The following is a 50908-nucleotide window of genomic DNA, read 5'->3' as shown; positions in this document are numbered from 1 at the left end:
GGCGGAAGCCTCCGTTTGCCCTCGCGTTATCATTTCATTATCAACCTTTTAGCCACTTAAGTTTACAGCAATGCCCCTAACCCCCTGAAGGGGGAACCGCCGTCGCACGCAACGACTTTTCTACTTAACAACTTATTTCCATCTATTTCTTCTTATTTCTGACCTCTGGCCTCTGGCTTCTGGCTTCTGGCTTCCGGCTTCCGGCTTCTGACCTCTAAAACCAGACATCAAAAATAGCAATCTTTGCCAACTTAAATTCACGGCATAAATTATCCCAACCTAAATCGATGCACTGCAATGGATAAATTTTCATATTTTTGAAACCAACCCCCAAAAAAAAACAAACACCCATGAACATAAAAATACATTGTTTTCAACATGCCCCCTTCGAAGATATGGGGTGCATAAAAGACTGGATAAAAAAAGAAGGTTTTCAGCTAAGTTATACCCGCTTCTATGAAAAATGGGAAATACCGTCTGTCGACACGTACGACTGGCTCATCATCATGGGCGGGCCAATGAATGTAGATGAAGAAACCCAATATCCATGGCTAAAAGAAGAGAAAAAAGCCATAAAAAAGGCCATCAATAGCGGGAAGACCGTTCTGGGCATCTGTTTGGGTTCTCAACTGATAGCTACTGCGCTGGGTGCTAAAGTTAGAAAAAACCATGAACCCGAAATCGGGTGGTTCGACGTATCGCTTACCGATGAAGGGCAACGAAGTCGACTGTTCAAGGGTTTTGACAACACCTTCAAAATATTTCAGTGGCACGGCGACACGTTTGAAATACCGAAAGGGGCATATCATTTAGCGTCCTCACCCGTCTGTAGAAATCAGGCTTTTGCACTCGGAAACAAAGTCTTGGGCCTCCAGTTTCATCTCGAGGTGACGGCCGAAAGTCTGGACCTGATGCTGCAAGATTCTGCGGACGACTTGATAGAGGCGCCCTTTGTCCGGAAGAAAGAAGAGATTCTGGAAAATTCTCATTATATTTCTTCGACCAACAGGCTCATGTATCAGCTATTGGATCGTTTAAAGGAGAATTCCTGACCGTTTTGTTGATCGGGCCAATTCAACAACCAACTCTTGAATCTGATTTAGAATAAAAAAAATTTTCCCATGAAAACAATCATTGGAAACATCACCGTTGAATGTGTTCAGGGCGATATCGCCGCACAACCCGACATGGCAGCCGTGGTCAACGCCGCCAATGCGCAATTAATGCCCGGCGGTGGCGTGGCAGGTGCCATCCATCGTGGTGCCGGTCCGGGTCTGGCCGAAGAGTGCCGCCCCTTGGCTCCCATCAAGCCGGGTGAAGCAGTGATCACAGGAGCTCATAACCTTCCCAATCAATATGTGATCCATTGCCTGGGACCGGTATATGGTGTCGACAAGCCCGAAGCGCAGCTGCTGGCCAACTGTTATCGTAACGCCCTTCGGCTGGCCGAAGAAAAACGGATCAACGCCGTAGCTTTCCCGGCCATATCCACAGGGATCTTTGGCTATCCCCTGCGCGATGCCACCAACGTGGTTGCCGACACCATCAAAAAGATGGCGCCGACACTGAAAAATGTGAAGTCAATCCGCTTTGTGCTCTTCAGCCAATCAGACCTGGAGGTGTATAAAGAGATCCTTTGCTAAAGATCCTCCACGAGGGATTGAACGGCATTGGCCAGATAAATAAACGAGCCGGCAACCGTTATCACGTATTCGTTTTCGCCCCACAGGAAAGGCCAATCTTCCTTATTCTCCGGATAGTCAGGTTTCAATATCAGGACCCCCGGAACAATGCCACCGGCGATAAATGAAAAATCGGCTCTGTTCATTCCATAAGCGACTTTCTTGGAATGAAGCCCCACCCCTGAAACAAACGAAATATCGGAACCAGGATGACAGCCTAAAATATAATTTATAGCTCGGAAAACAGACTCCTTGTCCACAACATCCGGGAATGCCTTATAGATCATATAGTTGGCAACGCCATTTTCTATAATGGTTTCGTTACCGGCCCATCCCCCTTCGGTAATAGGCACGCCAAAAGGATTGCGATACTTCAGGCTGTCCATTGTTTCAGCATACTGCCGGGTTCTTTCCTTCACCTGATTGACAAAAGCCTCATCCATATAAGGCAAAGCAGGGAAAAGTGACGTAATTAAATACCCAAACTGTTGACGGATATCCGGCCACAACGCTCTTATTCGCCCGGCATATTTTTCCTCGCCGGTAGTGATCAGCAGTTCAGTTGTGGCTCTTAGTTCCTCCAGCAGCAAAGGACCTCCCGTGGTATTCCCCACATAGAAAATATCGGGCTCCTTACCCTGCTCATGATTCCATACCCTAACAGCTGTTTCCAGACATTCCCTGGCCAATTCCGGATTGATCTCTTGCAAGGCACGGGATGCCGCTGCCAGCGCCGAGGCAGAACCATAGTTAAGAGGTGTTGACTTACTGGTAAACGCCCACCTGTCATCAAAAGTGCCACTATAAGGGTATCTTACCTCCAAAGAGTCGAGAGAAGAATCGAAGATCAGATTATCGGTCATGGTTAATCCATCACCCAAATGGGTATACTGAGAGATATAAGGAACGATTATTCCCGGGATGGCATGCCCCACGGCACGATGTTGCGCTACCAAGGCCAAGGCACCATGTTCAATCTGCTGAAGGATGTCGTTTTTCCCGTCGGGGTGATGAAGATCCACAAATCGGTTTTCCTGATCCACCAAGGTCTCATCGCGGAAAAGATCAAAATCCTCCCAGGCATGGACCAATCGCAAAACCGTATGATATTGCGATTGCGTACGGATATCATAATCCCCTGCATCATACCATCCACCAATATTCAATCCGGGAATATGCTCACCGGGACGATAGGGCGAGTCGGTGGTCGGACCCTGCGCATAAAGGTCGAAATGCTCATGATTGACAGGTGCCTGCAGAGCATCATCCAAATGTGAGGCCCCATGCCAAACCCTATAGGCTTCATTGACCAACACATGATCCATTTGCACGGGCATATAAATGTCGAGGGTTGGATGCCATACTCCTTCATAAACATCTTTATCTACACGAATTACCCGGCTTTGCAGGTCCCCATATTTCACCACATAAAGCCCGGGTTCTGACACATCCGAGAAATCAAAAATACCATATTGATACCGATGATATTGCCCCCACATCTTCACCGGGCCTTCGAAAATGGTCTTTCGATTTCCAGATTCATCAACTTTCAGAAGAGAGGCCTGTGAGAGACCTTTATCTCTTCGATCCAATTCAATAACGGCCTGTTTCATCTGTGAGGGATGATACCCTACCTGTGAAAAGCTGATTACGGGCTCACGCAGCCACCCGCCAACAGCCGACACATGAAGCCGCCACTCAATGACCTTTCCTTTCTTTCCTGAGGGAATCAAACTCCGTAATACGAACCAACCATTTTGTGCCTTATTACGACCGTCGAAAAACAACAATTCCTGCTCCGACTCAACGGTTATTCTCCGATAATCATCTTCCGGTGCCAGCACCATCCGATGACCGTCAGCTAAGGGCACTGGAACGGTATTCCCCGCCTCATCGACGGTGGTAGGCCCCGACGGATAAAGAGGAAAAATTCCGGCTTTGCCATCCATGAGATAGGTCTTTTCGAAATACGCTGCCGGAAGGAACTCCAGGTTAAAACCGGCCTTTCCTTCCAGCTCGGCCGGCAAGGGATTATCCAGATGAACACTGATCAAAAGATCATCATCCTGTGGCTGGGTGCGAATCATATAGCCAAAGTTGGGATATTCCAACCAGGCCTTCACAATATGATTAAGGCTGTCCACCTCTTTTTTCACAAACTTCGGGATAGGATCCCACTGCTCCGGAGTGTGATTGAGCCGAACATCTCCGTTGGTTACCGTTCGCTTTCCATGATGAATAACCTCAATGCCACTCATCTTGGAATCGCTGAAATACCCATTGTACCAATTGGAAAACATTAAAATATTCACCCCTTCAGCTTCATAATAGGCAGAATCATTTAACACCAGAGTTTCTTTACCATCTTTTTCAGAATAATCAAACCCGGATATCAGTCCCCCAATTAACAGGGCTATCAGGAAAAAGTAAGCACTTCGAAAATTGTTGGTTTTCATAGTATATTAGATTTAGTTATCCTTATGGAGGTTGAAACAAGAAGAAAAACTCACAAAAAATGCATACACGTCTCTTATTGTGGTTAATTCTCTCACTTCCCCCAAATACCTCTTCTTTGTTGTGGGGGATTTCTAAACAAACCACCCGTTTCTCCACCTGCCGGTGACAATCAAAATTACCAATTATTCAATGGCTTTAAGGCGATTAGCAGGTGGTAATTTCTGTTAAAATGGTAGAAATATCTGCATCCACCACCCCCACAGCCACTTTAACCGAGCTCTCTGTTCAAATCAAAAACCGCCTCATCCATATTGTTTTTGAATATTTTTCCATAATATTGCATAACCAACCACCAACCACATGCTCATCCAGATAGCGCTCATCACATCGGTCATTCTTCAGTTTGGTGCCTTTTTTAATACATTAACACTGATTCGTCGTACCAAATTCAACATATCGTGGATTACCATATCCATCGCCTTCTTTTTAATGGCAGTGCGTCGAATCAGTGAACTGGCAGTATTTATTGAAAATAGCCCACGAAGCACTGCCGACCATTTCAACAATTGGATAGCGGTATTTATTTCACTGTTAATGTTTATCGCTTCCTTCTACATACGGCGAATATTTAACCTTCAGGCCAGAATAGACCGTATGCGCAAAGAAAATGAAGCCAGAGTCTTATCGGCCATCATAGAAACAGAAGAAAAAGAGCGTAAACGCTTTTCCCGTGAATTACACGACGGACTGGGTCCCATTCTCTCATCGGTAAAGATGGCCTTTTCGGCCATTGACAAATCCCTGGCCACCCCTCGCAACAAAAGCATCATTGAAAAAACCGAAGCCTCTATCGACACGGCCATAGATACCGTTCGGGAAATATCCAACAACCTAAGCCCTCATCTGCTCGAAAAATTCGGATTAAAAAAAGCCATTCATACCTTTTACCACAACATTCCACAGCCGGAAAAACCTCTTTTCCATCTAACCACCACGCCTGAACAGATTCAACTACCTTACAACATTGAAGTAATCCTCTATCGCATTTTTTGCGAACTGATAAACAACACGCTGAAACACGCCAACGCCCGAAACATTGATATCTCTCTTTTTCATCCACATAAGGAGTTGGAACTGCACTACTCGGATGATGGAACGGGTTTCAACCCATCGGACCAGGATCCTGTGGGTACAGGACTGGCCAATATTCGCTCACGGGTTAAATCGTTGGATGGAAAAGTGGATTTACACACCGGAAACAACAAAGGCTTTTTCCTAAAAATTAAAATTCCGCTATGAAGATCTATATTGTTGACGACCATCGATTATTTAGAGAAGGACTCCACATGCTGCTATCGGAAGTAGAGGGCATTGAAGATATAGCAGAAGCCGACAACGGGAAAGAATTTCTGAAAAATGCCCCTTTATATGCTCCGGACATTGTTCTGATGGATATCGAAATGCCGGAAATGAATGGCATTCAAACCACACGGCAATACCTTTCGCAGACGCCGGACGCCAAAGTAATAGCCCTTTCGATGTATGGCGACGAAAACTACTACACCGGAATGATTGATGTCGGTGCCAAAGGCTTCCTGCTCAAAAACTCCAAATTCGAAGACGTTCAAAAAGCCATCACCGAAGTGGCCAATGGCAACAACTACTTTTCGCCCGAAATACTGAACGGCATCATCCGCAGTCTGAACCATAAAAAAAACGGCCCCAAAAACAGCGACCTCACAGCCCGCGAAATCGAAGTGCTTTACCATATCTGCAAAGGTCTTTCCAATCAGGAGATAGCCGATGTTCTGAATCTCAGCAAACGCACGGTAGACAAACACCGCGAAAACATCCTGCTTAAAACCCAATCGGCCAATACCGCACAAATGGTGGTTTTCGCCATTAAAAACAAAATCTTTGAGGTTTAAAACATCTCTCTCGTTCTCAACCATATTACGCCCTGCGGTTTTCTCTTCCGGCCGATACGTTTATAAACGTATCGGCTAAATAGGTTAAAATACGCTTTCACAGAAAAGCCTAATCGCTCATCTTTGTTTCGGCAATTCTATGTTCCGATAGAACCTAACAAACATCTTACATCAATTAAGGGTTTCAATATTCCGGTGGCTTTATTTTGGGAAAAGAATACACGATAAATCCACCCATTCAACAATCATAAAACAAAAGTTTACAACATGTTAATTCCTTTTCTGATACCATTTGTTATTGCCTTGTTTTTGGCGATCAACATGGGCGGTAGCGGCACGGCGCCCGCCTTTTCGGCTGCCTATGGTGCCAACATCATCAAGAAAGCTGCGGTGCCGGGACTGTTTGGGGTCATGGTTTTTTTGGGGGCCATCATCGGCGGAAAAGAAACCGCCAAAACAGTAGGAAAAGGTCTATTGGATGGACAATTCATGACCTTTTCGGTGGTATCCATCATTCTGGGATCGGTGGCGTTGGCACTCCTCATCGCCAACCTCTTTGGCATACCTCAATCTACCAGCCAGGCCACTGTTTTGGCGGTGGTCGCGCCCGCCATCTATTTCGATTCGGTAAACACCCATAAACTGTTCTTCGAAATCATTCCCACCTGGTTTTTTATGCCAATCATTGCCTTTGTATTATCCTTCCTGATTGGAAAATACATCTACAAGCCCATACGGAAAAAGGGATATACCATATCCAAACGACTCAATGACAACTATCTGTTGAAAGGCCTCATCGTGCTGATGTCAATGTACGTAGCCTTTTCCATTGGCACCAACAACGTGGCCAACGCAGCCGGGCCGGTGGCCGTAATGTCGTGCAACGAATTAAATGTAAGTAGTTCCCATTTTATTCATGTGCTCATTCTGGCCACCCTGATAGTGGCCCCCAGCTTTGGCATAGGCAGTTCCATCTTTGGCAAGAAGATCTTACAGAACACAGGAAAAGAGATTGTCTTATTCGGTCGTATTGAAGCTGTTATTATTGCCTTTATCTCTGCCACCTTATTGCTATTGGCATCGGTGCTGAAAGGTATTCCCACCTCACTGGTTCAGCTCAATGTTGCTTCTATTATTGGCATTGGCGTTGCCAAACTGGGATTTAAAAATATTTTCCGGAAGACCGAAGTCAACCGCTTTTTTGTCATGTGGGTCATCGCCCCCATCATTGCATTTATCATATCTTACCTATTTGTCTGGCTCGCCGATTATTGGGATCTCATTTACATCTAATCAGCGGATAAACCATCGGCAAAATATGAATGCCCTTGGCGATGTTTATATCGCTGTTTCCTCTTCATCGCCCAGATAAAAGCCGGTATGATGATGATCCATTTGGTGCTGACGGGATATATCGATCATCGATGAATCATCAATCCAACCATTCATCAAAGCATGTTGTGCTGCCTCTTCCGTATTGTCAATAAGCAATACCGGGACATCCAGTGCCTTCAATTTATTGGCAGTGCGCATGGTTTCGGAATGCTTATGCGATTTTCGAACACATCGGATATAAACGGCTTTCACACGTCCGGGAAATTCCTCTGCGATCCTTAAATAGATATTCGGATCATGCTGACCGCTGTCGCCAATCAATACAAAATTGAGGGTAGGAAAAAAGGAAAACAGAAAACGGATCTTTTCAAATTTATGCTCGTGATTTCCACCCCCGGTCTTCCAGAACTTAAAGACATTATGTTTCAATTCCTTCAACAACAAAGGCCCTAAAGGAATGGAACGATATTCAAAAAAATCAATGAGCAGATCATAAAGATTCCACTCACTACTCGAGACATAAAACATCGGATTGGGTCCCGGTTCATTCGCCGAGCCTTTATGAAGAGCGCGGTAAAAGGCGGTAACTCCTTCGAAAGGAATCCTGGTGCGTGCATTTTTAAAAAGCATCAGCCTCAGCTTCTTCAAGGTACGAGTGGAGTGTGAAACCATAACGGTATCGTCAATGTCGGAGATAACCCCATAGGAGACCTTGCCCGACGCCACCATCACCTTCCCCTCTGCCGTTATTGGTCCCTGATTTTCCACCACCTCGTCCAATAACTCATAATTAACCTTTTCAAAACGCAGTCCGGAGGAGAAAGGGACGGGAAACTTCATATAACAATAAAAGAGCCCCAACTCGTTGGTTTCCACAATTTCCGTCCGACCATAAAACACAACTTTTACTCTTACACCACTTATTTCATCACTCACATACCGTTTAAACATCGACAACATATTCACCCCGGACCGCTCTCCCGACCGGGGTTTGGCAAGACCTTTATCTTCCGTTACATTACCCGAAATATAAACCTCTCTTCCGTTACTCACACCAATGTATGGTTCAATGATCGGAACTCCCAGCCATCCCAAACGTCTTTTGATCCTGAGCCGTATCCGCCGAAAAGGACTCCCGGCGGTATGCAATATGTATTGAAAAGTTTTAGAAATAAAAAGCATCTTACCCGTCGTTTTTTTATATCTTTAAACAACAAATGGTGATAAGAATCATTACAACAGATTACTATTCATACCACGTCAAACCGGTAATTCGTTAATATGAACAAGCGAACACCAATGATGGATCATATAACCCAAAAAACATTTTTTTCAGAGGCCCGATTTATTCAAACCAATAAAGCCATCTCGGAGAGATCATCAAACAACGACAATTAGTCATTGAAACCGGAAGTTGGATTACTTGTACATTCAAATATAGTCATTCTAAAAAAACATTAAGTTAATTATCCAATCTGTTTATCCATCTGATTCCGACATCGATCAACTTTTCATTTCCAACCATCTGACCATTAAATAGAGAGATATTTCCTATGGAACTCACAAAAAAAAGAAAGGTTCTTTTCGTGATCAATCCTGCATCGGGTAATGACAATAAGAGCGATATCCGAAAGCTACTGACACAATATTGCGGGAAATATACCCTTGCGCCCTTCTTCGTCGAGACCACCGGGGAAAACGATCGTACGAATATCGTTTCGGCCATCGAGAAATATGCCCCCGAAGTGGTAGCGGCAGTTGGCGGAGATGGAACCGTCAATCTGGTTGTTGGTGCCTTAACAGAACACAACACGGTTAAATTAGGTATTATCCCAACAGGATCGGCCAACGGAATGGCTTACGAACTCAACATTCCTACGCAACTGGAAAACGCAGTGGAAATCATTGCCAGAGGCGTTTCCAAACGAATAGATCTTTTATTAATCAACCATAAACATATTGCAGTGCATCTTAGTGACTTGGGCCTAAATGCCCGAATTATTAAACGTTTCGATCAACAAAATATCCGCGGGTTATATGGTTATGCACGACAATTTTTAAAAGAAGTAATCGCTCTTTCCTCCTTCAAATGCACAGTCCTTCCCAGTAAAAAGCGAAAACATAATTACAGGGCTGTCATGGTAGTCATGCTTAACACCCATTTTTATGGTACCGGCGCCATTATCAATCCAAAAGGACGAATGGATGACGGAAAATTTGAAATTGTGATTATAAAACCCTACCCATGGTATTATATATTTAGTATGTTTTTCGCTTTCTTTACGGGAAATATTCACAAACTACGACATGTTAAAATCAAATCATGCAAACGCGCCCAATTAATTCTAAATCCCCCTCAAGACCTTCAAATTGACGGAGAACCGTTAGGTGAAGTGAGCCAAGTTGAAATTGAAATTATACCCTCTGCCATAGAGGTTATTTACAACGACCAGGAAGACCATTTGTTCTTTAGCCCCGCAGAAAAAAACAGAACTTGAAAGGCAAGAGTAGCGGGTGAGCCGGAGTGACTGAAAATATTGAAAACGCCGGAGGAAAGAAGCTATATATTAGAATTAAACATAAGTAGAAATGAATTGATATAAATAGAAATTAATAGATATAATTGGATATAGTTTATTAATAAAGAGTGCAATCTGATTTCTGGCTTCTGACTTCTTACTTTGGGGCCTCCCATTTGGTTGCAAAGAACCCTAAAGAATAATAAAAATGAAACCATTCATTTCCAAAAACTAATTATTTCAACCTATTTCCATATATATCCCAAACCCGAAACCATAAACTTAGAACTAAACTATCGAAAATCAACAAAACAATAAAAATGACGACAAAGAATCCAGAACCCATATTTTCAGAACAAACAGACTTTTTTTCAATAACTGCTCGTAAAAAACCTGTCTTCTTTTTCGACTATGACGGTACATTGACACCCATCGTCAGCAAACCGGAACTGGCACGACTGAGTGACGAGATGAAAAAGCTGCTGCAACAGCTGTCACAAAAGTTTACGGTGGCCATCGTTACCGGTCGCGATCTGGAAGACATCAAAAAACTGGTGGGACTCGATCATCTCATCTATTCAGGAAGTCACGGATTTCAGATTTCCGGTCCGGAAGGATTGACCATGGAACATGAAAAAGGAATTGCCCTCCTGCCCCAACTCGACAAAATAGAAGATAATCTGCGGGATATTCAGAAAAAGTATCCCGGAACACAGGTCGACCGAAAGCGTTATGCCGTAGGCCTCCATTACAGAAATGCCAAAGAAGAAGATATCGAAAATATTTTGTCGGACTTTGACGAAGTATTAAAAAGACATCCAGCCTTTAAAAAAGGAACGGGGAAAAAAATTGTGGAAGCAAAACCCAATATCGACTGGCACAAAGGGAAAGCGGTATTATGGATACTGGAAAAACTTGGTTTAAAAGAGAACACGTCGGTGATCCCCATCTATATCGGCGACGACGATACCGATGAAGATGCCTTCGAAGCTTTGGAAGAAAACGGTGACGGTATCGGCATTATGGTCAGCCACAACGGAAATCCCACCCATGCCTCCTATTCACTCCAAAATGTGGAAGAGGTAAAACAACTACTCAAAAAAATAATGACTCTGTATTAACGTCGAAGCATTCGACCCACAAAAAATATACAGAGTCATTGGATGTTCGCATGATCTCGACCCAGTCGACTGCAGGCAAACGACTGAGTCGACTGCAGGCAAACGACTCACTCGGCCTAAAAGGATTAGTCAATTCTATCAGGGAAATTTGGGGAACTGCTTGAAGTCGGGGTCCCGCTTTTCGAGAAAGGCTTTTCTTCCTTCCTGTGCTTCTTCCATAAGGTAGAACATCAGAGTAGCATCTCCGGCCATCTCCATAATACCGGCCTGACCGTCCAGTTCGGCATTGAGGCCACGCTTAATCATCCGTAAAGCCATAGGACTGCGTTGTAACATTATTCTGCACCATTCCATGGTTTCTTCTTCGAGCTTGTCGTGGGGAACCACCTTGTTGACAAGCCCCATTTTCTCGGCTTCTTCGGCGGAATACTGTTTGCACAGGAACCAAATTTCACGGGCTTTTTTCTGTCCCACATGTCGTGCCAGATAGGAAGAACCAAAGCCGGCATCAAAGCTGCCCACCTTAGGACCTGTTTGTCCGAAAATAGCCTTTTCACTGGCTATGGTCAGGTCACAGACCACATGCAACACATGGCCCCCGCCAATGGCATAACCGTTAACCATCGCCACAACAGGTTTTGGCAATGAACGAATCCGCTTGTGCAGATCCAGGACATTCAGACGAGGCACACCCGACTCGTCCACATACCCACCGTAACCTTTAACATTCTGATCGCCCCCCGAACAGAAGGCTTTATCCCCTTCCCCGGTCAAGACCACAACCCCAATATCCTGCCTTTCACGACAAATATCGAAAGCCTCTATCATCTCCTTGACGGTCTTGGGGCGAAAAGCATTGTATACCCGAGGCCGGTTAATGGTTACTTTGGCCACGCCTTCAAAAAACTCAAATTTGATGTCTTCAAATTCTTTTATGGTAGTCCAGGACATATTATAGATTTTTAGATTTATAGATATAAGATACTCAGATTTAAGATTTATAGCTTTAGCTTAATGGATACAAGAACTATGATGCCACGACCATTTCCACCCAAAAAAGGTTATAAACCAGACAGGTAACCTCTTAAGGCCAGGCCTATCTCATCTGCCATATGGCCATCAAAAGATCTTTCTATTTCTCTCAAGGCAAATATACCACGATCCTGCCATCAAGCACCTCGTAAACGGCTGAAATAACCTCTTAAGATTTCACCATTTTGGGGCCCCGGTGTAAATATTTCGAGCAATGCAGGCCTTTCTTTGTCGTCCCAAAAATGCTTTAAGATCTCATCCAGCTGCTCACTATCCTCAGCCTTATAATATTGTAGTCCAAACGTCTCAGCAATACCACGGCATTGATGATTTTCCCTCACTTCGAAAAAAGATTCCAGTTCATCGGTCTTCGAAGGACCGGGAATATATCTGAAAATGCCACCCCCACCGTTATTGATTACAATCACCCGGAATGTAGACGGCAAATATTTATGCCATAATCCATTGGAATCATACAAAAAGGCCAGATCCCCAATTATTAGGGTTACCGGTTGCTCACCGCCATAGGCAGCCCCGGCTGCCGTACTGACACATCCGTCGATTCCACTGGTCCCTCGATTGGCCCGGAAGGTCTGATTTTCCTTCCAGACAAAAAGTTGAGCGTAACGCACCGGGGTGCTGTTACCCAGATGAATCTCCGTCCCTGCCGGGACAGCTTTTGACAGCCGGTCAAAAACCTTAAAGTCGCACCACGGCACTTCCCTGCTAAATACATTATGCTTTTCAGAGGTTTGCCGATGAGCTTCTTCCCATATATGATAGTAGTCGAACGGAAAGGCACCAATTTTCTCAGCCACCTTCTCAAGAATTTTTTCGGCATCACCATTGATCTGACGAGTCAGACAATGATAAGTATCGATTACGATACTCTGGTTAGAAAAATGCCAGTGACTTTTTGGTTGACAGCTTCGCAAAAATTGCTTTAATCGTTTTGACAAGACGGGAACATCCAAGGTAATCAGCAAATCCGGACGAAAAGCATCCATTCTGGTGGCAAAGTATTCCAGCAACCGATCGGTATTTCCAAATGCACCTTCCAAGCCCAGGTTAGACAATGTCTCGGTCACCACCACCACCCCTTTCTTAATCAAAGAAGAAGCCACCGAAACCAGTTTTTCACCACCATCGGTCGCTCCCACCAAAAACATTATTTTACGGGAACCGGATATTTCGGCCACCAAATCATTCACCATCGTGTTATCCACCACGTCATTCTTCTTTACCGAAATAATTCGCGAAGGATAGGCTTCAACCATTTCCGACCTGCCATAAAGTGGTTCTCTGAAAGGCACATTAATATGGACTGGGCCACGCACATCTCCCAAGGCATTTTGAAAAGCTTCATTCAGCAAACGATTGGTCAGCCAAAAGTCATCCTGTGCAAGCTCTCCCAAAGGTAAATGACATTGATATCTGACAAAATTGCTAAATACATTCTGTTGCCTTATGGTTTGACCATCAGCCTGATCAATATATTCGGGCGGACGGTCGGCAGTAATGGCAATCAGCGGAATTTGACGATAGTAAGCTTCGGCAAGGGCAGGCCCGTAATTAAGAACCGCTGTTCCACTGGTACAGATCAACGCCACAGGGGTATTTGTCTTGCGGGCAAGTCCTAAGGCAAAATAGGCTGCCGAACGTTCGTCAACAATGCTAAGGCAATGAAATTTTTTGCTGGCTGGAAACGATAAGATCAGTGGTGCATTACGCGAACCGGGCGAAATGACCACATATCTTACACCATGCCCATAACATTGTTCTATAATAGACCTTACCACCGGTTTATCAGAGATGGATAGACTCATTGCAATGATTTTGTTTTACAGACTGAAGGACTGACAGAAGGGTTCTGGATTTCAGGCGGGTCTCTTCCCATTCAGACGATTCAACGGATTCTCGAGTAATACCTCCACCAAGGTATAAAACAGCCTTTTCACCTTCCAACTGCATCGATCGAATATTGACAAAAAAACGAAAGCCACCAGAGAAAACAGGTCCCAGGAAACCACTATAAAAACGACGATCAAACGGTTCGGCCCGCTGTATTACATCAAGTGCTTTGTCTTTAGGGAACCCGCCCACGGCAGGGGTCGGATGCAGTGAATTAAGGAGGCGTCCTGTCTCTGCACCTTTCAGATCTGCATTGAAACGGTATGAAGTGCGAAGATGAATCACTTGGCCGGCCCTGATTGGTTCCGGCCCGTTTTTACTGACGTCGGCCGCACCAAAATCATTCAAGATCTTATCAATAAAACGGGAAACAAAGCCTTGCTCTTCCAACTCTTTAAAATTCCAGGCTTCCGATGGTTGACCCTTTGCCCGGGTGGCAGCCAATGCTACAGTGGTATATTCATTTCCATGTTTACCGAGAAAGTTCTCGGGACTGGCCCCCATCCATCGTCCGAGAGTGGGATGATCAAAAAAATAGACAAAAGCATTTGGGCTATGATAACACAAGGTTTCAAAAACTTCCGGAAGTAATTTTGCAGAAATACCGGAGACTTCCATCCTGCGGGCTAGCACTACTTTTTCAGCAAAATTCGTTTCCAATGCCTCTTTAACAATTGAAAAAGAACGGCGATACCCGTCCCTTACACTGCCGGCTTCTGCACCCAATTCTATAATGCCGTTGCCCTCAATTTTAAAATTTTTACTCTCCAGCTCAAAAGATTTTTCTTCTTCAGGCCAAAGAAGATAAGCCCCTCCCGATAAATAAAAAGGAGCTACCAAGAAAGAACCATTAAAATGTTCGGTCGAAAAATGATTGACATCTACCCTCTCCATCTTACCGATCCGAAAGACATGCCCTTTTTTTTCACCCGGAAACCGATATACCACAAAGGGCTGATGCTCAACCAAGCACCCGGATAGCCAATCTGTTATACTGTTTATATTGTCAAAATTATCCAATTTTCACCTTTTCGAGAGAAACGCAAAGATAGCCAAAAAGGTTTATTCTTTTAACGCTTGAAAGCTCATAAAAAAAACGCAATGATGGTAGATTAGACCATTCGTTGCGCTTAAAAACTACAAGATACTATTCAATCCAAAAGACTAAAGCTGCTTTGTCTCTCAAAACCATTATTACTGTTCTCTTCCTAAAAAGTGTTCTTTTAATTTCCCAACATCTTTCTGAATAACATTAATGGAACGCACCAAATGTTCCATTTCCACTTTCCCACCGGGCAACTCTCCGCTGATATAATGAACAAAATGCCAGATCTCCCTTACGTCCTCAACAGCAAGGTCGTAGGGATCATAAACCGGATTTAGGCTGATGCACTTAAGGGTACCATTGACGGAAATATTGTTCTGTACAATCTTGAAAGAGATTCCCTCATCTCTGGTCACTATAATACATGCTTCACCCGATTTAATGGTGTGCCAGTCGAGCACAAACTCACCGGTTACCCAGGCTCCATCGGGTATGGGCAACATGGAATCGCCACTGATTTGGAAAGTTCGGTATTTCTTTTCCCGGTCCAGAAAGGGCAATCGGAAAACCGGCAGAGAACGAATGTATTCCGGATCTCCAAAACCGGTTAAATAGCCGGCCTTGGCTTTTTCCGGAACCAACTCTATATTTTCCTCATTATCGGGCCCAACGGTGGAAGTCAAAACCCTCAGTCGCGAGCCCCGCACATAAACGTCATTGCCTTCTTCCAATTCCTTTAATTGAAAGCCGGTTAGTTTCGATAAATCGACTCTCACCAGAGTATCCATGGAAAGGCCAAAAAAGTCGGACAGTTGAGTCAACACATCCAGTGGTGGTCCGGACACCTTGTTCTCGTAGTTGTTCAGGGTAGGACGTTTAATCCCCAACGCATTGGCCAGGTCCTGTTGAGTAAGGCCCTTCCTTTTGCGTAGTAATTTCAAATTGGCAGCAAAACACATAATTAAAAACTAATCTTTAATTGGATTATTTTGTAACCAAAAATAAGATAATCCTCTCAATTGAGCAAATATCCTCTTAAAACAACATCCAATACCCCCCATTTGGGTTGCTCCCTCCAATTACTAAAAAACATTCCAACCCCATAACTAACTGTTTATCATACCACCATATATGTCAAAGCCATTTTTTACAACCATCTTCTCATCCCCCGAATCATCAGAAAAATGTATCCAATTAGCCCATCTAACGGAACTCCCCAAACAAAAATTTAAAGACTCTCTTTTGAGATGATCCGACCTTATACGGCGTCATGGATTTGATTTTCTATACATATAATTGTAAATTTTGGGGCTACAAAAATACCGGCTAATTCGTGATTGTCTCTAAAAATCAGCATTAACAGTATTTTTTTAATGTAACCAATCAGGAATTATGGAAAAACCAGAACCTCAAAACTTTGAACCCATCTTCTTTACCGATGGAAACCGGTTGGGGAAAGCTCATCCCATAAAAAACGAACTTTCTAACCTTAAAGCAGGCCTCAGAGAGTTATACCATAACATTGACCTTCTGATCGATGCCTTTTCACAACGATGCGAAAGTGAAAAAAAACCGGTGCACTGCCACATGGGATGTCATTGGTGCTGCAACCAGGCCGTATTTGCTTCGACCCATGAAATGATCGTTTTAGTCGATTACCTGAAAAAGCATTACGCAAAAGACAGAATGGAAGCGGTCAAAGAAAAGGCCAAAGAAAAAGAAAAACGACTAAGCCCCCTAAAACCTTCTGAAGCATTGAAAACCAGTCATCCGTGTCCTCTTTTACACAAGGGACGCTGCATGGTATACCCGGTGCGTCCCACCGCATGTCGGATATACCTCTCCTCCAGCAAAGACAGCTGCATCGCCAAATACGAACGTCCAAAGGATCCCAAAGCCGTACCTGCGTTATTCGACTTTCCTCTGAAAGCTGGGCGACGACTCAATCAAGGATTTGCCCAGGCCTTACGTGAACAGGGACTCATAATTGAGGAAAACAGAATCGAACATATCCTGCTTAAACTTCTGGAATCACCCCAAAAGACCAATGACTGGTTAGAGGGCGCAGCTATTCATGATCGTTTTCCTTTTGATGAAATATCCACCATTTAATTGGGCAATAAATACTCCAAACCGGCACCCGGCCCCAGGGGTATATCAAACAGCAACCATAATACCAGCAGCAAGCTCCAACCAATGAAGAAAACAATGGTATAGGGGATCATGGTGGCGATAACCGTTCCCAGACCTGCCTGCTTGTCATACTTATTAAAATAGGCAATAATCAGGGCAAAGAAACTCATCATGGGCGAAATAAGATTGGTTACGGAATCGCCGATTCGATATACAGCCTGCGATAGTTCGGGGGAATAGCCCATCAACATAAACATCGGCACAAATACAGGTGCCATAATGGCCCACTTGGCCGAAGCACTCCCCATCAGCATATTGATGGAAGCCGACAACAAAACAAATAACAACATGAGAGGAATCAGCCCCAGATTGGCAGACATCAGTGCCTCGGCACCATCCACTGCGATGATAATCCCCAAATTACTCCATTTGAAATAGGCAACAAATTGGGCGGCAAAAAAGACCAGCACAAAATAGGTTGTCAGAGTTTGCATGCTTTGAGCCATGCTTTTTGCCACGTCGGAGTCGTTACGAAATTTCCCTAATACGGCCCCGTAAACGATGCCCATGGTGCCGGCCATCAAAAACAAGATGGCTATGATACCGCGAATTATAGGTGAAGTAAGAATTCCCCCATCACTTCCCCGTAGCACTCCATTTTCGGGTAGTATCCCGACCAAAATAAGAATAACCCAAAAGGCGAGCACTACCAAACTCCAGCGTAGTCCTTTCTTTTCAATGGGCGACAAATGTTCCAGTTTTTCATCCATAGCAGGGCCCGAATAATTTCCAAAGCGAGGAGCAACAATCCGCTCGGTCACCCAAGTGCCCAAGATGGCGATCAGGAACGTAGAGGCAATCATAAAATAATAGTTGGCCGTAGGATTTACTTCATAGGAGGGATCAATAATGTGGGCCGCCTCCTGCGAGAGTCCTGCCAAAAGAGGATCTACCGTTCCCAATATAAGATTGGCACTAAAACCTCCCGAAACACCCGCAAAGGCTGCTGCCATCCCCACAATGGGATGACGACCTACCGATTGAAAAATGATGCCGCCCAAGGGGATTAACAACACATAACCGATATCACTGGCAAAATTGGAGAGTATTCCTGAAAAAACCAGCACGAAAGAAAGCAGCCGCGTAGGTGAGGACAACACTAAAAGGCGAATGAATGCAGCAATCAGACCACTCGACTCGGCAATACCGATACCCAACATCGCAACCATCACAATTCCAAGCGGTGCAAAACCGGTATAATTCTCAACCATCCCATCCAATATCATCGCTAAACCTTCCTTGCTAAGAAGATTTACCACACGAACCGTTTCACCGGTCCCCGGATGTTGTACCGACCACCCAAACCAATATCCTATGGCCGAAAAAATCAATACTATCACGGCAAAGAGACCAAACAGAGTGGCGGGATGCGGCAAAGCATTACCTCCTCTTTCCAATAAATTCAAAAACCGGTCGAAAAAACTCTTTTTATTATTCTTTTCCATAAATAATGTCTTTTTATCCGGGAATCCGGTGCTTCCTTTTTTTTTACAAAAATAATGTTGCAATCCAATTATGAAAAAATGTAACCATATTTCTATTTGCATGGATAAAAAAATAATGCCCTTTTTGATCCTTTCATTCAACAAATTCAATTTATACCACAATGGGTTACATCAAATTTCTGCACCAACTCGGACAAAGCAATGCGTCATATTTTAATTTTAATAAATTGCATTTGTCGCTAAATTTAAATGAAAAAACTATATTTGATAAGCATCGGAGATTGATAAATAAGGAAAACATAACATATGAAACCACCCCTTTTATTGGATATCCTCCGACGTCAACGGTTTTACTTTTGAGGATTAATTCATAAATTACCCAAACCTGTTAAACAAATTATCTCATAAACGATGATGAAAAAATTTTTAATGCTTCTGCTGGCAGTGATGACGCTTCCCATTGTCAATGGTACGGAAGCCAACGATGAAGAAAACAATGAAACCAATCTGGTGTATCTGCTTCGCATCTTTAACAACATCAATAGTACCAGCTGGGTACACACCTATAAGGCTTTTGATGAAGCAGAAAAGATGGAAGCCGATGCCATATTGATCCATCTCAACACCTACGGGGGACAAGTAATCTTTGCCGACTCCATTCGAACCAAAATTCTCAATAGTAAAATCCCGGTCCATGTATTTATCGACAACAATGCGGCCAGTGCCGGAGCCCTTATTTCCATTGCTTGCGACAGCATATATATGCGTCCCGGAGGAAATATCGGGGCAGCAACCGTCGTCAACCAAAGCGGGGAAGAAATGCCCGACAAATATCAGTCGTATATGCGATCCACCATCCGAGCAACCGCCGAAGCGCATGGAAAAGACACCATTATTACCGCCACCGACACCATTATAAAATGGAAACGTGACCCACAAATTGCGGAAGCCATGGTCGATGAAAGAGTGTCCATACCGGGGGTAATAGATTCCGGTAAAGTTTTGACTTTCACTGCTCTTGAAGCCATAGAAAATGGTTTTTGCGAAGGCACCGCCAATTCTGTTGAAGAAGTATTAGGGCTATTAAAGCTTCGACCCTACGAACTAAAAACCTACAAACCGTCCTTTTACGACAGCATCAAAGGCATTGTCACCAGCCCGGTTCTTCAAGGCATCCTGGTACTGCTCATTATCGGAGGATTATATTTTGAGCTTCAATCCCCCGGCATAGGATTTCCGCTGGCAGTGTCAATTATTGCCGCCATTCTCTATTTTGCACCGCTCTACATTGATGGTCTGGCGGCAAATTGGGAAATACTTATTTTCATTATAGGCTTGGCACTTATTGCGGTAGAGATATTCGCCATTCCAGGATTTGGCATTACTGGAATTTCGGGAATCATCTTAGCATTTACAGGTCTTATCCTCAGCTTGCTTAACAACGTCGACTTCGACTTTTCACCCGTCGATTCCAACTCTTTTCTAACAGCTATCGCCACCGTATTTAGCGGCATTTTTGGCGGCTTCATTCTCTCCCTCTGGCTCAGTCAGAAATTGCTTACCTCAACAGGAGGCCCTTTTTCGAAGCTAGCATTGCAGACATCCCAACAAAACGATAAGGGTTATGTGAGTGTAGATACCAGAATAAAAAATCTTACCGGAAAAACGGGCCGTGCTGTAACGGTTCTTCGCCCCTCCGGTCGCGTTGAAGTGGATGGAGTCATTTATGATGCCAGATCCTCGGACGAATTTATAGACAAGGATGAGCCCGTCATCGTAACCGACTTTTCCACCGCACAACTGGTGGTCAGAAAGATTGACGATTAAAGATTGCTATTTAAAGATGTCATTTTTGTACAACTTTTGTCTTCCATAGCATAAATCTCAACCCCGACACAAACCAAAACACTATAAACCAACTTAATACAAACCATAAAAACAAATCATTTTTTTCCTATTTTTTTTGTTTCATTTATTTTGACATATCAAAAATCACTATTTTGGTTTCATGAAAGGAAACGTCCATGACCCAATAAGATTGCCTCTTCATATTCTTTCCCAATCCCGGTGATTCGGTGAACTTCAGGAATATGAACACGCATCCCAACAGCCATACAAAAATCACACTAAACCAACAACTTAAACAAATTTTATACAAACATAAAAGAATGTTCTTTTAAAATTTTTCATTAAACGTTTAGCAGAGTTTTTTTATAAATTGATTTTTTAATTATTCTAGTTAATTAACAATTGAATTAAATCATGAAATCCAAAAAGCTGCCTAAAAAGCACAAAGAAGAATTTGAGGCTCTTGAAAAACCAAAAAAATCAGGCGTCAAAGTCAAAAAGGGCAAAAGAGAAAGAAAACCATCCATCTATGATGAGTTGGAAGACATTGATGAACTTGTGCTCAACGACAGAGAATACAGTGGCTTCGATGACTTCTATGAAGATGACGATGACCTGTATTAAAAATTAGAGATGAACCATTTTCAAGGAGAGGCTGCCTGCATCGGCAGCCTCTTTTCTTTTATTTATTACTTTTGTCTTATACTTTTTTGCCGACAAAAGGATGACAAATATATTTAGTCCATTACCTTATAAACTTGGCATCTAACAATTACTATGATCCCATATTAAGTTACCAATAAAATACTGTCCTATGACAGAAAGAACATCGCCCATCACATCGGCAGTCATATTCGGAAGCGGAAATGTAGCCACTCATCTTGGCCGAGCCATGACTCAAGCCGGTATAACCATCCGGCAAATCTATTCACGTAACCAAGCCCATGCCAGAGAACTGGCCAATTTAACAGGTTCAGTTCCCATCACTGAGCTGAAGAATGCAGACTCCAATGCCGACCTGTGGATCATTTCCGTTTCAGACGATGCACTAGATAGCATCACAAAACAGTTGCCATCATATAAAGGTATTATTGTTCACACTGCGGGAAGTATTGGCATGGAATCATTATCTCAATTCCAACACTTTGGCGTTTTCTATCCTTTTCAAACGCTCAGTAAAAAAAGAGACATCGATTATAAAGAGTTGCCACTTCTGGTTGAAGGAAGCGATCCAACAACAACACAAAAGCTTCTACTCCTGGCGTCAAAGGTCTCCACCAAAGTAACCAAAGCCGACTCTGCCCTAAGGGCCACGTTGCACATCGCAGCAGTTCTGTCCTGCAATTTCGTCAACCACCTTTACACCCTATCAGCCGATTTACTGGAAAACAACAATCTCTCTTTTGACTTTCTCACTCCTCTCATCAAAGAAACCACCCAGAAAATTTTGACGATGCCTCCTGTTGAAGCGCAAACGGGACCGGCCATACGAAACGACCAATCTGTCATGAACAAACATCTTGATCGATTGTCGCATAACCCCTCACTAAAAAAAATATATGAGCTTATGAGTAAAAGCATCGTACAATACCACAATAAAAATTAGAAGTTTACAAAAAACAACGCTCGAATCCCTGGTTGAGGCAACCTTTGTCCCTCCCCTCTCATTTCTACCAATTGCCAACCGAATTGTCGGATATAAAAAACTTAAGAATCGGGTGGTGTTGTCTCTATTGTATGAAAATTGCTAAATTTATCGCCTCATAAACGGATAGTGAGAAAAAATACTTCTCAACAAAATCCAGGAATCTATATTGCTAAAAAATTCATCAACCATAACACAAAAAAAGACGATCCATGACCAATTTTAAAGAAGATCTGATGAAAGTAAAAGCCTTTGCCTTTGATGTTGACGGAGTACTTTCATCTCAGATCATCCCGATGCATCCCACCGGTGAACCCATGCGCACTGCCAACATAAAAGACGGTTTTGCAATCCAACTGGCAGTAAAGCTGGGTTACCCCGTGGCCATCATTACCGGCGGAAAAACAGAAGCAGTTCGCCAACGATATTTAGATTTAGGGGTGCAGGATGTTTTCATGGGATCGTCAGATAAGATCATTGACTTTCAGGCATGGACAGCCAAGCACAACCTTGATCCCCAAAATGTGCTCTATATGGGAGACGATTTGCCGGATTATCCGGTCATGAAAAAAGTTGGTGTTCCCGTATGTCCATCCGATGCGGTGGAAGAGATCAAGTCGCTCTGTAAATACATTAGTCATTTCAAAGGTGGGGAAGGTTGCGTGCGCGATGTCATGGAACAAGTATTAAGAGCACATGGTAAATGGGGAAAAGATTTAACTTGGTAAAATGAGAGGTTCTAATTTGACTTTCGTCAATTAGGACAGACAAGAAATTTACCGGCCCTATTATTCTATGTCGGATGGCTGGGGAAAAGATAAAAAGCCAATACCTGGGCTAAGATCTGACCAACACCTCTCACGGAAAAACGAAAATTAGTTTATTTAAGATTCTCTAAAAACGAATAATATGATGGCATATTTAAAACTCATACGCTACAAGAATCTTATCATCATAGTACTTCTCCAGTGCCTTTTACGTTACGGTCTGTTGCTTCCGGTGCTTTCTCACTTTGATGTTTCACCGGCACTCAGTCATCTTCGCTTTGGATTATTGGTTTTAGCCACGGTTTTGTTGGCCGCTTCGGGATATGTTATCAACAACTACTTTGATGTTCGCATCGACCGCATCAATCGTCCCGACCATGTGGTAGTAGGTCGGGAAATACCGCGCCGGGTTGTACTACTATTGCATGTCATCCTTACCATTGCAGGGGTTATTACCGGTCTTTTTGTGGCCTACATCACCCGCAAAGAGACTTACGCACTAATGTTCATTCTTATTCCGGGTTTATTGTGGTATTATTCCACCACACTGAAAAAGCAGATGCTGGTTGGCAATCTCACCATTGCCTTGCTGACGGCTTTGGTGCCCTTCATCGTTGTTTCATTGGAATTTGCCACACTGGCGCGGGTCCATGGCGACACAATCCTTCAAACAGAGGCCTGTTCAACAGCCTGGTTTTGGACGGCAGGTTTTGCTTTTTTCGCCTTTATCAGTACGCTCATGAGAGAACTGATCAAAGACATTGAAGATCTGGAAGGTGACAAAGAAGCAGGTTGCCGCACTCTTCCTGTGGAGATGGGCATCAATTACTCCCGAACCATTGTTATAATGCTTGACTTAGCCACCGTCATTGCTCTCTGGATCATATTGGCACTGGTTCCTCAACTCCGAAACAGTCATATCAGCCAGGCCTATTTCTTCCTATTTCTGACAGTCCCTTATCTTTGGCTGGCAAATAAAATATATAAAGCAAAAACAAAAAAAGATTTTGGAACAGCCAGCTCGCTCAGCAAATTTATTATGTTGATGGGTATTTTATTTATCCTGGTGGCCAGAACCTTCTTTGTTTAGAGTCTTTTCTTCCGCCCCTTTTTAAGAAAACTTGTATTTTTGTGCCCACCCAAAAATGTAATAACGATTAATGCCCGGGCCTGACAGTAAAATATTTTATCATCTAGCCAACAACACTATTTTTATGATATTCAACAACCTTAAACCATTTACCATTACACTGGCATCAGGCTCCCCTCGCCGACAGGATCTTTTAAAAAAAACCGGCATTCCTTTTAGCATTGGAAAGGGAAGGGATGTTGATGAGTCTTATCCCGAAGATCTGCCGATCAATGAAGTCGCACTTCATTTAGCCCGCCTCAAGTCGGATGCTTGGAAGGATATTTGGATGCAACCCGATCAAATGGTTATTACCGCCGATACTATTGTGGCCCTTGACAACGAAGTCATTGGAAAGCCCGAGAACAGAGATCATGCCATTCAAATGCTGAAACGCCTTTCAGGACGCTCTCATCAGGTCATGACTGGCGTAGTCATTCGAACAGTTAAGAAAGAAAAGGCTTTTTCAGACATCACAACAGTACACTTTAAACCTCTCACATCTGAACAAATCAATTATTACATCGATCACTATAAACCCTATGATAAAGCAGGCGCCTATGGTATCCAGGAATGGATCGGCCTTATCGGGATTGAAAGCATCGAAGGCAGCTATTTCAATGTTATGGGATTGCCGGTGTCCAGGCTGATGGAAGAATTGAAATACTTTGGTTAAAGCACCCAATAATAGATGGGTAAGCCGATCGGCCATTAGGTCGGCAGGAGGATAGAAATAAGTAGCTATAAATGGAAATAAGTTGTTTGTGTGAATGGTAATCCGGTGTCTGGGCTCTTGCTTCCGGAACAAAGGTAGCAGCCCAAATGACTTATTTCAATTTGTATCTATATAGCCAATCATATATTAACCCAAAAACCCGGAACATCAACAATGACTTAACTTAAATTTATACGAATGAAACGAGCATGACAACGGAGAGTTGTCACAACAGGAACATGTACAAACTAATGATCATGCGAATTCCATCAGAGCAATAACTTATATTAATTTTATACGGATGAAAAAACTACTATTATTTCTAATTACCATCCACTTGTCTTTATTCTCTTTTGCAGGGGAAGGGATGTGGATCCCAATGTTGCTTCAGAAGTACAACATTGAAGAGATGCAGTCGATGGGGTTTAAATTAACCGCCGAAGACATATACAGTATTAACAAGGCCAGCATGAAAGATGCCGTCATGATTTTTGGCGGTGGCTGCACGGGTGAACTAATTTCTGATCAGGGATTGATTATTACCAACCATCACTGTGGCTTCTCATCCATACAATCACACAGCAGCGTAGAACACGATTACCTGACCGACGGTTTCTGGGCAATGTCAAAAGAAGATGAATTGCCCAATCCGGGACTCACCGTTACATTCCTGAAATACATGAAAGATGTGACCGACAGCGTCCTTAACGGTGTAGACGAGTCTATGACCATGAACGAACGGGGAAAACTCATCAAACAAAACATTAAGAAGATAGAAGAAGAGGCCATCAAAAACACCCATTATACCGCTGTTGTTAAGCCTTTCTTTCATGGCAACCAGTACCTGTTGTTTGTCAATGAAGTTTATAAAGACGTTCGCCTGGTAGGTGCGCCCCCCTCTGCCATTGGCGACTTCGGGGGTGACACCGACAACTGGATGTGGCCTCGTCATACCGGCGACTTCTCTCTGTTCAGAATCTATGCCGACAAAGACAACAAGCCCGCTGAATACAGTCCGGACAACCAACCTTTTAAGCCCAAGAAACACTTTCCCGTCTCTCTGAAGGGCATACAGGAAGGAGACTTCACCATGGTGTTTGGCTATCCCGGAAGCACCGACCAATACGTTCCCTCCTTCCATCTGAAGATGCTTACCGAAACCGTTTATCCCCCGCTGATAGAAATGCGCACAAAAAAACTGGAAATCATGAACCGGTATATGAATCAGGATCCTGCCGTGCGCATTCAATACGCCGCAAAAAATGCCAGAGTCGCCAACTCATGGAAACGGTGGCGGGGTGAAATTCGCGGTCTGAAAAAACTTAACGCCATAGAAAAGAAGGAAAATTACCAGGCACAGTTTCAGAAGTGGGCACAACAAGACAAGGAGCGAGACAAAAAGTACGGGAACCTGCTCGACCATTTCCAAACGCTTTACCAAAAAATGGGAGATGTCAAACTGGCACGCGACCTGTTGCTGGAAGTAAACTTCCGAAACGGGGTGGAAATAGCTCAATTGGCATCAATGTTTTCTCCTTTGGCCGATGCATTCGAAAAGGAAGAGGTAGATCCTGAAGAAATCACAGAACTCAAAGAAACAGTAAAAACAAACGTTCAGGACTTCTTCAAAGATTATCATCAACCTCTTGACCAAGAATTAACTTCCCAAATACTTAAAATTTACCGTGAAAAGGTGAAACCTGAGTTTTTACCGCCCATATATACTTTAATCGACAAAAAATACAAGGGCAACTATAATAAGTACACGGAAAATCTCTTTCAAAAAACGCATTTCATCAACGAGCAAGTCACCATCGATTGGATTGACGCATTTACCGCCAAAAGTATCAAAAAGCTAAAAAAAGACCCTGCATGGGAACTTTATGACAGCTTTATAAGAACCTATCGTAAAATATATTCGCAATACCAGTCGCTCAGCCTCACCAACGACAGTCTCGACCGAATCTATATGCAAGGCCAGATGGCTTTCGGGGCGGACAGAGTTTTTTATCCCGATGCCAACTTCACCTTGCGGGTCACCTACGGACAGGTAAAAGGTTATGAACCGCGTGATGCAGTGCAATACCATTACCTAACGACCATTGAAGGCATTATGGAAAAAGATAACCCCGACATTTATGATTATAAAGTTCCGGAAAAGCTGAAAGAGCTTTATCGCAACAAAGACTTTGGACGATACGGTCAAAACGGGTCGCTTCCGGTTTGCTTCATCGCCACCAACCATACCACCGGCGGAAATTCCGGAAGTCCGGTGATCAATGCCGAAGGACATCTCATTGGGGTAAACTTCGACCGCGCCTGGGAAGGGGTCATGAGTGACCTGATGTTTAACCCCGAGCAAAGTCGTAACATCTCTCTGGATATCAGGTATGCTTTGTTTGTCATCGACAAATTTGCCGGTGCCGGCTATCTTTTGGATGAAATGACTCTGGTAGAATAAAACAATCGGACAGGTTTCTCTCAAACCTGTCCCAGTTCATGACGCATCAGGCCTACAACCAACAAGCTCAGCTTCTTCCAGTTGTTGACTCTGATGCGTTTTTTCATGATCGCCCCCGGATGCGCTTTCTTTATTTTTCGAAACAAGTGCATATAATACAGATAAGCAATATATACACCCAGCCTGGCTTCTTTTTTCAACCTGACAATACCTTTATATGCTTCTTTAAAATCCTCTTCAATTTCCTTTTCTATCTTCTTTTTGTCGGAATACGAAAAATTCATCAAATCCACACCGGGGAAATAGTTTCGGCCCCTTTCCTGAAGATCCGACTGCATATCGCGCAAAAAGTTAACCTTCTGAAAGGCCTCGCCCAATTTCCGGGCAGGGTGTTTTAGCGATTCAAAACCATCAGGATCATCCCGATAAAACACTTTTAAACACATCAGTCCAACCACCTCCGCCGAACCATAAATATAGGTTTTAAAATTACTGCAATCATAAACTTTATGATCCAGATCCATGGCCATACTGTCAAAAAATGCCTCGATAAGCTCTGGATCAATTTGATATTTATTAACGACCATTTGGAAGCTATGTAAAATAGGATTGAGAGAAATCCCCTCTCTGATGGCCAACCAGGTGTCTTGACGAAATCGGGTCAGCAGAACCCGTTTATCATGACCATGAAACGTATCGACTATTTCATCGGCCAAACGGACAAAGCCGTATAAGGAATAAACGGCCTTGCGTATTTCAGGTGACAAAAGTCTGATGCCAACAGAAAAACTGGTACTGTAATGTCTTGTTGTTTGGCGACTGCAAGCGATCGCGTTTATATGGTATAAGTTATAACTATTCATACTTCATCTGTTCAACGGTTAATTTTGAGCTTATCACAACCATGGGCAATCCTGTACCGGGCGTGGTCGAAGCGCCCGTATAAAAAAGGTTTCTAAACTGCTCATCACGATTGGAAGGGCGTAGATAGCCCATCTGCCCGAGATTATGTCCCAACCCCAACCCGCTGCCACGATGAAGATCAAACATTTTTTCCCATTCAACCGGTGTAAAAACAGTTTGTGAAAGACGATTTTCAAGTAAATCAATCCCTATGCGTTCCGATAAATCCTGCAAAACACTATTAACGATCTTCTCACGATCACTCCAGTCGCTCCGGAACCGTAAATCCGGAACCGGCACCAAAATGAATAGTGCTTCGCATCCTTCCGGAGCACAATCCGGATTATGCTTTGACAGAACATTCACATAATAATAGGGCTTATCAAGCGACACTTCATTTTTGAATAGTTTCCCCGCATAATCCTTAAAATTACCCCCCAAAAAATAATTATGCTGAAAGATATTATCGATCTTCCCTTTGACTCCCAGGTAAATGGTTAAGGGCGCCATAGTCCAGCGCATCTTATCCAGTTTATCAACCCTGAACTTACGACGTCTCATTACTTTTCCCCGGAATAAGGCGGCATCCGCATTCACCACAAACTGTGATGCCTCCCATCGTGTCCCCTTACTGTCATAAAAAGCAATAAGACGATCATCACTTTTTTCAAAATCAACAATCTCAGTATCAAAATAAAACTTCACACCCCTTGCTTTCAGTTCATCTACCAATCCTTCAACGATCTTGTACATTCCCCCTTTTACATTAAAATACCCGTCATGCTCCAATTCGGTATAAGACAGCAAGGTATATATGGCTGAAGTATCAAATGGGGTGCCCCCAAGAAAAAAGGCTACCAGTGACAAGATCTGTCTAACCTCTTCTGAGTCGAAGTGGCGTTCCACCTCCTGCCTGAAGGTCCGAAACAATTTGGGAAAATGACGAGGAGGAACCTGCAGCAATGATTGTAAATATTCCCACCAATGGTTAAAGTTACGGTGTATGATCAGCGGTGCCGTATCATGGTACAAGGTTCCCGTAGCTTTTAGATACGCCTTTAACTTTTCCTTCATACCCGGTTCAACACCGGAAAACTCTTCCGACAATCGTTCAAGGTCTTTAAATATCCTGTAAGTGTGTCCCGTCTCCGAAAAATTAACCGAATAAAGCGGATCCAACTCATGAAATTCAAAGGGCATCTTCCAGTTACACGTGGTTGCCAACTCATGAAACTCATAACTCATACTGAAAAATGAAGGCCCCATATCAAAGGTAAACCCATCCTTTGTCAAACGATTTAATCGTCCACCCGCCTGATGGAACCGCTCGACCATGACAACCTCATATCCCAGTGACGTTAGTCTGAGAGCGGTGGCTAACCCTCCTAACCCGGTTCCAATAATCAAAATTTTACGCATACTTCATCAAAGTATTGATTTTGCTCTTTAAGTTCTTTCATTTTTCCCGTAAATTCAATACGATTTTTACCAATGGAACTAACTAAAAGAGATTGAAATGAGAAACAACAGAATATAATTTTTGAAAAAAGGAATTAATATCAGAATAACGACAATTACAGCTACACCTGAATACCTGACGGATTGCTAAGTATAAAACAGAAATAACAAATCAACCTAATCGTATCAAAATGAAATCCCAAAAGATCCTGATTATCGGAAGCGGAATCGGCGGAATAGCATCAGCTATAAGACTGGCGGCAAGAGGTTACCAAGTAACCGTTTTGGAAAAGATGGAAAGACCCGGTGGAAAAATGGGTCAAATCAAAGAATCGGGTTTTCGCTTCGACACCGGTCCTTCCTTGTTTACACTTCCCCATTTGATGAATGAACTTTTACACCTTAACTCCCCCATCGAAAGTCACGACTTTAAATACAAAAAACTTGAAAATATCTGTCGTTACTTTTTTGAAGATGGCACTGAGATCAATGCATTAGCCAATCCCCTTGATTTTGCAGGCGAACTTCATGCTAAAACCGGAGAAAAGGAAGACCACTTATTAAACTATCTGAATCGTGCAAAAACAATTTTTAACTCCACCGCAGACCTGTTCATCTTCAACCCGCTGCATCGTTTCCTGAGGCTAGCCATGAAGACAAAACCATCACACCTGAAAAATATTTTTACCATCAATCCCCTAAGAACCATGCACCGGGAAAACAAAAAATGGTTCAGGAGCAAACACGTCATACAGATTTTTGACCGGTTTGCCACCTATCATGGCTCTTCACCTTATTTGACATCATCCATATACAATATGATTCCGCATCTGGAGCATAATATTGGGGCCTTCTTCCCCGAAAAAGGGATGTACAACATCGTTGAAGTTCTTTACCGTAAAGCGATAAAACTGGGTGTGGAATTCCGCTTCAACACTGAGGTGACAGATCTGCTAACACAAGGCACAAAGGTTACCGGGGTCAAAGCAGAAAACGAAATCCTGAAGGCGGATATTGTTATCTCAGATATGGATATTCACATGTTTTACAGTTCCCCGGGCAAGAGGCTAAAAAAACCACAGGCAATAAAAAAGAGGTCTCTCTCCTCCTCGGCTGTAATATTCTATTGGGGTATGAAAAAACAATTCCCGCAATTAGACCTTCACAATATATTGTTTTCAAAAAACTACCAGGATGAATTCGACGCTCTGTTCAACCGACAGGAACTTTGGCCCGACCCCACGGTATATATTTTTATCAGCTCCAAAATAGTTCCTGCTGATGCCCCCGAAGGATGTGAAAACTGGTTTGTCATGATCAATGTTCCCCCCTTTGGTGCTGAGTTTAACCGGGAATACCTCCTAAAAGCAAAACACAATATCATAAACAAAATAAAGAGGCTGCTCAACATCGATCCTTCCCCACACATTGTTTTTGAGAAGGTTGCGACACCCGCAACCCTTGAAGCCAATTCCGGAGCCTTTAGAGGTGCTCTGTACGGCAACAACGCCAACAACATACAATCGGCCTTTCTGAAACATCAAAACCGGTCATCCCAATATAAGAACCTTTTTTTCACAGGCGGAACCGTTCATCCCGGGGGAGGAATACCTCTTTGTCTGGCTTCTGCCCAAATAGTGGAAAAAGAAATAGAAAGAATGTAAAACAACGATGATTTCAGGAGAATGTCGTTTCCATGCCCGACACCTGTTTTAGCCTGCGCACAAAAGCTGAAAAATGATTGGCAAAAACTAAAATAATTTTTTCACATGAGACTTTTAAAAAAATTGGATTCAAACAAAATAAACCGATTCTGGTATTCCTACTTTTTGGTTGGATTCATCGGGTTTTCAATCCCTGCTACCCGCCAAGTATTTATGCACCTCACAGGCTTTACCATCTTCTTATCAACCGCTTTGATGCTTTGGTTTCATAAGCCCTGGGAGTCTCGCTTTATTCTTTCCTCGCTGTTCATATTTCTGTTGGGCTTCATTGTAGAAGCGCTGGGCGTACACACCCAAACCCTGTTTGGACCATATTCCTACGGGAAAGTATTGGGTCCTAAACTGTTTAACACTCCCATCCTGATCGGATTAAACTGGTGGATGCTTATTTACATGGTGTGGCATCTGGTGCAACAGCTGTCCGGTAATTTGCTCCTCAAACTGATTGTTGGAAGCTGTATAATGGTTGGCTACGATTTATTTCTTGAACCCATAGCCATTGCTTCGGGTATGTGGCACTGGAACACGGTCATTGTCCCGCTGCAAAACTATTTGGTTTGGTTCATCCTTTCCTTTCTCTTTCTGGGAATATTGGGGACTTCGAAAACCGAATATAAAAACCCGGTAGCGTCTGAACTGCTTTTGGCACAAATAGTCTTTTTTGTATTGCTAAATATCGTTAACCTCAACTTTGGATTATGATCAAAGCCAGACATCATCCCTTTTTTGTTTATTTTTTCCAACTGTATGTCCGAGTATTGATGCGTCTTCATTTCCGGAGGGTAGAGATGGAGGGCGACCTGACTCTTCACTCAAAATCGCCCCTACTCATTGTCAGCAACCATTTTTCCTGGTGGGATGGTTTCATCATACTGTATTTGAATCAAAAATGGTGGAATAAAAAGTTCCATGTCATGATGCTTGAAGAGCAACTCATAAACCGTAAATTTCTTTCCCGCATTGGTGCTTTTTCCATCAAACGGCATCATCCCTCCTCAATAAGGTCAGTAAGATATGCCCTGGATATTCTTAGGGATCCGAACAACCTTTTGCTCATCTACCCGCAGGGGGATATTCACTCTCTTCACCAGCGACCACTGAAGTTCCAAGCCGGCGCAGAGTTTTTTCTTTCAGCATCAGAGGCTTCTCTTAAAATGGTGGTGGTATTGGTTGATTACTTTTCGTCGCCAAGGCCTTCTCTTTATATTTATGTCAAGGATTTGACCAATGAATCATCACAACAAAATCTGGAACAAGCGTTCAACAATTTCATGAATGAATGTATCCAAAAACAAAGCAAACATGAAAAGGCCGGACATTAAGGTCTCAAACCGGTCCAAATCGTATCATATGTACTTCATATCAGCCAAAATCTATGGAAACAACCTTTATTTTAGGTCTTTTATCCCTTATCATTCTTTCAATTCGGTGGAGCGTGGCACTCATTAATCTGATATCCGGCTCTCCTTCACCTGTCAAAACGGACAGCCCCCAAAAGGATGTATCGGTATTAATTCCTGCCCGAAACGAAGCCGCCAATCTTCCCCGTCTTCTCCGGAGCCTGTCGGGTTGTACATCCTCTATTCACGAAATATTGGTATACAACGACCAATCAGAAGATGAAACGGCAAACGTGGTGCAGCAATGGGCCAGATACGACCGTCGAATCCGGCTGGTGGATGGAATAGAACTGCCGGCCGGATGGACCGGCAAGAACCATGCGTGTCATCAACTGGCATGCATGGCAACGGGGAGATTTTTTCTTTTCCTGGACGCCGATGTTACAGTAGATCAGAATGCCATTGACCTGGCCCGGTCTCAAATTATCAAAAACCAACTTGCTCTGTTTTCCTTCTTCCCGCAACAAGAGATGAAAACACCCGGAGAATGGATGTTGGTGACACAGGTTAACGTCATACTTGTCTCTCTCTTGCCACTGGCTCTGATACGTTATTTGCCCTTTAAATCAATGGCGGCAGCCAACGGCCAGTTCATGATGTTCGATGGTAACATTTACCGCCATCACTTATTCCACCAAAAAGTTTATAATATTGCTGTGGAAGATGTGGCAATTTCGCGGCTGCAGAAAGAAAAAGGACTAAAACAGCGGGCAGCATTGGCCCCCAAAGGTTTATCATGTAGAATGTACCAAACATACCACGAAGCCGTAATGGGATTGGCCCGTAGTGCACGCTTTTTCTTTGGTGGCAGTATCCTCGGCGGTTGGGTATTTTTTCTCTTCGCAGCTCTGGGATGGCTGCCGGTATTGCTATCCATGTCGGGGATATGGGTTATCTTTTACTTTTCTCTTTTGATAACAATGCGTATTTTCATCGCACACATCAGTGGTCATCCAATACTAAAAAGCCTTGCATGGATGCCCCTGCAACTGGCCGGACTGTTTCATCTATTATTGGTAACCACAAAACAACTATTTATAAAGAAAACTCAATGGAAAGGAAGAGCTATCTAACCCTCATATTACTGTTGTTTCTATTTGTGATACAGAGAAACAGTGCCGCACAGAATCAAAACAAGATTTTTTACGATTGCTATACCACCTCCAACATGGCACCGTGGAAAGAAACTATGGAACAAATGGCTCGTGATCTGGACCCCGACAACTATGACCAGCTTTTTGAGGTTACCCTGGCCTGGTATGGCTATATAGGCTATTGCCTGGGGAATAACAAAAAAAGTGAGGCCCGAGACTACCTGAAAAGCGGATGGAAATTCCTCGAAAAATTATCACAACACCCACAGGCAGGAGCCGCCCCCCGGGCCCTTAAAAGCGGATTCTATGGCTTTGAAATGGCTTTGTCTAAATACAAAGCAATCTATTTAGGTCCCAAAAGTATGTCGGCACTTCAAGAGGCCGCGGCAATTGATTCAACAGATATCCACTATCACATCGAAAAAGGAAACCAAATGTACTATCTCCCAACCCTATTGGGAGGTGACAAAGAAGTGGCCATCTACCATTACAAAAAAGCCATTGAATTAATGGAAGCCGGCAATCGCTATCACCAACAACACTGGTTTTATCTCAACTCATTGATCACTCTGGGCTACTCATGTGAAGTAACAGGCCATATCGACGAAGCACGAGCCATCTACCAAAAGATTCATTTTCTTGAAGCCCATTTCAAATGGTTTAACGAAGAAGTGTGGCCCGACTTTGTGAAAAAATATGGCGCCAATTAATCATTCAGACAATGCTATTTCCCAATGGATTCGCATGGGAAGAATGATGAATGGTCGGAAAAAAATCAGAATCATCCCCTCCAAACTACTGAAAATTGGTATCGAAAAAAAAGGATGATAAGAATATGATCAATTTCAATTGTCACAAAAGAACCTGTATGAAACACATTGCCATGCTATTCCATCAGGCTAATGAATGAGATAAATTTTATACGGATAAAAAATAAAACAGCAAGCCGGATAAACTTTTTTAGGTATAACCCCTTCTAATAACTATTTTTGTCATTGAATAACGTTTGACATACCAACAAAAAAATAATTAAAAGAGAAATAGAATTAAGACCAACAACATGCAGCTGAACTTAAAAAATCCCATCGTATTTTTTGACCTTGAAACCACCGGCATCAATATAGCCAACGACCGTATTGTAGAAATCTCAATCCTGAAGATCAACACCGACGGATCGGAGCAAACCAAAACCCTTCGCATTAATCCCGAAATGCCCATCCCCAAAAAATCTTCCGAAATTCACGGAATTTATGATAAAGATGTGGCTGATGCTCCCACCTTTAAAGAAGTGGCTCGACAACTGGCGGCTTTCATGGAAGGATGTGATATTGCCGGATACAACTCCAACAAATTCGACATTCCTTTGTTGGCGGAAGAGTTCATCCGTGCCGAGGTGGATTTTGATATGACCAAACGCAAATTCATCGATGTACAAACCATCTTCCATAAAATGGAAAAAAGAACGCTGGAGGCTGCATACAAATTCTATTGTAACAAAACGCTGGAAAATGCGCACAGTGCCGAAGCCGATACCCGTGCCACCTACGAAGTGCTGAAAGCACAGCTCGACCGGTACAAAGAATTGAAAAACGACATCGAATGGCTGTCCAAATTCTCATCCCACAATAGAAACGCAGACTTCGTTGGACGCATCATCTTTAATGAAAACGGTGAAGAGGTCTTTAATTTCGGAAAATATAAAGGACAAAAAGTAACTGAAGTGCTGCAAAAAGATCCCGGTTATTACAGCTGGATGATGAATGGGGACTTTCCGCTTTTCACCAAAAAAGTGCTTACCAATATTAAGTTGAGAAGCGCATTTAATAAAGGATAATTTAGGCGATTAAGCTATGGGATTGAGGAGTCAGAAGCTGAATTATTGGATATATGTAGATATAAATGGAAACATATAGAAATTAGTGGTTGGAAGGCTTAATGTCAGAAACCTGAAACAATATTAAAATCTACACCTACAACCTATATCTGTTTATTTCCACTCATATCAATTTATTTCTGTCTAATATCTAACATATGGCTTCCGTCCTCTGGTAGCTCAAAACTCATATTCCGGATATATCCGGCCGGTAACTTAGATAATTTATATAAAGATGAAGATACTTTGTATAGGACGAAACTATGCCGACCATGCGCGGGAACTCAGCAATCCTGTTCCTGCGGAGCCGGTAGTTTTTTTAAAGCCCGATTCGGCGTTGTTGCGCAATAACGATCCCTTTTTCATTCCCGATTTTGCCAAGGCTTTTCATCACGAAGTGGAAATAGTGGTTCGCATCAACCGACTGGGAAAAAATATTGAAGAACAATTCGCCCATCGTTATTACGACGAAATAGGTTTGGGCATTGACTTCACCGCCCGTGACCTTCAGGAAAAACTGCGGCAGAAAGGCCTTCCATGGGAGAAAAGTAAAGCCTTCGACAATTCAGCGGTAATATCCAAATTCGTCCATAAAGATCGTTATGTCGATCTCAACAATCTGAATTTCCACCTTGAAGTCAATGATGAAGTACGACAAAAAGGGAACACATCAGATATGCTTTTCTCCATTGATCGCATCATTGCGAACGTATCCAAATATTTCATGCTGAAGATTGGAGACCTTATTTATACCGGTACGCCGGCAGGCGTGGGGCCCGTAAAAACCGGTGACCGCCTGAAAGGATTCATCGAGGATGACCTTTTCTTCGATTTCATGGTTAAATAGAGGAAGCCAGAAGACAGACTACTTAGATATATAGAAATAAATGGAAATATATTGATAAAAGTAGCTTGATGACTTTAGTTTGGAGGCCAGAGGCCGGAAGCCAGAGGTCAGAAATCATTAAAGGATATAAATGGAAATAAAGTAGAAAAATATTTCACAGAAACATTCTGTTAAAATTAGCACATCAATCACCTCAATCTCTTCAATCTCTTCAATCTTTTCAATCCTAACCGCCTAATGACCTTTTTTAGCCCCGGAGAGGCGACAGAGAGGTAAAACAGAAGCCTGCCCCCTCCCTCACCCCCAGCCCCTGAAGGGGGTATGCCGGCGCACAGAAGCCGGAAGATAGAAGCCGGAAGCTAAAAGCAAGCTCATCGACACAAACTAGTTCTTTCTACCTATTTCTATGTACATCAATTTATTTCTAATTATATCTATTTATATCTAAATATATATACCAGAATCAACTATCTATATCCATTTATTTCTATTTATATCTACTCATATCTAACATCTGTCCTCTGTCCTCTGGCTTCTGTCTTCCTGCCTCTCAGTGCTCGTGACTGGTTTCCTCCTTCTTAAGGTCGGCCAAAAGATAGTAGGCATTATTCATAGCCACTTTGGTATCGTCCGCTATTGTCTCCATAAGTTTGATTTCAGTATATCCGCCGGCTTGTTTGCCGGTTATCACTTCCACCATTCTAAAGGGATAGGCAGGATCACTCTGGTCGTCATCCCCCTCATGATCATCCCCGGATTCAGCATCGCCATGCAATTCCATGCTATGGTGCTCATGATCGTCAGGATCAATGGATTCATCAAGAATAAAAATGTAGGATTTTGTTCCTTCCACAACTACCGCCTCGTCGGGTAAGGCTACCACACGACCGGCATCGGCATAAATACTTCCCGAGGCATACATCCCCGGCACCAGATGTCCGGGATTTTCATCCAGACTGGCATGAATATGAATGGAACGAGAGTCACGGTCCAGCTCCTTTCCAATGGCAAAAATGGTGGCACTAAATTCCTCATTGGACAGGCCGGCAACTTCAAATTTGACCGTTTGTCCTTCTTTCAACAAATGAAGGTCCTTTTCATATACAATAAAGTCGACATGTATTTCACGATTATCGGTAATTCTGAAGAGTATATCTTTTGCATCCACAAAAGTTCCCAATCGAATATTCACATCATTAACGTAGCCGCTGAGGGGTGAAAGAACAGAAATGGTTGCGGAAATATTTCCGTCTTGAACCGCATCAGGCGACAAATTCAGCATCCGTAATTTAATTTTTAACCCCTCGAACTTCGCTTTAAGGGTGTTATATTCCGATTTCACCCTCTGGTAGTCTTTACCAGCGGTTACATTTTTCTCAAACAACTCCTTTTGGCGAGCATATTCTTGCTCCAGGAACTCCATTCGAGAAGCGGTTTCTATAAAATCTTCCTGAAGAGAGATGTAATCCGGATGTTCCAAAAAGGCCAGCACCTGACCTTTCTGCACTTTGTCACCATGAAACACTTTTATCTCTTTCACATTACCACCCATTATAGCGGTTACGTCGGCACTGGCTCCGGGGGGAACCTCCAGCTGTCCGTTGGTTTTCACAAGGGTATTAAGGTTTCTTTGTTGAAAGCTGCCCAGTTCCAGATCGAGGGCTTTCATCTGCTGCTGCGTCAACATTACCACTCCTTCCGGACCGTGATGTTCATGTTCGTCATGATCATGATGATGTTGAGTCGTATAACCGCCCCTATGGCACGATATCATTGTTATAAGAGCAATCCCTATAATCGATTTTGTTATCATATTCCTGTCTTTTTGCTTCAATAGTTCGTGTTTTGATAATGCACTTCTCCTAAAACTCCACCCTTCACCCCATCAAAGATTTGGGGAAGAAGGGGCCGAAGTTGCAGATTACTGATTGCTGGTTTCGAGTATCTGGTTGCAGCTTCGCGTTCTGTCACTGTTCCTCAGCTTTCCGGATTATTAGAGACCAGAAGCCGCAAGTCAGAAAACAGAGACAACGAAACATGGAACCAAATAAACCTGCCTCGTCCTGATTTTTGTTTTCTTTTTCTGAAAAATCTATTTTAGGACAAGTCACTATTCTCCAGCCAAATAATTTAACCGGGTAACCACCTCATAGTATTCGACCAATCGGTTGAGATATTGCTGACGAGTAGAAATAGCGGCTTCCATGCTGCGGATAAACTGTAAATAATCGATATCGCCCAATTTATACCCCAGGATGGCTGCATTCATTTGCTCATCAGCCAGAGGAAGCGCCTCATCCTCATAAAAATCCAAAACATCGGACATCGATTTGTACCGATTCACCAACTGCTGCCAAACAGTGTTGACCTCCCGCTCTTTTTGACGATACTGCTGACCCGCCATTTCATAATTTAACCGGGCAGCTTTGATCTTACCCATCCGCGAGAAAAACAACAATGGCATCGAAATACCGGCTTCCCACGCATAGAAGCCCAACTCTCCGTCAACCTTTTGTCGGGTATATCCCACATCGAGCTTGGGTAAAAGCTGGGTTCGTTCCACTTTCCACGCCGCATTCGAGACACTGACCTCTTGCCGGTAAAGTCCCAGAATCAATGAATTCCGTAATGAATCACCACGGATAAGGTCTCCCCACACTTCAGCCCGAGAAGCATCAGCCTCTGCAACATCCATAATGTGAGGATACATCAGATATTGATTCAATTCATGCAGGGCCGCATCATAGGCGCTCTTAGCTTCTTTAATACCCACTTCCAATTCTTTATATTTCGCCTTAGCAGCCAGATATTCTACTTTGGAGGTTTGGTGTGTTGAGAAACGGGCTTCTGCCGCTTTTAAAAAATTACCATACACAGAATCCAGTTGCAGACGTAATTGCCACTGTTTTTTGGCCAACAAAGCATTGTACCAGGCTGTGCTCACATCGCGCACCACCCTTTTTTCTGTGAGGCGGCTCTGTGTCTCTGCCAGATTCACCTTCGATTGGTGGAGTTTACTTTTTGCCGGGATGCCCAACAGGTCGATCCCGGATTGTGAAACCCCTATGGTATTGTATATACCTGAAGCGCCATTGCCCACTTCCTCTTTACCGGTAAAGAGCGAGGTAGTACCCAGATCCAATGCGGTCACTTTTAAGGCCTTTTGCTTTTCCACTTCCAGACGCGCAGCTTTGATGGAAGGATAATTCTCCTTGGCTCGTTCAAGCGCCTCTTCAAGCGTTATCACACTCTGTTCCTGAGCGATTACCCGGACTCCAAGACCCGAAAATGGCCAAACAACCATTAGCAGAACAACTATTTTCTTTAACATGATTCTATTCATCAGTATAAAATTAGGTTAAATCATTGGTCTGATGGAACTCGCATGATCTTAAGTTTTATACATTCTCTTGTTGTGACAAACTTAGTTGGTCATGCTCGTTTCATTCGTATAAAGTTAAACTAATTAATTGTTCAAATGGAACTTACAAGACAAAGATTTACACATTCTCTTTTGTGATAACTAATTAATCAAACGTGTTTCTTTTTTTCTACCATTTTATAAAGGATCGGTAACATCACCAAGGTCAAAAAGGTAGAAGTAATCATCCCTCCTATTACCACGGTAGCCAACGGACGCTGTACTTCGGCGCCTGCCGATGCCGAAATAGCCATTGGAAGAAATCCCAAAATATCCGTTGAGGCGGTAAGAAATATGGGCCGCAACCTTCGTATTGCTCCCTTTTGAATGACCTCATCAAGTTTCCATTTCCCCTGGCGTCTTAGTTCGTTAAATCCGCTGATCAACACCAAACCATTGAGCACCACGACGCCAAACAACACTATGAAACCTATGCCTGCCGAAATACTAAAGGGCATACCTCGCAGATAGAGAAACACAATTCCGCCCACTGCCGCAAAAGGAATGGCCATATAAATCATCAACGTTTGTTTCAACGATTGCACAGCAAAAAAGACCAATACAAAAATGAGTATTAGAGCTAGAGGCACCACCAACGTCAGTCTTTTCGTCGCTCTTTCCAGATTTTCAAAGGCTCCCCCGTAACGAATATAATATCCGGGTGGCAAATCAAGCTTCTGGTCCAGAATCTGCTGTATTTCCTCCACCAATGATTTCACATCGCGTCCTTCCACATTGATGCCCACATAGATGCGTCGGTTGGTATTGTCGCGGCTGATCTGCATGGGACCCGGCTGATAGTTGATTTCTGCCACTTCCTTAATCGGAACCTGAAGTCCGTCAGATGTTCTGACATAAAGATTTCGGATATCGTCAATACTTTGGCGGTGAATATCATCCAAACGAACCACCAGTTCATACATTCGTTCCCCTTCAAAAATAACCCCTGCTGCCCTGCCACTAAAAGCGGACTCCACCACATCATTCAATTCCCTGATATTCAACCCATATTGTCCCAGTTTGGTTCGATTGTATTTCACAGTGATCTGAGGCAATCCGCGGGTCGCTTCTGCTTTCAATCCGGCCACCCCTTCTGTTCCGGCAATCAGACGGGTTATCTCCTCTGCTTTGTCGGCCAGCACTTCCAGATCTTCCCCGTAGAGCTTAATGGCGATATCTTCCCGAATCCCGGTCAACAACTCATTAAATCTCATCTCTATAGGCTGTGAAAATTCATAATTAATGCCCGGCAATTCATATAACTTCTTCCGCATTTTTTCTATCAATTCCTGCTTTGTCTCTGCCTTCGTCCATTCATTCTCGGGCTTAAGCAAAATAAAAACATCTCCTATATCAATGGGCATGGGATCAGTAGGAACATCTGCAACCCCTATCCGGGTTCGTGCCGAGGCCACTTCATCAGGAAATTCATCAAGCAATAATTTCTCTATTTTGGTGGAAGCACTGACCACATCCGTCAACGAAGTGCCGGGTTTCAAAAACATGTGCATCGCCAGGTCGCCTTCGTCCAACTGAGGAATAAATTCAGCTCCCATCCGTGAAAAAAGAACCCCTCCCAATGCTAAAATCACCAGAGCAGTGCCGATCATTAACTTCCCATTCTCCAAAGCCCACGATAATAGCGGTTGATACCACTGTTCCAGTCGGCGAATGAATCGATCACCCACCGTTGCCTTTTCTGTTTTGGGAGACCTCAACACCAGGGAGGCCATCATCGGAATATAGGTAAGACACAATAACAAAACCCCTAACACGGCAAATCCAAAAGTTAATGCCATCGGTTTAAACATCTTTCCTTCAATCCCCTCCAATGCCATCACAGGAAGAAAAACGATCAGGATTATGACCTGTCCGAAAAAGGCCGAATTCATCATCTTACCGGCTGAACGTCCGGCAATCTCATCCCGTTGTACAGACGGTATGTTCTTCCCGATCAACTCCTTTCGATGCAGGTAAAAAATCATACTTTCCACAATGATAACGGCACCATCCACCAAAATTCCAAAGTCTATGGCACCCAAGCTCATCAGATTGGCCCATACCCCAAAAATTTTCATCATAATAAACGAAAAGAGCAAAGCCAAAGGAATGGTGGAGGCCACAATCAGTCCTCCGCGTAGGTTACCCAAAAAGAGTACCAGAACAAAAATCACGATCAATGCCCCCAGCGAAAGATTTTCAGCCACCGTAGAAGTGGTGCTTTTTATCAGTTTACTGCGATCCAGAAAAGGCTTTATTTCTATGCCTTCCGGTAAAGATTTCTGGATTAAGGCCATACGTTCTTTAACTTCTTTAATCACGTCGTTGGAGTTTTCACCTTTGAGCATCATCACAATACCGCCCACAGCTTCTCCTTTGCCATCCTGAGTAAAGGCACCATAGCGTATGGCGCTGCCGAACCGCACTTCCGCCACATCCCGGATAAATACCGGATGTCCGTTGACCTTAGCTACCGGGGTGTTACGAATATCATCCAACGAGCGCATCAACCCCTCTCCTCTGATGAAATTGGCCTTATGGTTTTTCTCTATGTATGCTCCTCCCGTATTTTGATTGTTGTCCTCCAAGGCCTGAACAATATCACCAATGGTGAGATCCATACTTCTCAATCGATTGGGATCGATCGCCACTTCATATTGTTTCCCGTGGCCACCAAAAGAGTTAACTTCCACAACACCAGGCACCATGGCCATTTGTCTTTTAACGATCCAATCCTGCATGGATCGTAAATCCATATCACTGTATACCGTATCATAGCCGGGCTGTACTTCCAGTGTATATTGATATATTTCTCCCAATCCGGTACTTATGGGTGAGATAAAGGGCTCACCCAGTCCCTCGGGGATCTTCTCCTTGATCTCATTCAGTGCTTCACTCACCAGCTGACGTGGAAGATAGGTCCCCATATTATCCTCGAATACGATGGTTACCACCGACAGGCCAAAACGTGATATAGAACGTATCTCAGTGACCCCCGGCAAATTGGCCACCGACAGCTCCACCTGATAGGTTACAAAATGCTCGATATCTTCGGTTCCCAGATTAGGAACCGTGGTAATGACCTGCACCTGATTATTGGTGATATCCGGTACGGCATCCAACGGAATCTGTGTCATCGACCAAAAACCACCAACGACCAGCCCCAAAACCATAAGGCCGATCAACATCTTGTTTTTTATTGAAAACGATATTATTCGGTCAATCATTTAATCTCAGTTTATTTATTTAAATAAAGCAAGTGACTCCATAGCTGCCCTAGACGCAGCTATAGGAAAAGGCGTTTCCTGACTTTTTGAAATACAATAGGAGCTTGGCGCCCTATCCGGCAGCGCTTCTTTGTCAAGATAAATTAAGTAGTAGGGTGATAATCACCGGCCGAAAATACGATAGATGACCCGGACATGCGACCGGTTAAGCCCGAGGTGGGGCACGAAGGCTACAGCCGGATATATAAATGGGTCCCGGAGAAAAAAGAATTTCAAAGGAATAAGAGAGAGGATATCCGACTAATGGAGCTAGATTGATTTCCTGATCGAGGTAATAGTAGATAATAGAAATCAAAGGCAACGACTGAATATCCTGCCGTGGCGCTCTATCCTGCCCAACCAATGTATTAAAGGCATGGCAATGATGCAAAGGATTTTCGGGTCGCTGATCTTGCGGCAAATTCTCGCAGCAGCAGGTGGGTGACGAATCAAAACAGTCGAAATGATGATCATGCGGTATGACAGCATGCGCCAATATGATCAGCCCTGCCGACATAAATAACAACCAACCGATATATTTACCTTTTGCCTTCACCCAAACAAATCTGTTCTTTTCTAATATTATGAAGCACAAAGATAAAAATAAAGTGAATATTACCGCAAAATCAATCTAATTCATAAGCGTCGCCCTTTCAACCATTCCACTCCCCTTTATTGGCGAGTTCCCAACGGGTGCTGACGGTTTTCCAGTTAACCACCTTCCAGAAATTATCGACATATTCCCCTCGTTTGTTTTGGTATTTGAGATAATAGGCGTGTTCCCAGACGTCCAGGGCCAGCAACGGAATACCACGCTCGGGGGAAATATCCATCAACGGATTGTCCTGATTGGGTGTTGAGGTGATTTTCAGATTCTTATCGTCATCCATATAGAGCCAAGCCCAACCGCTGCCGAAATGTGATTTGGCCGCATTGCCAAATTCGGTCTTGAAGTTGTCGAACGACCCGAAACTCTTCACCAATGCATTCAGCAATCGTGCCGAGGGCTCACCTCCATCAGGCGACATATTCTCCCAAAACAGACGGTGGTTGTAATAACCGCCCCCATTGTTCCGAACCGAATCGCCATATTGAGATACTTTTGCAAAAACTTGAGGCATAGGCATATTAACCAGGTCGCCTCCCTCTATGGCCTTCATGAATTTGTTGTAATACCCCCGGTGATGCTTGTCGTAATGCAACTCCATGGTCTGAGCATCAATATAAGGTTCCAGGGCATCGAAGGCATATCCCAATTCCGGGAATTGATGTCCGCTAAACGAAGCGCTTCCTGCCCCTGCGGCCAATGATGAAACACTGCTATTGCCTTTTTGACTCTTCGGGATACAAGAGCCCAGGGCTGCCATTCCCAAAAGCGATAAAAAATGACGTCGTTCCATAACTATTATTTTTCCTGGTAATTTTTTATACAATAATAAAAACAGGCTATTATACAAAATTGTTCGAAAATCATAATAATTCAAAGATGGTAGATGGTAGATGATAGATATAAGATGTTAGATATAAGTAGAAATAAATGGAAATATGTGGATATAGATAGTTGATTCTGGTCGATATATTTAGAAATAAATTGATATAATTAGAAATAAATAGATATACATAGAAATAGGTAGAAATAACTAGTATGAGTCTATGAGCTTGCTTTTAGCTTCCGGCTTTTGTGCGCCGGCACACCCCCTTCAGGGGGCCGGGGGGTGAGGGAGGGAGCTGCCCTCCGGCTTACCGCTCTGTTGCCCCTCCGGGGCTGAAACAGGTCATTAGACAGTTAGGATTGAAGAGATTGAAGTGAATGAGGTGATTGAGGTGCTAATGTGCTAATTTTAACAGAATGTTTCTGTTAAATATTTATCTACTTTATATCCATTTATATCCTTTAATGATTTCTGACCTCTGGCTTCCGGCCTCTGACCTCCAGACTAAAGTCATCAAGCTACTTATATCAATATATTTCCATTTATTTCTATATATATCTATGTAGTCTTTCTTCCGGCCTCTGCGCGCCGGCATACCCCCTTCAGTGGGCCGGGGGGTGAAGTACGGGGCTTGCCTCGGACTAATGCATTCCATCTTCTTTCCAAGACTACTGACATTTACAATCTATTTCTTTACCTTTACTCTATTGGCATCGACCTATAATAAGTAAGACCGTGTGGTCAGAGGCCAGAGACCGGACAAATGGCAGTGGGCAGATGTTATATATAAATGAAACGAACATGGCGACTTTTTGCCACAAAAGTACATGTATAAATTTGACTAAGCCATGCGAGTTCCATCCAGCCAATAACTTAGATAATTTTTATACGGAAGAATATTTATAGAAATAAGCAGATATAAATTCAATCCACTAAAACCAGAAACTCTGAAAAAACAACTTAACTAAAATTTATTCCGATGAAACGAGCATGGCGACTTTCTGCCACAAAAGAGCATGTATAAAATTGGTAAAGCCATGCGAGTTCCATCCAGCCATTAACTTAGAAAAATTTTATACGTATGAAATTCAAGCAAGAAATAGAGATTAACAAACCCAGAGAGAAGGTTATTGCCTATTTTGACAATCCCGAAAACCTGAAAAAATGGATGAAAGGCCTGATAAGCATTGAACCCGTCAGCGGTGAACCAAAACAAGAAGGTGCAAAATCTTTGCTGAAGTTTAAGATGGGAAAACGGGAAATGAATATGACCGAAACCATCCTGGTACATAACTTACCCGATGAGTATACCCTCAGCTATGAAGCCAAAGGGGTTCACAACATCGTTAAAAACAGATTTGTCAAACTTTCCGACAACAAAACAAAATATATTGTTGAAAATGAGTTTCAATTCAAAGGCTTTATGAAGATAATAGGTTTCCTGATGCCTTCGTCATTTAAAAAACAGTCGTTAAAATATCTGAATGACTTTAAGAACTTTGCTGAAAAAAATTGAGGACAGAGGCCGGAGGTTAGATGTTAGATAATTAGATATTAGATATAAGTAGATACAAATAGAAATAGGATAGATATAAATAGATATAGGTAGTTTGTGTACTGGCTTCTGGCTTCTGGCTTCTGGCTTCTGGCTTCTGGCTTCTGGCCTCTGGCTTCTGTAAAATCATTTTTTCAAATAAAAAATTTCCTATATCTTTGTTCGCTAAATAACGAACAACAAGGCTCCCATGCGCGGGGGTCGCCAGGGAATGGCAGGACCCATTGAACCATTCGAGGCCGCAGCTGCTGAAAACGGGAAAAATCATTTGTTGCCAAAAGCATTATCAATTCATTGCAAATACATTACAGTATGAGTGAGCAAGTATTAACCGACAAACAAAAAAAGATGGCCCGGTACGCCAAAGCATTGGCACATCCCGTACGCTTATATGTGATGGAATTACTTTCGAAGCAAAGTTGCTGCTACAGCGGTGACCTGACCGACGACCTACCCATCGCCAAATCAACCCTTTCGGCGCACCTTAAGGAATTAAAGAACGCCGGATTGATTCAGGGCGAAATTGAAGCACCAAAAATTAAATACTGCATCAATAAAAAAGGGTGGGAAGAAGCAAAAAGTATGTTCAAAGAATTTTGGTCATTATAATTTTTTATTACTTTTGTTCGTGTTTTTACGAACAACGAATTATCAACCATATAAATTAAAAACTATGGATATCAAAGTATTAGGAACAGGTTGTCCCAAGTGTAAAACACTGGAAAAACTCACTCGCGATGCCGTGGAAGAACTGGGTATCAACGCCCAAATCACAAAAGTTGAAGACATCATGGAAATAATGAAGTACAATGTAATGAAGACACCGGCCCTGGTGGTTGATGGCAAAGTGGTGGTTAAAGGAAGCATTCCTTCGTATGATGCACTGAAAAAATTATTGAGTTAAGGTATTTCAATTATCCATTGACCATTTCAGGCAATTACTAAAGTCATGTAAAATCAATTCATCCAATAACCTAAAAACTTAGACGTATGAAACGAGTATTAAGCACTCTCACCTTTTTAATGATGCTGACGGCGGTGTCGTTGACGGCCCAATGTTGCAGCAGTGCCGGTGCCAATAAAAACAAGAGCAACGATACGGCATCGGAAGCAGCGGCCAACATTTCCGACGTAAAAGTTTACTATTTTCATTTTACCCGTCGCTGTGTTACCTGCCAGTCGGTTGAAAAGGTGGCTCAGGAAGCCCTTACCGAAACCTTTGGCGATGCCGTTCCCTTTCAATCGGTTAATGTTGAAAAGGAAGAAGCAAAGACATTGCTTGAAAAATTCAAAGTAAGTGGTCAGGCATTGCTCGTGGTTAAAGGTGACAAAGTGGAAAACCTCACCAATTTTGCTTTCATGAATGCCAGGACCAACCCTGACAAACTGAAAAATAAAATAGCGGAAACGGTTAAATCTCTTTAAAAGCCACCTATATGGAATTTTTACAGAGCATCCTGGAAAATACAGAGATTCCGTTCTTTACTGCATTTATTCTGGGGCTGATGACAGCTATCAGCCCTTGTCCTTTGGCCACCAACATTACGGCCATCGGATTTATCAGTAAAGACATGCAAAATCGTCGACGCGTCTTTATTAATGGATTGATTTACACCATTGGGCGGAGTATTACCTATACCCTTATCGGTTTAATATTCTTTTTCGGTGCCAGTCAGTTTAAAATAGCCGGCTTCTTCCAGTCGTGGGGCGAAAAGTTCATTGGCCCGTTACTGATTATCATAGGCCTGCTGATGCTGGATATTATCAAAATAAAGCTGCCGGGGCTTAGTACCCTCACCGACCGCATGGAACAACAATCGGGGAAAAGCTTCCTGGGCGTTCTCTTGCTCGGAATCGTCTTCGCCTTAGCCTTTTGTCCCTACAGCGGTGTGCTCTACTTTGGCATGCTTATACCCATGACCATCACCAGCGTCAGCGGACTCTATTTGCCCATTATTTTTGCTTTGGGAACAGGTATTCCCGTCATTATTTTTGCCTGGATTATTGCTTTTTCCATCAACTCCATCGGAAACACATACAATAAATTAAAGACCTTTGAGATATGGTTCCGCAGGATTGTGGCACTCTTGTTCATTGGCGTGGGAATCTATTATTCCGCGTTGTTATTCATGTAAAAAAACGTTTTTAACGTTTTTTTTACCGACACTGTTCGTCAAAACACGAACAATAAAAAATCTGAATGATTATTTGAAAATCAAATAAATATTAGAAAATAAAACCATGGAACTAAAAAAAGAATTGAAAATTTTGGGTTGGATAATAGCCATTTTTTTGGTTGCCTTTTTTCTGCCATTGGACAGTTCCCGCTTTCAGGAAGCCATAATGGCAACGTTAGACCTGACCAAATGGTATGCCCGAGAGCATGTAGTGCTTTGTTTATTGCCGGCCTTCTTCATTGCCGGGGTCATAGCCGTTTTCATCAGTCAGGGTGCCGTCATGAAATATTTTGGTGCCAAAGCCAAAAAGTGGGTGGCCTATACGGTAGCCTCTGTGTCGGGGACTATCCTGGCGGTTTGTAGTTGTACCATATTGCCACTATTTTCCAGTATACACAAACGCGGGGCAGGCCTGGGGCCGGCCATAGCCTTTCTCTACAGCGGGCCGGCCATCAACATTCTGGCCATAATACTAACCGCCCGCATTCTGGGCATTGAAATGGGTATTGCCCGAATTATTGGCGCGGTGACTTTTGCGGTGATCATTGGTTCTATCATGTCTTTCATCTATCGGAAAGAAGAGAAAGCCAAGAAAGAAGAACAAATGAATTTTCCGGATATGCCGGAAGAGCGGCCCATGTGGCAAACGGCGTTTCACTTTTTTACTTTAGTATTAATTCTGGTATTTGCCAACTGGGGAAAACCGGGTGATGATGTGACCAGCGGCGGCTGGTACTGGCTGTGGGCCAATAAATGGTATATCACCTCATTCTTTTCTATTTTATTGCTCTTTTCACTCATTTTCATCCTTAAGCTACCCTGGAAAAAGGTATTGGTCGGCGCCGTCATAACCGCTGCCGCGGCATTTACCACCACGTCGCCATTGGTACCAATGGTGGTCGGTATCGCTGCTTTAAGCCTCATAACCTTAACCGACAAACAAGATGTGAACCGGGAATGGACCTTATCCACATGGGATTTTGCCAAACAAATCATGCCGTTACTCGCTCTGGGCGTAGTGGTGGCCGGCTTCCTGCTGGGCTCGACCCACGATGATACCGCCATCGCCGGCATTATTCCCAACCAATGGATTTCCAGCCTAGTAGGTGGCAACTCGCTTTTTTCCAACTTCTTTGCATCCATCGTAGGTGCCTTCATGTATTTCGCAACGCTTACAGAAGTGCCCATCCTTCAGGGATTAATGGCTGCCGGAATGGGCAAAGGTCCGGCTTTGGCCCTCTTGCTGGCAGGACCTTCACTCTCATTACCCAACATGCTGGTTATCAGAGGTGTGATGGGAACTCGTAAAACCATAACCTATGTGGCCCTCGTTGTCGTGATGGCCACCATTTCGGGCCTTATCTTCGGGGCTCTGTTCTAATAAGCGAAACTTTCGCATAACGAGCCTGGCACTCTTTGCCAAAAATTTTTTTAGTGGTTAGTGCTTTGTCAGTAGCTAATAGATTGAGGGGATTGAGAGGATTGATGAGATTGGTGAGATTGAAGGGATTGAGGGGATTGAGGGGATTGAGGGGATTGATATGCTAAACAGCCTCATGACTAATGACAAATCACTAACCACTAACCTTTAATGATAAACCAAGTTAAAAATGAAACGTTTACCCATATTACCCATTCTTTTTTTACTCACCCAAATAGTTAGCGCACAAAAAGAAAATGAACTGTTACCCGGGTTAACACCTATCGTGCAGGTTTTTGGAACCGCCAATTACAATGTGGACGATGGTGTTGCCGGCTATAGCTTTGGCCGCGCCCACCTGGGCTTTCAATATCGGTTTAACGAGAAATGGTTTGGTAAAATTGTCATCGACCGGGGCCAGCCGACAACCGTAGGCGATATCACGGTTACCGATACCGATGGCAATAATCTGATGGTTTCCAACACCTCATCCGAAGGAAGTGCTTACACCATGTGGCTTAAATTTGCCAGTCTTACCTGGCAAGTCAACGACCACCTCTCACTGGAAGGGGGTGCCCTACTACAAAATCATTACATCACCCAGGAACGATTCTGGGGTATGCGCTATGTGGCCCAAACCTTTCAGGACCTGTATTGGCATATTCCCAGCACCGATTTAGGTTTCATGGCTCGCTATAAAATCAATGAAACCTGGGGGTTGGATGTTGCGGTGACCAATGGGGAAGGCTCCCGAAAGAAGCAAGACAGTGAAGGGACCATCAAAACGGCAGTTGGTTTGGATTTAATTCCTTCCGGAAAATTACATACCAGACTCTATTATCATCATTACCAGGCTGAAAAGTCGGACAATGAAAATGAGCAGATGGTCTCGGCATTTGCAGGATTTAAAAGCAGTCCTAAATTCAGAATTGGTGCCGAATACGATTATATGAGCAACCTCTCTCAGGTGAAGAATTTCGACAGTTACGGCTTTTCTCTTTTCGCTATTTACAGCCTAAACCCTTCTACCGATATTTTCGGACGATTCGACAACTTCAACTTCGACGTTCAGGAAAATACTGAAAATAACTATCGTCCCGACGG

At 43.3% G+C, this 50908-nt stretch carries 43 protein-coding genes (1 of these 43 only partly in view); 29 read left to right on the top strand and 14 right to left on the bottom strand.

Features of this window, described 5'->3' with window-relative positions:
* The first annotated feature begins 350 nt into the window (after window positions 1-350).
* Both ACT29H_RS13505 and ACT29H_RS13500 read left to right on the top strand, forming a co-directional pair.
* Window positions 351-1052: a type 1 glutamine amidotransferase gene (locus tag ACT29H_RS13505; protein WP_444822170.1), complete on the top strand. Its 702-nt coding sequence runs from the start codon at window positions 351-353 to the stop codon at window positions 1050-1052.
* A gap of 69 nt (window positions 1053-1121) precedes the next feature.
* The gene (locus ACT29H_RS13500; RefSeq protein ID WP_444822169.1) at window positions 1122-1643 is read left to right on the top strand and encodes a macro domain-containing protein; all 522 of its coding nucleotides are present in this window, start codon (window positions 1122-1124) and stop codon (window positions 1641-1643) included.
* Here ACT29H_RS13500 and ACT29H_RS13495 read toward each other — a convergent pair.
* Window positions 1640-4138 carry a glycoside hydrolase family 9 protein gene (locus ACT29H_RS13495; protein WP_444822168.1) on the bottom strand — a complete coding sequence of 833 codons (2499 nt, stop codon included), beginning with the start codon at window positions 4136-4138 and terminating at the stop codon, window positions 1640-1642. The two genes, ACT29H_RS13500 and ACT29H_RS13495, sit on opposite strands and share 4 nt — an antisense overlap.
* Window positions 4139-4499: 361 nt before the next feature.
* Here ACT29H_RS13495 and ACT29H_RS13490 point away from each other — a divergent pair, with 361 nt between their 5' ends.
* The 3 genes from ACT29H_RS13490 (at window position 4500) to ACT29H_RS13480 (ending at window position 7360) form a co-directional block, all read left to right on the top strand.
* Window positions 4500-5438 carry a sensor histidine kinase gene (locus ACT29H_RS13490; protein ID WP_444822167.1) on the top strand — a complete coding sequence of 313 codons (939 nt, stop codon included), beginning with the start codon at window positions 4500-4502 and terminating at the stop codon, window positions 5436-5438.
* The gene (locus ACT29H_RS13485) at window positions 5435-6067 is read left to right on the top strand and encodes a response regulator (protein ID WP_444822166.1); all 633 of its coding nucleotides are present in this window, start codon (window positions 5435-5437) and stop codon (window positions 6065-6067) included. The genes ACT29H_RS13490 and ACT29H_RS13485 overlap by 4 nt, the downstream gene beginning before the upstream one ends.
* A 267-nt stretch (window positions 6068-6334) precedes the next feature.
* Complete coding sequence (locus tag ACT29H_RS13480; RefSeq protein ID WP_444822165.1) at window positions 6335-7360, top strand: anion permease; 1026 nt, start codon at window positions 6335-6337, stop codon at window positions 7358-7360.
* A gap of 45 nt (window positions 7361-7405) precedes the next feature.
* On the opposite strand, the gene ACT29H_RS13475 is transcribed toward ACT29H_RS13480, so the two are convergent.
* Window positions 7406-8584, bottom strand: a complete 1179-nt coding sequence (locus ACT29H_RS13475; RefSeq protein WP_444822164.1) for an App1 family protein — start codon at window positions 8582-8584, stop codon at window positions 7406-7408.
* A 371-nt stretch (window positions 8585-8955) separates the two neighbouring features.
* Here ACT29H_RS13475 and ACT29H_RS13470 point away from each other — a divergent pair, with 371 nt between their 5' ends.
* Both ACT29H_RS13470 and otsB read left to right on the top strand, forming a co-directional pair.
* Entirely contained in the window at window positions 8956-9900 is a 945-nt protein-coding gene (locus ACT29H_RS13470; RefSeq protein WP_444822163.1) for a diacylglycerol/lipid kinase family protein, read from the top strand.
* A 341-nt stretch (window positions 9901-10241) separates the two neighbouring features.
* The gene (gene otsB / locus ACT29H_RS13465; RefSeq protein WP_444822162.1) at window positions 10242-11042 is read left to right on the top strand and encodes a trehalose-phosphatase; all 801 of its coding nucleotides are present in this window, start codon (window positions 10242-10244) and stop codon (window positions 11040-11042) included.
* Between the two features lie 138 nt (window positions 11043-11180).
* Here the strand turns inward: otsB and menB are convergent, their stop codons facing one another.
* The 4 genes from menB to ACT29H_RS13445 form a co-directional block, all read right to left on the bottom strand.
* A complete protein-coding gene (menB, locus tag ACT29H_RS13460) occupies window positions 11181-11993 on the bottom strand; it encodes a 1,4-dihydroxy-2-naphthoyl-CoA synthase (RefSeq protein WP_444822161.1) in 813 nt (270 codons plus the stop codon).
* Window positions 11994-12211: 218 nt separating this feature from the next.
* A complete protein-coding gene (menD, locus tag ACT29H_RS13455; RefSeq protein ID WP_444822160.1) occupies window positions 12212-13900 on the bottom strand; it encodes a 2-succinyl-5-enolpyruvyl-6-hydroxy-3-cyclohexene-1-carboxylic-acid synthase in 1689 nt (562 codons plus the stop codon).
* Window positions 13881-15005: a chorismate-binding protein gene (locus ACT29H_RS13450; protein WP_444822159.1), complete on the bottom strand. Its 1125-nt coding sequence runs from the start codon at window positions 15003-15005 to the stop codon at window positions 13881-13883. Before ACT29H_RS13450 ends, menD begins: the two co-directional genes overlap by 20 nt.
* Window positions 15006-15179: 174 nt before the next feature.
* Window positions 15180-15989, bottom strand: coding sequence for an XRE family transcriptional regulator (locus ACT29H_RS13445; RefSeq protein ID WP_444822158.1), 810 nt, complete (start codon window positions 15987-15989; stop codon window positions 15180-15182).
* A gap of 433 nt (window positions 15990-16422) precedes the next feature.
* Between ACT29H_RS13445 and ACT29H_RS13440 the strand changes: the two genes are divergently transcribed.
* Window positions 16423-17142: a YkgJ family cysteine cluster protein gene (locus ACT29H_RS13440; RefSeq protein WP_444822157.1), complete on the top strand. Its 720-nt coding sequence runs from the start codon at window positions 16423-16425 to the stop codon at window positions 17140-17142.
* On the opposite strand, the gene ACT29H_RS13435 is transcribed toward ACT29H_RS13440, so the two are convergent.
* Window positions 17139-18668, bottom strand: a complete 1530-nt coding sequence (locus ACT29H_RS13435; RefSeq protein ID WP_444822156.1) for an AbgT family transporter — start codon at window positions 18666-18668, stop codon at window positions 17139-17141. The genes ACT29H_RS13440 and ACT29H_RS13435 overlap by 4 nt on opposite strands.
* 411 nt (window positions 18669-19079) lie before the next feature.
* Between ACT29H_RS13435 and ACT29H_RS13430 the strand changes: the two genes are divergently transcribed.
* From ACT29H_RS13430 to ACT29H_RS13400, 7 genes are all read left to right on the top strand, one after another.
* Window positions 19080-20495 (top strand): NfeD family protein, encoded by a 1416-nt coding sequence (locus tag ACT29H_RS13430; RefSeq protein WP_444822155.1) that lies wholly within the window; start codon window positions 19080-19082, stop codon window positions 20493-20495.
* 435 nt (window positions 20496-20930) lie between these two features.
* Window positions 20931-21140, top strand: coding sequence for a hypothetical protein (locus ACT29H_RS13425; protein ID WP_444822154.1), 210 nt, complete (start codon window positions 20931-20933; stop codon window positions 21138-21140).
* A gap of 190 nt (window positions 21141-21330) precedes the next feature.
* Window positions 21331-22122 carry a Rossmann-like and DUF2520 domain-containing protein gene (locus ACT29H_RS13420; RefSeq protein ID WP_444822153.1) on the top strand — a complete coding sequence of 264 codons (792 nt, stop codon included), beginning with the start codon at window positions 21331-21333 and terminating at the stop codon, window positions 22120-22122.
* A 251-nt stretch (window positions 22123-22373) separates the two neighbouring features.
* Window positions 22374-22889 carry a KdsC family phosphatase gene (locus ACT29H_RS13415; protein ID WP_444822152.1) on the top strand — a complete coding sequence of 172 codons (516 nt, stop codon included), beginning with the start codon at window positions 22374-22376 and terminating at the stop codon, window positions 22887-22889.
* A gap of 181 nt (window positions 22890-23070) precedes the next feature.
* A complete protein-coding gene (locus ACT29H_RS13410) occupies window positions 23071-24018 on the top strand; it encodes a geranylgeranylglycerol-phosphate geranylgeranyltransferase (RefSeq protein WP_444822151.1) in 948 nt (315 codons plus the stop codon).
* A gap of 124 nt (window positions 24019-24142) precedes the next feature.
* Window positions 24143-24733 carry a Maf family nucleotide pyrophosphatase gene (locus tag ACT29H_RS13405; protein WP_444822150.1) on the top strand — a complete coding sequence of 197 codons (591 nt, stop codon included), beginning with the start codon at window positions 24143-24145 and terminating at the stop codon, window positions 24731-24733.
* 340 nt (window positions 24734-25073) lie between these two features.
* Window positions 25074-27233 (top strand): S46 family peptidase, encoded by a 2160-nt coding sequence (locus ACT29H_RS13400; protein WP_444822149.1) that lies wholly within the window; start codon window positions 25074-25076, stop codon window positions 27231-27233.
* 20 nt (window positions 27234-27253) lie between these two features.
* On the opposite strand, the gene ACT29H_RS13395 is transcribed toward ACT29H_RS13400, so the two are convergent.
* Both ACT29H_RS13395 and ACT29H_RS13390 read right to left on the bottom strand, forming a co-directional pair.
* Window positions 27254-28096, bottom strand: coding sequence for a phytoene/squalene synthase family protein (locus ACT29H_RS13395; RefSeq protein ID WP_444822148.1), 843 nt, complete (start codon window positions 28094-28096; stop codon window positions 27254-27256).
* Window positions 28089-29555 carry a phytoene desaturase family protein gene (locus tag ACT29H_RS13390; RefSeq protein ID WP_444822147.1) on the bottom strand — a complete coding sequence of 489 codons (1467 nt, stop codon included), beginning with the start codon at window positions 29553-29555 and terminating at the stop codon, window positions 28089-28091. Before ACT29H_RS13390 ends, ACT29H_RS13395 begins: the two co-directional genes overlap by 8 nt.
* Before the next feature lie 230 nt (window positions 29556-29785).
* On the opposite strand from ACT29H_RS13390, the gene crtD reads away from it, so the two are divergent.
* The 7 genes from crtD (at window position 29786) to ACT29H_RS13355 (ending at window position 36532) form a co-directional block, all read left to right on the top strand.
* Window positions 29786-31258 carry a 1-hydroxycarotenoid 3,4-desaturase CrtD gene (crtD, locus tag ACT29H_RS13385; protein ID WP_444822146.1) on the top strand — a complete coding sequence of 491 codons (1473 nt, stop codon included), beginning with the start codon at window positions 29786-29788 and terminating at the stop codon, window positions 31256-31258.
* 105 nt (window positions 31259-31363) lie between these two features.
* A complete protein-coding gene (locus tag ACT29H_RS13380; RefSeq protein ID WP_444822145.1) occupies window positions 31364-32020 on the top strand; it encodes a carotenoid biosynthesis protein in 657 nt (218 codons plus the stop codon).
* On the top strand, window positions 32017-32640 hold the full coding sequence (locus tag ACT29H_RS13375; RefSeq protein ID WP_444822144.1) for a lysophospholipid acyltransferase family protein: 624 nt from the start codon (window positions 32017-32019) through the stop codon (window positions 32638-32640). Before ACT29H_RS13380 ends, ACT29H_RS13375 begins: the two co-directional genes overlap by 4 nt.
* A gap of 53 nt (window positions 32641-32693) precedes the next feature.
* Complete coding sequence (locus ACT29H_RS13370) at window positions 32694-33791, top strand: glycosyltransferase (RefSeq protein ID WP_444822143.1); 1098 nt, start codon at window positions 32694-32696, stop codon at window positions 33789-33791.
* Window positions 33770-34522 (top strand): hypothetical protein, encoded by a 753-nt coding sequence (locus ACT29H_RS13365; RefSeq protein WP_444822142.1) that lies wholly within the window; start codon window positions 33770-33772, stop codon window positions 34520-34522. Before ACT29H_RS13370 ends, ACT29H_RS13365 begins: the two co-directional genes overlap by 22 nt.
* 350 nt (window positions 34523-34872) lie before the next feature.
* Window positions 34873-35646, top strand: a complete 774-nt coding sequence (locus ACT29H_RS13360; RefSeq protein ID WP_444822141.1) for an exonuclease domain-containing protein — start codon at window positions 34873-34875, stop codon at window positions 35644-35646.
* A gap of 274 nt (window positions 35647-35920) precedes the next feature.
* Window positions 35921-36532 (top strand): fumarylacetoacetate hydrolase family protein, encoded by a 612-nt coding sequence (locus ACT29H_RS13355; RefSeq protein ID WP_444822140.1) that lies wholly within the window; start codon window positions 35921-35923, stop codon window positions 36530-36532.
* 550 nt (window positions 36533-37082) lie between these two features.
* Here the strand turns inward: ACT29H_RS13355 and ACT29H_RS13350 are convergent.
* The 5 genes from ACT29H_RS13350 to ACT29H_RS13330 form a co-directional block, all read right to left on the bottom strand.
* Entirely contained in the window at window positions 37083-38345 is a 1263-nt protein-coding gene (locus ACT29H_RS13350) for an efflux RND transporter periplasmic adaptor subunit (RefSeq protein WP_444822139.1), read from the bottom strand.
* A 297-nt stretch (window positions 38346-38642) separates the two neighbouring features.
* Window positions 38643-39875: a TolC family protein gene (locus ACT29H_RS13345; protein WP_444822138.1), complete on the bottom strand. Its 1233-nt coding sequence runs from the start codon at window positions 39873-39875 to the stop codon at window positions 38643-38645.
* Between the two features lie 188 nt (window positions 39876-40063).
* Window positions 40064-43180: an efflux RND transporter permease subunit gene (locus ACT29H_RS13340; protein ID WP_444822137.1), complete on the bottom strand. Its 3117-nt coding sequence runs from the start codon at window positions 43178-43180 to the stop codon at window positions 40064-40066.
* A 205-nt stretch (window positions 43181-43385) separates the two neighbouring features.
* Complete coding sequence (locus tag ACT29H_RS13335; protein WP_444822136.1) at window positions 43386-43775, bottom strand: hypothetical protein; 390 nt, start codon at window positions 43773-43775, stop codon at window positions 43386-43388.
* Window positions 43776-43872: 97 nt separating this feature from the next.
* Window positions 43873-44619, bottom strand: a complete 747-nt coding sequence (locus tag ACT29H_RS13330) for a superoxide dismutase (RefSeq protein WP_444822135.1) — start codon at window positions 44617-44619, stop codon at window positions 43873-43875.
* Window positions 44620-45733: 1114 nt separating this feature from the next.
* Between ACT29H_RS13330 and ACT29H_RS13325 the strand changes: the two genes are divergently transcribed.
* The 7 genes from ACT29H_RS13325 to ACT29H_RS13295 form a co-directional block, all read left to right on the top strand.
* Window positions 45734-46168 (top strand): SRPBCC family protein, encoded by a 435-nt coding sequence (locus ACT29H_RS13325; RefSeq protein ID WP_444822134.1) that lies wholly within the window; start codon window positions 45734-45736, stop codon window positions 46166-46168.
* A 351-nt stretch (window positions 46169-46519) separates the two neighbouring features.
* On the top strand, window positions 46520-46816 hold the full coding sequence (locus ACT29H_RS13320; RefSeq protein ID WP_444822133.1) for an ArsR/SmtB family transcription factor: 297 nt from the start codon (window positions 46520-46522) through the stop codon (window positions 46814-46816).
* Between the two features lie 64 nt (window positions 46817-46880).
* Entirely contained in the window at window positions 46881-47111 is a 231-nt protein-coding gene (locus ACT29H_RS13315) for a thioredoxin family protein (RefSeq protein ID WP_444822132.1), read from the top strand.
* Between the two features lie 86 nt (window positions 47112-47197).
* Window positions 47198-47632, top strand: a complete 435-nt coding sequence (locus ACT29H_RS13310) for a nitrophenyl compound nitroreductase subunit ArsF family protein (RefSeq protein ID WP_444822131.1) — start codon at window positions 47198-47200, stop codon at window positions 47630-47632.
* Between the two features lie 11 nt (window positions 47633-47643).
* Window positions 47644-48342, top strand: coding sequence for an aromatic aminobenezylarsenical efflux permease ArsG family transporter (locus ACT29H_RS13305; protein WP_444822130.1), 699 nt, complete (start codon window positions 47644-47646; stop codon window positions 48340-48342).
* Window positions 48343-48448: 106 nt separating this feature from the next.
* Window positions 48449-49765, top strand: coding sequence for a permease (locus ACT29H_RS13300; RefSeq protein WP_444822129.1), 1317 nt, complete (start codon window positions 48449-48451; stop codon window positions 49763-49765).
* Window positions 49766-49994: 229 nt separating this feature from the next.
* On the top strand, window positions 49995-50908 hold the 5' portion of the coding sequence (locus tag ACT29H_RS13295; RefSeq protein WP_444822128.1) for an outer membrane beta-barrel protein. It continues 136 nt past the right edge of the window; 914 of the gene's 1050 nt are visible here — the first part of the coding sequence; its start codon is at window positions 49995-49997; its stop codon lies beyond the right edge, outside the window.

This window comes from Thermophagus sp. OGC60D27 (assembly GCF_052400625.1).
Lineage (GTDB): Bacteria > Bacteroidota > Bacteroidia > Bacteroidales > Marinilabiliaceae > Thermophagus.
This window is presented reverse-complemented; position numbering and strand designations above follow the sequence as displayed.

What these genes read in the sequence shown, in the direction of transcription:
- ACT29H_RS13400 (WP_444822149.1), top strand. Translation starts at nt 25,074, where the DNA reads ATGAAAAAACTACTATTATTTCTAATTACCATCCACTTGTCTTTATTC.
- ACT29H_RS13490 (WP_444822167.1), top strand. Translation starts at nt 4,500, where the DNA reads ATGCTCATCCAGATAGCGCTCATCACATCGGTCATTCTTCAGTTTGGT.
- ACT29H_RS13370 (WP_444822143.1), top strand. Translation starts at nt 32,694, where the DNA reads ATGGAAACAACCTTTATTTTAGGTCTTTTATCCCTTATCATTCTTTCA.
- ACT29H_RS13325 (WP_444822134.1), top strand. Translation starts at nt 45,734, where the DNA reads ATGAAATTCAAGCAAGAAATAGAGATTAACAAACCCAGAGAGAAGGTT.
- ACT29H_RS13420 (WP_444822153.1), top strand. Translation starts at nt 21,331, where the DNA reads ATGACAGAAAGAACATCGCCCATCACATCGGCAGTCATATTCGGAAGC.
- ACT29H_RS13410 (WP_444822151.1), top strand. Translation starts at nt 23,071, where the DNA reads ATGATGGCATATTTAAAACTCATACGCTACAAGAATCTTATCATCATA.
- ACT29H_RS13415 (WP_444822152.1), top strand. Translation starts at nt 22,374, where the DNA reads ATGACCAATTTTAAAGAAGATCTGATGAAAGTAAAAGCCTTTGCCTTT.
- menD (WP_444822160.1), bottom strand. Translation starts at nt 13,900, where the DNA reads ATGAGTCTATCCATCTCTGATAAACCGGTGGTAAGGTCTATTATAGAA.
- menB (WP_444822161.1), bottom strand. Translation starts at nt 11,993, where the DNA reads ATGTCCTGGACTACCATAAAAGAATTTGAAGACATCAAATTTGAGTTT.
- ACT29H_RS13330 (WP_444822135.1), bottom strand. Translation starts at nt 44,619, where the DNA reads ATGGAACGACGTCATTTTTTATCGCTTTTGGGAATGGCAGCCCTGGGC.
- ACT29H_RS13380 (WP_444822145.1), top strand. Translation starts at nt 31,364, where the DNA reads ATGAGACTTTTAAAAAAATTGGATTCAAACAAAATAAACCGATTCTGG.
- ACT29H_RS13405 (WP_444822150.1), top strand. Translation starts at nt 24,143, where the DNA reads ATGATATTCAACAACCTTAAACCATTTACCATTACACTGGCATCAGGC.
- ACT29H_RS13395 (WP_444822148.1), bottom strand. Translation starts at nt 28,096, where the DNA reads ATGAATAGTTATAACTTATACCATATAAACGCGATCGCTTGCAGTCGC.
- crtD (WP_444822146.1), top strand. Translation starts at nt 29,786, where the DNA reads ATGAAATCCCAAAAGATCCTGATTATCGGAAGCGGAATCGGCGGAATA.
- ACT29H_RS13310 (WP_444822131.1), top strand. Translation starts at nt 47,198, where the DNA reads ATGAAACGAGTATTAAGCACTCTCACCTTTTTAATGATGCTGACGGCG.
- ACT29H_RS13375 (WP_444822144.1), top strand. Translation starts at nt 32,017, where the DNA reads ATGATCAAAGCCAGACATCATCCCTTTTTTGTTTATTTTTTCCAACTG.
- ACT29H_RS13345 (WP_444822138.1), bottom strand. Translation starts at nt 39,875, where the DNA reads ATGAATAGAATCATGTTAAAGAAAATAGTTGTTCTGCTAATGGTTGTT.
- ACT29H_RS13435 (WP_444822156.1), bottom strand. Translation starts at nt 18,668, where the DNA reads ATGGAAAAGAATAATAAAAAGAGTTTTTTCGACCGGTTTTTGAATTTA.
- ACT29H_RS13425 (WP_444822154.1), top strand. Translation starts at nt 20,931, where the DNA reads ATGAAATCCAAAAAGCTGCCTAAAAAGCACAAAGAAGAATTTGAGGCT.
- ACT29H_RS13505 (WP_444822170.1), top strand. Translation starts at nt 351, where the DNA reads ATGAACATAAAAATACATTGTTTTCAACATGCCCCCTTCGAAGATATG.
- ACT29H_RS13430 (WP_444822155.1), top strand. Translation starts at nt 19,080, where the DNA reads ATGATGAAAAAATTTTTAATGCTTCTGCTGGCAGTGATGACGCTTCCC.
- ACT29H_RS13440 (WP_444822157.1), top strand. Translation starts at nt 16,423, where the DNA reads ATGGAAAAACCAGAACCTCAAAACTTTGAACCCATCTTCTTTACCGAT.
- ACT29H_RS13445 (WP_444822158.1), bottom strand. Translation starts at nt 15,989, where the DNA reads ATGTGTTTTGCTGCCAATTTGAAATTACTACGCAAAAGGAAGGGCCTT.
- ACT29H_RS13340 (WP_444822137.1), bottom strand. Translation starts at nt 43,180, where the DNA reads ATGATTGACCGAATAATATCGTTTTCAATAAAAAACAAGATGTTGATC.
- ACT29H_RS13300 (WP_444822129.1), top strand. Translation starts at nt 48,449, where the DNA reads ATGGAACTAAAAAAAGAATTGAAAATTTTGGGTTGGATAATAGCCATT.
- ACT29H_RS13305 (WP_444822130.1), top strand. Translation starts at nt 47,644, where the DNA reads ATGGAATTTTTACAGAGCATCCTGGAAAATACAGAGATTCCGTTCTTT.
- ACT29H_RS13355 (WP_444822140.1), top strand. Translation starts at nt 35,921, where the DNA reads ATGAAGATACTTTGTATAGGACGAAACTATGCCGACCATGCGCGGGAA.
- ACT29H_RS13470 (WP_444822163.1), top strand. Translation starts at nt 8,956, where the DNA reads ATGGAACTCACAAAAAAAAGAAAGGTTCTTTTCGTGATCAATCCTGCA.
- ACT29H_RS13480 (WP_444822165.1), top strand. Translation starts at nt 6,335, where the DNA reads ATGTTAATTCCTTTTCTGATACCATTTGTTATTGCCTTGTTTTTGGCG.
- ACT29H_RS13315 (WP_444822132.1), top strand. Translation starts at nt 46,881, where the DNA reads ATGGATATCAAAGTATTAGGAACAGGTTGTCCCAAGTGTAAAACACTG.
- ACT29H_RS13320 (WP_444822133.1), top strand. Translation starts at nt 46,520, where the DNA reads ATGAGTGAGCAAGTATTAACCGACAAACAAAAAAAGATGGCCCGGTAC.
- ACT29H_RS13475 (WP_444822164.1), bottom strand. Translation starts at nt 8,584, where the DNA reads ATGCTTTTTATTTCTAAAACTTTTCAATACATATTGCATACCGCCGGG.
- ACT29H_RS13485 (WP_444822166.1), top strand. Translation starts at nt 5,435, where the DNA reads ATGAAGATCTATATTGTTGACGACCATCGATTATTTAGAGAAGGACTC.
- ACT29H_RS13360 (WP_444822141.1), top strand. Translation starts at nt 34,873, where the DNA reads ATGCAGCTGAACTTAAAAAATCCCATCGTATTTTTTGACCTTGAAACC.
- otsB (WP_444822162.1), top strand. Translation starts at nt 10,242, where the DNA reads ATGACGACAAAGAATCCAGAACCCATATTTTCAGAACAAACAGACTTT.
- ACT29H_RS13350 (WP_444822139.1), bottom strand. Translation starts at nt 38,345, where the DNA reads ATGATAACAAAATCGATTATAGGGATTGCTCTTATAACAATGATATCG.
- ACT29H_RS13495 (WP_444822168.1), bottom strand. Translation starts at nt 4,138, where the DNA reads ATGAAAACCAACAATTTTCGAAGTGCTTACTTTTTCCTGATAGCCCTG.
- ACT29H_RS13365 (WP_444822142.1), top strand. Translation starts at nt 33,770, where the DNA reads ATGGAAAGGAAGAGCTATCTAACCCTCATATTACTGTTGTTTCTATTT.
- ACT29H_RS13390 (WP_444822147.1), bottom strand. Translation starts at nt 29,555, where the DNA reads ATGCGTAAAATTTTGATTATTGGAACCGGGTTAGGAGGGTTAGCCACC.
- ACT29H_RS13500 (WP_444822169.1), top strand. Translation starts at nt 1,122, where the DNA reads ATGAAAACAATCATTGGAAACATCACCGTTGAATGTGTTCAGGGCGAT.